The organism is Citrobacter sp. wls619 (genome assembly GCF_005281345.1).
In the GTDB taxonomy this organism is placed as follows: Bacteria; Pseudomonadota; Gammaproteobacteria; order Enterobacterales; family Enterobacteriaceae; genus Citrobacter.
Window position 1 is genome coordinate 78,703 of sequence record NZ_SZXJ01000083.1, and the last position, 43,381, is coordinate 122,083.

38 protein-coding genes and 1 pseudogene are annotated in these 43,381 nt (G+C 44.6%); 29 read left to right on the top strand and 10 right to left on the bottom strand.

The annotated features are described in order from the left end of the window. Window positions 1-286 precede the first annotated feature (286 nt). Window positions 287-1,750 carry a flagellin gene (locus tag FDX19_RS16810; protein WP_137383592.1) on the bottom strand — a complete coding sequence of 488 codons (1,464 nt, stop codon included), beginning with the start codon at window positions 1,748-1,750 and terminating at the stop codon, window positions 287-289. A 310-nt stretch (window positions 1,751-2,060) separates the two neighbouring features. On the opposite strand from FDX19_RS16810, the gene fliD reads away from it, so the two are divergent. From fliD to FDX19_RS16825, 3 genes are read left to right on the top strand one after another with little or no spacing between them, the layout of a single operon-like run. Then, window positions 2,061-3,569, top strand: coding sequence for a flagellar filament capping protein FliD (gene fliD / locus FDX19_RS16815; RefSeq protein ID WP_137383593.1), 1,509 nt, complete (start codon window positions 2,061-2,063; stop codon window positions 3,567-3,569). A 42-nt stretch (window positions 3,570-3,611) separates the two neighbouring features. Beyond that, complete coding sequence (gene fliS, locus FDX19_RS16820) at window positions 3,612-4,016, top strand: flagellar export chaperone FliS (RefSeq protein WP_137383630.1); 405 nt, start codon at window positions 3,612-3,614, stop codon at window positions 4,014-4,016. Beyond that, complete coding sequence (locus FDX19_RS16825) at window positions 4,013-4,333, top strand: flagellar protein FliT (RefSeq protein WP_137383594.1); 321 nt, start codon at window positions 4,013-4,015, stop codon at window positions 4,331-4,333. Before fliS ends, FDX19_RS16825 begins: the two co-directional genes overlap by 4 nt. 146 nt (window positions 4,334-4,479) lie before the next feature. Here FDX19_RS16825 and FDX19_RS16830 read toward each other — a convergent pair whose 3' ends face one another. From FDX19_RS16830 to flgA, 3 genes are all read right to left on the bottom strand, one after another. Then, complete coding sequence (locus FDX19_RS16830; protein WP_137383595.1) at window positions 4,480-4,923, bottom strand: flagella synthesis protein FlgN; 444 nt, start codon at window positions 4,921-4,923, stop codon at window positions 4,480-4,482. A gap of 22 nt (window positions 4,924-4,945) precedes the next feature. Continuing rightward, on the bottom strand, window positions 4,946-5,236 hold the full coding sequence (locus FDX19_RS16835) for a flagellar biosynthesis anti-sigma factor FlgM (protein ID WP_137383596.1): 291 nt from the start codon (window positions 5,234-5,236) through the stop codon (window positions 4,946-4,948). 71 nt (window positions 5,237-5,307) lie between these two features. Beyond that, the gene (gene flgA, locus FDX19_RS16840) at window positions 5,308-6,015 is read right to left on the bottom strand and encodes a flagellar basal body P-ring formation chaperone FlgA (protein WP_137383597.1); all 708 of its coding nucleotides are present in this window, start codon (window positions 6,013-6,015) and stop codon (window positions 5,308-5,310) included. Window positions 6,016-6,268: 253 nt separating this feature from the next. Here flgA and flgB point away from each other — a divergent pair, with 253 nt between their 5' ends. The 19 genes from flgB (at window position 6,269) to FDX19_RS16935 (ending at window position 24,248) form a co-directional block, all read left to right on the top strand. Continuing rightward, complete coding sequence (flgB, locus tag FDX19_RS16845; protein ID WP_137383598.1) at window positions 6,269-6,682, top strand: flagellar basal body rod protein FlgB; 414 nt, start codon at window positions 6,269-6,271, stop codon at window positions 6,680-6,682. A gap of 5 nt (window positions 6,683-6,687) precedes the next feature. Then, a complete protein-coding gene (flgC, locus tag FDX19_RS16850) occupies window positions 6,688-7,092 on the top strand; it encodes a flagellar basal body rod protein FlgC (RefSeq protein ID WP_137383599.1) in 405 nt (134 codons plus the stop codon). Between the two features lie 9 nt (window positions 7,093-7,101). Next, window positions 7,102-7,794 (top strand): flagellar hook assembly protein FlgD, encoded by a 693-nt coding sequence (locus tag FDX19_RS16855; RefSeq protein WP_137383600.1) that lies wholly within the window; start codon window positions 7,102-7,104, stop codon window positions 7,792-7,794. Between the two features lie 27 nt (window positions 7,795-7,821). Continuing rightward, window positions 7,822-9,036 (top strand): flagellar hook protein FlgE, encoded by a 1,215-nt coding sequence (gene flgE / locus FDX19_RS16860; protein ID WP_137383601.1) that lies wholly within the window; start codon window positions 7,822-7,824, stop codon window positions 9,034-9,036. Window positions 9,037-9,045: 9 nt separating this feature from the next. Beyond that, on the top strand, window positions 9,046-9,783 hold the full coding sequence (locus FDX19_RS16865) for a flagellar basal body rod protein FlgF (protein ID WP_137383602.1): 738 nt from the start codon (window positions 9,046-9,048) through the stop codon (window positions 9,781-9,783). A 19-nt stretch (window positions 9,784-9,802) separates the two neighbouring features. Then, the gene (gene flgG / locus FDX19_RS16870; protein WP_137383603.1) at window positions 9,803-10,585 is read left to right on the top strand and encodes a flagellar basal-body rod protein FlgG; all 783 of its coding nucleotides are present in this window, start codon (window positions 9,803-9,805) and stop codon (window positions 10,583-10,585) included. A 61-nt stretch (window positions 10,586-10,646) separates the two neighbouring features. Further along, window positions 10,647-11,360 carry a flagellar basal body L-ring protein FlgH gene (locus FDX19_RS16875; protein WP_137383631.1) on the top strand — a complete coding sequence of 238 codons (714 nt, stop codon included), beginning with the start codon at window positions 10,647-10,649 and terminating at the stop codon, window positions 11,358-11,360. Window positions 11,361-11,367: 7 nt separating this feature from the next. Next, window positions 11,368-12,489 carry a flagellar basal body P-ring protein FlgI gene (locus FDX19_RS16880; protein WP_137383604.1) on the top strand — a complete coding sequence of 374 codons (1,122 nt, stop codon included), beginning with the start codon at window positions 11,368-11,370 and terminating at the stop codon, window positions 12,487-12,489. Then, window positions 12,489-13,430, top strand: coding sequence for a flagellar assembly peptidoglycan hydrolase FlgJ (gene flgJ / locus FDX19_RS16885; protein ID WP_137383632.1), 942 nt, complete (start codon window positions 12,489-12,491; stop codon window positions 13,428-13,430). The genes FDX19_RS16880 and flgJ overlap by 1 nt, the downstream gene beginning before the upstream one ends. A gap of 108 nt (window positions 13,431-13,538) precedes the next feature. Next, window positions 13,539-15,179 carry a flagellar hook-associated protein FlgK gene (flgK, locus tag FDX19_RS16890; RefSeq protein WP_137383605.1) on the top strand — a complete coding sequence of 547 codons (1,641 nt, stop codon included), beginning with the start codon at window positions 13,539-13,541 and terminating at the stop codon, window positions 15,177-15,179. 11 nt (window positions 15,180-15,190) lie between these two features. Continuing rightward, entirely contained in the window at window positions 15,191-16,084 is an 894-nt protein-coding gene (gene flgL / locus FDX19_RS16895) for a flagellar hook-associated protein FlgL (RefSeq protein WP_137383606.1), read from the top strand. Window positions 16,085-16,157: 73 nt separating this feature from the next. Beyond that, on the top strand, window positions 16,158-17,786 hold the full coding sequence (locus tag FDX19_RS16900; protein WP_137383607.1) for a methyl-accepting chemotaxis protein: 1,629 nt from the start codon (window positions 16,158-16,160) through the stop codon (window positions 17,784-17,786). Window positions 17,787-17,920: 134 nt separating this feature from the next. Continuing rightward, window positions 17,921-18,646 carry an RNA polymerase sigma factor FliA gene (locus FDX19_RS16905; RefSeq protein ID WP_137383608.1) on the top strand — a complete coding sequence of 242 codons (726 nt, stop codon included), beginning with the start codon at window positions 17,921-17,923 and terminating at the stop codon, window positions 18,644-18,646. A gap of 366 nt (window positions 18,647-19,012) precedes the next feature. Further along, on the top strand, window positions 19,013-19,375 hold the full coding sequence (flhD, locus tag FDX19_RS16910) for a flagellar transcriptional regulator FlhD (RefSeq protein WP_137383609.1): 363 nt from the start codon (window positions 19,013-19,015) through the stop codon (window positions 19,373-19,375). Next, a complete protein-coding gene (flhC, locus tag FDX19_RS16915) occupies window positions 19,368-19,922 on the top strand; it encodes a flagellar transcriptional regulator FlhC (protein WP_137383610.1) in 555 nt (184 codons plus the stop codon). Before flhD ends, flhC begins: the two co-directional genes overlap by 8 nt. An 85-nt stretch (window positions 19,923-20,007) precedes the next feature. Further along, window positions 20,008-20,904 carry a flagellar motor stator protein MotA gene (motA, locus tag FDX19_RS16920; protein WP_137383611.1) on the top strand — a complete coding sequence of 299 codons (897 nt, stop codon included), beginning with the start codon at window positions 20,008-20,010 and terminating at the stop codon, window positions 20,902-20,904. Beyond that, window positions 20,901-21,806, top strand: coding sequence for a flagellar motor protein MotB (motB, locus tag FDX19_RS16925; protein WP_137383612.1), 906 nt, complete (start codon window positions 20,901-20,903; stop codon window positions 21,804-21,806). Before motA ends, motB begins: the two co-directional genes overlap by 4 nt. Next, window positions 21,793-23,748, top strand: coding sequence for a chemotaxis protein CheA (gene cheA / locus FDX19_RS16930; protein WP_137383613.1), 1,956 nt, complete (start codon window positions 21,793-21,795; stop codon window positions 23,746-23,748). The genes motB and cheA overlap by 14 nt, the downstream gene beginning before the upstream one ends. Continuing rightward, entirely contained in the window at window positions 23,745-24,248 is a 504-nt protein-coding gene (locus tag FDX19_RS16935; RefSeq protein WP_137383614.1) for a chemotaxis protein CheW, read from the top strand. The genes cheA and FDX19_RS16935 overlap by 4 nt, the downstream gene beginning before the upstream one ends. 637 nt (window positions 24,249-24,885) lie before the next feature. Here FDX19_RS16935 and FDX19_RS16940 read toward each other — a convergent pair. Next, window positions 24,886-26,454 carry a methyl-accepting chemotaxis protein gene (locus FDX19_RS16940; RefSeq protein WP_137383615.1) on the bottom strand — a complete coding sequence of 523 codons (1,569 nt, stop codon included), beginning with the start codon at window positions 26,452-26,454 and terminating at the stop codon, window positions 24,886-24,888. 362 nt (window positions 26,455-26,816) lie between these two features. Beyond that, on the bottom strand, window positions 26,817-28,565 hold the full coding sequence (locus tag FDX19_RS16945) for a sigma-54-dependent Fis family transcriptional regulator (RefSeq protein ID WP_137383616.1): 1,749 nt from the start codon (window positions 28,563-28,565) through the stop codon (window positions 26,817-26,819). 380 nt (window positions 28,566-28,945) lie between these two features. Here FDX19_RS16945 and dpaL point away from each other — a divergent pair, with 380 nt between their 5' ends. The 4 genes from dpaL (at window position 28,946) to FDX19_RS16965 (ending at window position 34,403) form a co-directional block, all read left to right on the top strand. Next, window positions 28,946-30,160, top strand: coding sequence for a diaminopropionate ammonia-lyase (gene dpaL / locus FDX19_RS16950; protein WP_137383633.1), 1,215 nt, complete (start codon window positions 28,946-28,948; stop codon window positions 30,158-30,160). 32 nt (window positions 30,161-30,192) lie between these two features. Then, a complete protein-coding gene (locus FDX19_RS16955; protein WP_137383617.1) occupies window positions 30,193-31,377 on the top strand; it encodes a YgeY family selenium metabolism-linked hydrolase in 1,185 nt (394 codons plus the stop codon). A 68-nt stretch (window positions 31,378-31,445) separates the two neighbouring features. Further along, the gene (locus FDX19_RS16960) at window positions 31,446-33,038 is read left to right on the top strand and encodes an amidohydrolase family protein (RefSeq protein ID WP_137383618.1); all 1,593 of its coding nucleotides are present in this window, start codon (window positions 31,446-31,448) and stop codon (window positions 33,036-33,038) included. A 78-nt stretch (window positions 33,039-33,116) separates the two neighbouring features. After that, complete coding sequence (locus tag FDX19_RS16965; protein WP_137383619.1) at window positions 33,117-34,403, top strand: MFS transporter; 1,287 nt, start codon at window positions 33,117-33,119, stop codon at window positions 34,401-34,403. A 59-nt stretch (window positions 34,404-34,462) separates the two neighbouring features. On the opposite strand, the gene FDX19_RS16970 is transcribed toward FDX19_RS16965, so the two are convergent. Both FDX19_RS16970 and FDX19_RS16975 read right to left on the bottom strand, forming a co-directional pair. Continuing rightward, window positions 34,463-35,602 carry a hypothetical protein gene (locus FDX19_RS16970; RefSeq protein WP_137383620.1) on the bottom strand — a complete coding sequence of 380 codons (1,140 nt, stop codon included), beginning with the start codon at window positions 35,600-35,602 and terminating at the stop codon, window positions 34,463-34,465. 563 nt (window positions 35,603-36,165) lie between these two features. After that, window positions 36,166-36,624 carry a GNAT family N-acetyltransferase gene (locus tag FDX19_RS16975; RefSeq protein ID WP_137383621.1) on the bottom strand — a complete coding sequence of 153 codons (459 nt, stop codon included), beginning with the start codon at window positions 36,622-36,624 and terminating at the stop codon, window positions 36,166-36,168. Between the two features lie 126 nt (window positions 36,625-36,750). Here FDX19_RS16975 and FDX19_RS16980 point away from each other — a divergent pair, with 126 nt between their 5' ends. Together FDX19_RS16980 and FDX19_RS16985 are read left to right on the top strand one after the other, a co-directional pair. Further along, complete coding sequence (locus tag FDX19_RS16980; RefSeq protein ID WP_137383622.1) at window positions 36,751-38,220, top strand: PLP-dependent aminotransferase family protein; 1,470 nt, start codon at window positions 36,751-36,753, stop codon at window positions 38,218-38,220. A 236-nt stretch (window positions 38,221-38,456) separates the two neighbouring features. Next, complete coding sequence (locus tag FDX19_RS16985) at window positions 38,457-39,182, top strand: GNAT family N-acetyltransferase (RefSeq protein WP_137383623.1); 726 nt, start codon at window positions 38,457-38,459, stop codon at window positions 39,180-39,182. A gap of 73 nt (window positions 39,183-39,255) precedes the next feature. On the opposite strand, the gene FDX19_RS16990 is transcribed toward FDX19_RS16985, so the two are convergent. Together FDX19_RS16990 and FDX19_RS16995 are read right to left on the bottom strand one after the other, a co-directional pair. After that, complete coding sequence (locus tag FDX19_RS16990) at window positions 39,256-41,295, bottom strand: DUF262 domain-containing protein (protein ID WP_137383624.1); 2,040 nt, start codon at window positions 41,293-41,295, stop codon at window positions 39,256-39,258. Continuing rightward, the gene (locus tag FDX19_RS16995) at window positions 41,288-42,709 is read right to left on the bottom strand and encodes a DUF262 domain-containing protein (RefSeq protein ID WP_170974394.1); all 1,422 of its coding nucleotides are present in this window, start codon (window positions 42,707-42,709) and stop codon (window positions 41,288-41,290) included. The genes FDX19_RS16990 and FDX19_RS16995 overlap by 8 nt, the downstream gene beginning before the upstream one ends. Before the next feature lie 410 nt (window positions 42,710-43,119). Between FDX19_RS16995 and FDX19_RS17000 the strand changes: the two are divergent. After that, window positions 43,120-43,272, top strand: a pseudogene (locus FDX19_RS17000) (phage polarity suppression protein); the annotation flags it as partial. Window positions 43,273-43,381 lie beyond the last annotated feature (109 nt).

The following is a 43,381-nucleotide window of genomic DNA, read 5'->3' on the forward strand; positions in this document are numbered from 1 at the left end:
ATTGTGGCGGTTAGTTTGGGCTGGTGAGTGTATCCAGAAGGGATAGTTGAAGTCGGTATATACAAGGACGGGAAGCATTTTTTGTAGTTTATTCTGTGTATCCATAGAATTAAACGAGGGAGGGGAGTCCTACTTTAAACGGAGCATGTGTGCAATGAAGAATGCGAGACGAAAAAGTTGTATGGTGTGAGGGCTACAGCTTTCCATAAAAAAGCCCTCCCCAGGCACCAGGGAGGGCAAAGACGCATTTACAGCGCATACTACGGTGTTGTGGCGGTTTTAATTCTTAACGCAACAGGCTAAGTACGTTCTGTGGTACCTGATTTGCCTGTGCCAGTACGGATACCCCAGCTTGCTGGAGAATATTAGAACGGCTCATTGCAGAGACTTCGACTGAGAAATCAGCATCTTGAATACGTGAGCGTGCTTCAGTTGTATTGATTACCGTTGTATTCAGGTTGGCGATAATTGAACCGAAACGGTTCTGAATTGCTCCCAGATCTGAACGGAAGTTATTCACAGTGGTCATCGCGTCATCCAGTTTTGCAAGGAGGCCGTCTGCGGTATTCCCTGCGGCCGCACGCCCAACAGCACTCAGGTCAGCGGCAGATGCTCCCGTAGTCGTGTCGGTAGCAGTACCATCGTTAGCTACAGTAAAGCTTTTAACTGTACCCGTGTTGTCAACTGCAAAGAACTCGTTGGCATTGCCACCCTTAGCTGAGTAAATGGTCATTCCACTTGCAGCGGCCGCGTTCCCAAACAGTTCGGTGGAAATTGTATCCATCTTAGTTGCATCAAGAGCGAACTCGGCACCCGCGTCATCTGTGATTTTTCCACCCACCGCGACAGTAGTGATGCCTGTCAGATTGCTGAGGCCATTTTGCAGAACATCGGCATCAATTTCTGACAGTTCGGCACCTAAGACTGCTGAACCTGTCTCATATTTGCCGTCGACGGGAGTGTCAACTTTAATTTCGACTTCATTAGCTTTGCCAGTAGAAGTATTGACTGCATATAATTTAGCATTCGCACCATCGCCGTAAGTCATGAGCTTCATCTCACCAGCGGTGATACCTAAATCAGTTTCAATTTCAGTCAACTCTGTTGTAGTAGCCTTCCAGGTATCTCCATTGCTTAAAGCAATAGTGTCGCCATCAGCGATAGCGGTGCCGGCTTTGGTGAAATCTGATTTAGTAGAGCCGGAAGAAATTTTGCCAAACTCAGCTTCAAAATCATCCAGCTTTAATGTTTCAAGATCGGTTTTAGTCAGATCGATATCGATGGTCTGGCCATCTTTATCACCGATTTGAATGCTCAGCTTCTCCTTGGAGCCATCCAGTACATTGACGCCGTTAAAGTTGGTGGTTTCAGAGATTCGTTTGATTTCATCCAGACGTGCGGTGATCTCTTTCTTAATAGACATACGATCGTCTTCAGAGTTGGTTCCATTTTTCGCCTGCACAGTCAGCTCACGAATGCGCTGTAAGTTCTCGTTGACTTCTTCCAGTGCGCCTTCAGTCGTTTGCGCAAGAGAAATACCATCGTTCGCGTTACGGGCAGCCTGAGTCAGACCACGAACTGAAGAGGTAAAACGGTTAGAGATTGCCATCCCTGCAGCGTCATCTTTAGCGCTGTTAATACGCAGACCAGAAGACAGACGTTGAATTGCTGTGCCGAGAGACGTCTGCGATTTGTTCAGATTGTTCTGAGCCATTAAGCTTAGGGAGTTGGTATTGATGACCTGGGCCATATCTATATCCTTTTAATAATGAGAGCTAACGGCATTTGCCATTTAAATATGCGGTTCGTATTGCGCATACTAAATTCATCGGTGGAAATTAGAATGACTTAATTATTTTTTTGAAAAAAAATCAAAGCGTCGAATTGCTTTCATTTTCTTCGCTAATTGCTGACATTGTTATAAGTGATAGATAGATAAATGCACAAATATGAGTTTAGTGATGTATTGCATTGTTGAGTGTATTGTAAAGAATTAACATTAATTTCCGAATCCCCGATAGTGTTTATACATCCATCATTTAGATAAAGGAATCTAACACATGGCTTCATTTTCTATGTCAGGTCTGGGTGGGTCTGGACTCAATATTGAAGATATGATTGCACAACTGAGTGTAGCCGAGAATAAAAAGCTTAACCCTTATTTACAAAAGCAGAGCAATTACTCGGGACAAACTTCTTCGTGGGGAAAAATTTCCAGCGCACTGGATGCGGTGAAATCGAACCTTACTAAATTGCAAGATGAAGGGTTTAATGGCGTTAGTATTGGCACAAACAAGGCCTTTAACGCGACAGCGAGTAAAGGTGCGATTCCCAACAGTTACTCGGTGGAGGTTGAGCAACTTGCGAAGGCGCATAAAGTAGGTACTGCAGCACAAGCCAATAATGACACGCAGTTAGGTGATGGAGCGGGTCTACGAAAAGTTGTGATTTCCACAGGTGAGGGTAAACCTATTGAAGTTGAGTTGAAAGATGATGAAACATCTCTCGTTCAAATTGCTAAAAAAATCAATGCGAAAAATGGAGATGTTACCGCAGCGGTAATGTCTGCTGAAGGTGGAAAATATCAGCTCGTGCTGACGTCCAAAAAAACCGGTGAAGATGGGGAGATTAGCATTTCCGTAGAAGGGGATGACAAGCTGGGAAAGGTGCTGAACTATAAGCAAGGTTCCTCCGAACCGATTAGCGAAAATAGTGCGCGAGAGATAACTCCTGCTAAGAATGCCATCATATCTATTGATGGAACGAAGATGGAACGTAGTACCAATACTATCACTGATGCAATTGAAGGCATCACGCTTGAGCTTCGTGAGGTTTCAGAAAAAGATCCTGATGATGCTACAAAGTTTAAACCTGAAACCTTGTCTGTTACCGCAGACACTTCAAAGGTAAAAAGCCTAATCGAAGAGTTTGTGAAGGTATACAACAATTACCTAAACACAGCAGCCACTGCCAGTGCTTATAAAGAGCCAGAAAAAGGTAGTGGGGGGCAGTTGGCACAAATGAATCCTTCAAACGGAGCTTTGTTTGGCGATGGTACTCTGCGTCGTCTAACCAGCGAAATGAAATCGGCCATCTCTGGTAGTTACGGTGATGCAGACGATTTGCTGAAATCTCTGGGGTCAATTGGAATCTCGGTCAAGTTTGAAGAGGCCAAACCCGGAGAGGAACGCAGCGGAACGCTAGGTTTACTGTCTATTGATAGTAAAAAGTTAGATGAGGCGTTAAAGAATAACCCAAATGATGTTGAAGCCTTATTCCTGGGTAAGGGAGCAGGCCAAAGCCTTAAGGGCGCACTAGAGGATGTGTTTAAAAACTATCTGGGGGATAACGATTCAATCCCGAAAACAGAAGGGACTATCTCAACGGCCATTAAAGGACTAAAAGAACAAGGTTCCAGGGTGGAAAAACAGATATCTCGTATGCAGGAAAGAATTCAAGATAGTCTTGATCGTAGCCGCAAAGAGTTTCAACGCCTCGATTTAGCAATGACAGAAATGAATAATATGAGTCAGCAGTTGCAGTCAGCACTGCTTGGTATCATGGGGTAAAGGCACTATCTGGTTATTTAAACAACCTAACAGGATTCGATGATGTATACCATATCAGGTAAAAATGCGTACACGACGGACTCTCTGGATAGTCAGATTGCCGGCGCTACGCCACACCAGCTTATAGTTCTTCTCTACGATGGAGCAATTAACGCTATGCGTCGTGCAGAAATTTATTTTCATTCTGACAATGTGGCTCGTCGTGGTGAAATGATCTCGAGGGCCATTAATATTATAGATAATGGTCTTCGTGCCAGCCTCAATCATGATATTGGTGGCAAGATTGCTGCTGATTTGGAGCGATTGTACGAGTATATCTCCCGTAGTTTATTGGAAGTTAATCTTAGTAAGTCGGGTGATAACCTTCCCCACCTGATATTACTCATGACCGAGATGGCGGAGACGTGGAAGGCGGTCAGCCCGCAATATGTTAAGGAAACACCATGACTTCTGAAACCATCAAGCATATTGATCATATGCTTGAGCATAATACCCGAGTGCTTCACATGGCGAAGGCAGAAAAGTGGGAAATTTTTGCAGATGAAATTGAAGCATATGCCGCAGGTATGCGTTCGCTTTGTGAAATGGAATTGGCATTTTCTGTACACGAAGACAATGTGAATGTGTATGACAATCTCGCTTTACTGCTGGTTCAACAGCGGTCCCTGATGGAAGCTATTCAGGTCCGGATTGACGAAATTGGTGTAGATATAACAAGATTACGAAAATCTCACTCTTCCGCCCTGGCTTATTATACAGTCTAATGTTCTTGCTGCAATTTTCATATGTATTGGTAGTTTCTGTCATGTAAACAGCACACCTCTCTTTTGTCGGAGAGGTATGCCTGTAGAATGTCTAAAAAAAAGCTCGCCATGGGGCGAGCAAAATTTGAGGACATCCAGGTGTCTGCTCAAATACTAATATCATACTTATGACCAATCGAGGCCTGTTTTGAATTTCCAGCCGGATCATAAAGTATGTCAAGATAACCAGTGTGTTCAACCACTTTCAGCATGTGCTGATTTTTTTTCATATGCTTTTGCAAAAGAGTTTCAATTTTTACGTTAAGTTCTTTTGTATTATGAACTCGTTCGCTTATTAAATTCCAGCATGTGAATAATTTACCATGTTGAGAGTAAGGAGCCCGCATAGAGGAAAGTAGTTCTTGTCGATGACGTATCTCATCATAATATTGGATGGAAGATAAAAGCTGGCTTTTATTATCTGACAGTACCTGTAGGGAAACAGGGTTGATTTTGGCACGGCTAAGCTGATTGATCTCTTCAATCATGATAGCTTCCAGCTCATCCAGAGAGGTTTTCATTTGCGCCAGTATCGGGTACAGCTTATCCATAGTTAGAAAAATCCTACCGTTATTAAAACTCATAAAGTTTCTGTACAAGCGCCTGAGCTATTTTTTTGGGGTCAATAAGCAATTCATTATTCGCTAGTGCTGTACTGATTCTTTCAACATTGATATGGTCAATATCATGACTATCATCGGTACGGGTTTTGCTGACAAAAGAGTTCAGTGTGACTTCTGTTTTGCGATCTTTTACGTCTATTGTGGTGGCATCTTTTTCCAGGGGCAATGTGTGATAGCGTACCTCCTGGCCAGAGATTAAGTTACTTGTTTGTGCGCTTGCTTGAGTTATGTCTACGCTCATAATGGTCCTCGCCGGTAATCATAGTGTGTCGCCTATAAGTTAACGATCGGTGTTTTACAAAAAAACTAAAATTATTTTTGTAAAAAGATGATGACTTCTCCATCTGAGTTAACTTTTCCATTCACAATTCGTCCCCCTGGCGTTTTGACTTTAACCACACTATCAATTGTTGCGTTGTTTAGTGCTCTTGCCTGGCTACGTATACGAAACCCGGGGCCACTAGTAACAAGTTCCACCGTTTGCCCTGTCCGGAGTAGCCACTGCTGACGCAAAAGGCTTCGTAGCATTGGTTTGCCTGCAGTAAGCGAGCGGGTTAAACGCTGTCCAACAATATCGTTAGCATTGAAGACAAGCCCGGCAGGCTGGTTGTTGAGGTTGCCGTTCACTGGTTTTATATCACTTTGTTTTACGATTTCTCCGGCGTTAAGGTTTTGGCTGGCAACCCACCATGTACCATGAGCACAAATGCGAAATGGCAGATAGGAAGTATGCTTTCCACAACGAACCGCGACAGTACGCTTGCCGGTAAGCCGGCTGTCGTTTCCTGTTAGTTTTAATTCGGGGTTATCACACAATGTCTCAAGTTGATGTTGGGAAGCAAGAAGAGTGACGGTTTTGGTGATGTTACTGCTATCACTGCCAGGTTGATTTATCAATGCTTCAAGTTTTAGTATTAATCGCTGTTTTAAGATTGCTGACGAAGGTGCGCTTGCCTTCAGCGTCAATGGAAAAGAGTAAAGCAGTATTGAAATGACTAAATACGTATATGATAACTTCATTATGTTACCTTAATGTAAAGAATAAGAATTTTGAATAACTGGTCTGTATAAATTATATACGTTACTGAAAATATTAAATGGTATAAATGATAGCAGTTTTGTCGGCAATTAATTTAATTGATGGTTTTCTTTATTCGAAACTCTGTTGATTTCGCTAATTAGGCATATTTTTGTTAGGTCTTTGCAGTGTGATATTTTATCAGGGATAGCTAAACTATTGCTGCTTAATAAATCGAAGCAAGGTTCCGGATACATGATAAATAAACTTGATAATGCTTTTCGCTTTCAACAGGAAGCATTGAATTTGCTATCTCAGCGCCAGGATGTTCTGGCCTCAAACATTGCTAACGCTGATACGCCTGGTTATATGGCGCGAGATATAGATTTCTCCAGGCAGCTGAAGAGTTCGATGGAAAATCAATTCGCCACTCAATCGGCAGTATCCATGTCGTTGACTTCAAATAGACATATTGAGGCCAGTAGTATCCCTGTTGATACAGGTCATTTTTTATATCGTGTGCCGGATCAGCCCAGTGCAGATGGAAATACTGTAGACATGGATCGTGAGCGAATAAATTTCGCGGATAACTCACTGAAATATCAATCAAGTCTGACGTTTCTTGGGGCTGATATTAAAAAGATGATGACAGTGGTCAGTCAGGGGTAAATAGAATGTCATTATTTAGTGTCTTTGATATTTCTGGTTCGGCGATGGCGGCGCAATCAAAACGTCTGAATGTCAGTGCCAGCAATATGGCTAATGCAGATAGTGTAACTGGACCGGAAGGTCAGCCGTATCGCGCACGTCAGGTCGTGTTTGAAGCCCAGACAAGTGCAGGGCATCCCATTGGTGGTGTCAATGTTCGGGATGTGGTGGAGAGTTCTGAGCCACATCGCCTGGTTTATGAGCCAGGTAACCCGTTGGCAGATGAGCAAGGCTTTGTACGCATGCCCAATGTCAATGTTGTGAGTGAAATGGTTAATACCATCTCAGCTTCGCGTAGTTATCAGGCCAATGTGGAAGTAATGAACTCCGCTAAAGCCTTGATGCTAAAAACGTTAACTCTTGGACAGTAAGGAGGGGCTATGACGATTTCATCTGTAAATCATACCAGCCGTGCCGGAACCTACGGCTCAGGTAACAGTGCAGCCGATCTGTCGGAACAGTTTATGAAATTACTGGTGGCACAAATGCAAAACCAGGACCCAACTAACCCGATGGATAATAACCAACTTACATCCCAGCTTGCGCAGTTTAATACGGCTGCAGGCGTTGAAAAACTAAACTCATCCATGGGTGGGGTACAGGCGATGATGGCTCAGTTGGGGAGTATGAGTGCCGCATCCTGGGTTGGGCGAGGAATATTGATCGAAGGTGACCCAAAAGTAACTTTCGGCGCATCACCTTTCAACGACGGTGGTGTTACTGGGTCTGATAATTTCAGTTTCTTGTTAGCGGGTGATGCCGAAACGGTAACTGTTACATTGACTGACGCAGAGGGAAATGCTTACACAGCCGAGCTAAAAGACGTTAAGTCTGGCGTAAAGACTTACAACTTAGATGATCTGCAAAACTTCCAGCCAGAACCAGGCCCACCTCAAGACCGAGATTATACCCTCACATTTGACACAAAAAATACAGAGGGTGAAAAGGTCGAAATATCTGGTTTGATTCAGGAACAGGTGACGGGAGTCACTATGACCGCCAATGGCGCAGTTCTCCATTTACTAAATCGCGACCCTATTGCCATGGGTGACGTGGTTGTTATCCAACAATAGTTTGTTTTTACTCTCTGGAATTTTGATATGAGTTTCTCGCAAGGTCTAAGCGGTTTAAATGCTGCTGCCAAAGCGCTGGATGTGGTTGGTAATAATATTGCCAACTCGCAGACGGCTGGTTTTAAAACAGGTTCAATTGCATTTGCAGATATTTTTGCTGGTACAACCGGATTGGGTGTACAGGTCGCTGGTGTTAATCAAAACTTTTCCGACGGTGGCCTGGTAATGGGCAACAGCCAACTTGATATGGGTATTCAAGGTAAAGGTTTCTTCCGTATGGTGAATGAGGGCGGAGGGGTTTTCTACGGTAGGAATGGTCAGTTTAAGCAGGACCAGTATGGGAATATTATCAATAGCACCAATGGTCTCTTTCTAACGGGTTATCAGGCGACAGGTACTCCCCCCGTGATCGCGCCGGGAGCGGCCGTTGGGCCAATCCGTATTCCAACGAATGATATGCCTCCTGCGGCATCTACCTCTGGGGTGCTCAAAGGTAATCTAAAGTCTGACGATACAACCGTTATTACCGAAGCTTTCAAGTTTGATGACCCCAAAACCTACAATTATCAAAGCCAGGTTGAAGCCACCGATAGTCTGGGCAATAAACACACGGTTAAAGTTTATTTTGTGCAGACGGCAGAAGGTGAGTGGAAAGCTTACGCACGAGACGATACCGCACCTGGTACACCAGACGTTACCTCACTTGAGTTGAAGTTTGACAGTAGCGGAAAGATGGATGGTACGGCGATGAGCAGTACAAAAATCTCCATCAATGGTGCTTCATTCAATGGATCAGCGCCACTGAATATCGATTTAGATCTTTCAGATATCACCCGTCGCGCAACTGACAGTCTTGTGAGCGTTGATGAAATAGATGGGCAGGCACCTGGTAAATATCAAAATTTTGTTATTGGTGATAGCGGGGAAGTCGTTGCTACATACAGTAATGGTGTACGTCAGACAGTTGCACAGATTGTATTAGCTGATTTTGCAAATAGCGGTGGGTTAGCCGCAGAAGGGAATAACGTCTGGAGTGAAACACCACAATCCGGGCAACCATTTATCGGTACTTCTGGTTCAGGTAGTTTCGGCTCAATTAATGGCGGAATGCTGGAGCAATCGAATGTCGATTTGGGGCAGGAGATGGTCAATATGATTGTCTATCAGCGTAATTATCAGTCAAATTCCCAGACGATCAAAACGCAATCTGAATTGCTACAAACACTGGTTAACTTGCGATAAAGGTGCCGAATGGATCGCGTAATTTATACCGCCATGAGTGCAGCTAATGCAGCGCTTAATCGCCAGACAATCACTGCCAACAATATGGCTAACAGCACTACTGCGGGATTTCGCGCTCAACTGGCAGCATTCCGTACTGTACCAGTCGAAGGGGAAACTCTGCGGACACGAGCGTTAGTGGTGGAGTCAACACCATTTAGCGACAACTCGCTGGGACCGATTACCCACACGGGGCGGAACCTTGATGTAGCCCTACCACAAAATGGTTTTCTTGCCGTTGCCTTACCTGACGGCAATGAAGGGTACACACGCAACGGCAATATTGAAGTCGATCAGGAAGGACGGATGAGCGTAAACGGGAATTTCCTTATGGGAGATGGTGCACCGCTTGTAGCACCACCGAATTCGCATCTTACCGTAGCGGAAGATGGCTCGATTACTGCTTTGGGAGCGGGTGATGAGCCGACTTCATCGGTCCTTGTTGGTCGTCTGAAAATGGTGAATGCCCAGATTGAGGCATTGGTGCGTACTGATGATGGCTTATTTCGCCCAATAGGCGGTGGGACGTTACCTCTGGATGATGGCCTTCTCCTCAGTCCGGAATCATTGGAAGGCAGCAATGTCAGTCCGGTGAAAAGCATGGCGGAAATGATCGCAAATGCGCGAGGTTTCGAGATGAATATGAAAGTAATTCGTACTGCTGATGAAAATGCTCAAAAAGCCAACCAGTTATTTAGCGTGAGCTAATCCACGAAAGGAGTCTCAAATGATTCGATCGCTATGGATCGCAAAAACTGGTCTGGAAGCACAGCAGACCAATATGGATGTTATTTCTAATAACCTGGCTAACGTAAATACTAATGGTTTTAAGCGGCAGCGGGCTGTATTTCAGGATCTGCTTTATCAAACCGTCCGCCAGCCAGGGGCTCAGGCGTCAGAACAAACAACGTTACCCAGTGGACTTCAACTGGGTACCGGGGTGCGTTCAGTTTCGACCCAAAGAGTTCACTCTCAGGGAGGGTTGAATATGACTGGCAACGATACTGATGTGGCGATTGAAGGCAAAGGTTTTTTTCAAGTGCAATTGCCCGATGGCAGTACTGCTTATACCCGCGATGGGCATTTTGATAAAAATGAAAATGGCCAAATTGTTAATGCGGAAGGGCATCCAATTGTACCGGGCATAATTGTGCCACAGGATGCGAAAGAGCTTCAGATTAGCCCTGACGGCATCGTTAGTGTAACCGTGCCTGGTCAGGCCCAGTCACAGCAAATTGGACAGCTGACATTAGTAACGTTCGTGAATGAGGTTGGGCTTGAAAGTGTGGGCGGTAATCTTTATCGGGAAACACAGTCATCAGGGGCGCCAAATGAGTTAAATCCTGGCATGGAAGATGCTGGCACTCTGAAGCATAAATATATTGAAACATCCAATGTTAACGTGGCAGAGGAGTTGGTCAATATGATTCAGGTCCAACGTGCCTATGAAATTAACAGTAAAGCGGTCTCAGCTTCGGATCAAATGCTACAGCGACTTACACAGCTGTAATGTCCTCTTTCTTACCGCTTCGGGCGCATGCCCGAACGGATAGATGAATTATCTACTCATAATGAATACACAGTTTACTCAAATAGCAGCAGGCCTGACACGTCCTGGGGTTCTTGCGGCCATGTTTTTAGTTAGTGGATGCGCGCACATCATGCAAAAACCACTCGTTAATGGCCCAACTTCGGCAGAGCCATTACAAATGGTGTCTGAAACAGCGAGCGGTTCATTGTTCCAGGTTGGGCAGGCTATGAATTATGGCTATCAGCCGCTGTTTGAGGATAGAAGGCCTCGTAACGTAGGAGACACGCTGACGATTTTGCTGCAAGAAAACGTGAGTGCCAGCAAAAGTTCCTCTGCCACGGCTAATCGAAATGGTTCAGCTGGTATGGGGCTTGCAGCATTACCGGAAAAATTGAACGGCTGGCTTGGGGAAGGTAAGGCTGATTTCCAGGCTGAAGGGAAGAATGATTTTTCCGGTAAAGGAGGAGCGGCAGCACGTAACACATTCACAGGCACTATTACCGTCACGGTTAACAAATTATTGCCAAATGGCAATCTTCACGTCGTTGGTGAGAAACAGATTGCCATTAACCAAGGGACTGAGTTTATCCGCTTTTCTGGTGTGGTGAACCCGCGCACGATTAGCGGTGGAAACACAGTACCCTCAACGCAGGTTGCCGATGCTCGCATTGAATATGTTGGTAATGGATACATTAATGAAGCGCAGAACATGGGGTGGTTACAACGCCTGTTCTTAAATATTTCACCTTTCTAGTACTCATATGAAAAAAGAATCTCTTCTGTGTTTTCTTCGCTTTTTGCTTTGTTGCGTGATGTTCAGTGCACCACTTCTTGCAAAGGCTGAGCGAATTCGTGACCTTGCTACGATTCAGGGGGTGCGCTCAAATTCGTTGATGGGTTACGGGCTGGTAATCGGACTTGATGGGACAGGCGATCAAACGATGCAAGCGCCTTTTACCGGTCAAAGTTTAAGCAACATGCTATCACAACTCGGCATTACTGTACCTTCGGGGACAAACATGCAACTGAAAAATATAGCCGCGGTCATGGTTACTGCTGAGCTTCCCCCGTTTGCTCACTCAGGAGACAAGATAGACGTTGTAGTGTCGTCTTTAGGCAATGCTAAAAGCTTACGTGGCGGTACGCTTTTGATGACCCCATTAAAAGGGGGGGATAATCAGATTTATGCTATTGCTCAGGGCAACTTGCTCATTTCAGGAGCGGGGGCTCAGGCAGGTGGTAGCAGGGTACAAGTTAATCAACTTAATGGTGGCCGCATCAATGCAGGGGCAACTGTCGAGAGAGAAGTACCAAATGACTATGCTAACCAGAAAGTTGTTCGCTTACAGTTGAAAGAGTCAGATTTCTCTCTGGCGCAACAGATTAGTGACAGTATTAATAGTCGTTATAGTGGAGGCGTCGCAATTGCTGAGGATGCGCGTACAGTGCGCTTGTTTGCGCCTTCTGATGCACCATCAAAGGTGAGATTTCTGGCAAACATTCAAGACATACCGGTGCAGGTAAAAGTACAAGACGCAAAAGTGGTTGTTAACTCTCGCACTGGAGCTGTGGTGATGAACCGTCATGTCACGCTTGATTCATGTGCTGTGGCTTATGGTTCATTAACCGTCGAAGTAACCCAGAATAATATTGTAAATCAACCGGATACTCCTTTTGCGGGCGGTGAAACGGTTGTTACACCACAAACCGATATTTCGTTACGGGATAGTGGTGGCTCACTACAGAGTTTGCGTAGCAGTACTGATCTAAATGCGGTTATTCGAGCGTTGAATTCTCTTGGTGCAACCCCGAATGAGCTAATGGCAATCCTTCAGTCGATGAAGAATGCAGGATGTCTGCGAGCGAATCTGGAGGTGGAATGATGAATGCATTGGATCGATTAAATAAACCCGCATTTGATATTCGCTCGCTAGATGGTTTGAAAAAGGATGCCCGACATGCGAGCCCTGGATCCCTAAAAGCAGCGGCGCAACAAATGGAAGGGATATTCGTGCAGATGATGCTGAAAAGCATGCGCGATGCAACTATCAAAGATGATTTGATGAGCAGCCAATCAGCAGACATGTTTACCGCGATGCATGACCAGCAAATAGCCCAGAACATTGCAGGCAGTGGCCAACTAGGTTTTGCAAATATGATTGTCCGCCAATTGGGGGGCGAGAGTGACAATTTCTCAACATCGCCTCCAGCAAAAGACCCTATTTCATTACCAGGGGCAGGAGCAATACCATCTTCTAATTTATCGCGACCGATTATTGGTACCACTCGAACGACAACGCCGGCCTCAGTTGAATCTACACAAGGCGTGCATCCGTTCATTTCCCGTCTGCTGGGACCGGTGAGAGAGGTAGCGCAAAAAAGTGGCTTGCACCCACAATTGATTCTCGCCCAGGCCGCACTGGAATCAGGGTGGGGAAAATATGAAATTCCGACTTCTGATGGCAGGCCAAGCCATAACCTGTTTGGTATTAAAGCGACGGGTAATTGGGAGGGGAAAACCACCGAAGTGGCAACAACAGAGTACATTAACGGTATAAAACGAAAGATGAAAGCTGTCTTTCGCGTTTATGACTCCTACGAACATGCACTTACGGATTACGCGAAATTACTTACTAAAAATCCGCGCTATGCCGGTGTTGCTCGCTCAGCTTCACCCGAGCTTGGAGCAAAAGCATTGCTTGCGAGTGGATACGCGACCGACCCTGCATATGCGAAAAAACTCATCGACATCATTCATAAAGTCAAAGGTGATATCCAAAAGAGCGTAGATACATATAAAAGTGATTTAAATACACTTTTTTAGAAAAGTTGTTTTAGAGAATTCGATAATCACCGAATAATTAAACATGGCATTAAATTTTGAACCAGCGACGGAAGCGGGTTCGGTATCAACAGAATATTTAGGGGCCTTATGAACAACCTTTTTAGCCTGGCCAAAAGCGGTCTGAGTGTCGCGCAATCTGCCCTAAACGTGGTAGGTAGTAACCTAACTAACGGCATGACTGAAACATACAGTCGTCGAAATATCGTAATAGGTGAGTTAGGTGGACTTTCCACGGCAAACGGATTTTATGGCTACGGTGCGAAGGTCTCAAATGTCAATCGTGCATATGATGCTTTTGCTAATCAGCAATTGCGAGGTTCAGTCTCTAACTGGGCATCACTGAATGGGCGTATGGAGCAGTTGAGTGATATTGATGATATGTTGGGAGATGAGTCTGACAATATTTCAGTATCAATGAATAACTTATTTAAATCAATGGCTGCATTGAGCTTAACTCCGGATGATGGCCCAGCCCGATCGGCAGTTTTTAGTTCAATTGGGGTGATGACCCAACGTTTTAATGAAAGCGGAAAGCGTCTTTCAGCTCTGGAAAAAAGTACAAACACGCATATTGAGCAAAGTGTCAAGGATATTAATAGTTTTACCGACCAGTTGGCTGAAGTAAACAAGCAGCTTGAACGAGCTCAAGCTCAAAATAGTACTCCACCTGCAGATCTACTTGATCAACGAGATGCTCTACTTGAGAAAATGAGCGAGCAGATTGGAATTAATGTCACAGAAAATAATATCACGGGCCGTGTCGATGTGACTCTGCAGGATGGACGTCCGCTGGTGTTTGGCGATAGTAGTCACAAGCTGGAAGCATCGCCGTCAAATGAAGACCCGACTAAAACGATAGTTTCGTATAGAGACAGTAATGGCACTTTGACACAAATTGATGAACAAGCGATCACAAAAGGTCGCCTGTCGGGGCTATTCAAATTTAGGCGTGAGGATCTTGAAGTCGCCCGTCATGAGCTAGATCAGATTGCCTTTCAGATCTCAAGCCGTATGAATGAGCAGCATCGTCAGGGATTTGACCCCGAGGGGAATCCTGGTGGGGATCTCTTCTCCTTACCAGCGATAAAAGCTATTGCTAATTCAAATAATATAAGCAAAAACGATCTTGGTGCCATAACAGTTAGCAACTTTAGGGATGTCAGATCAGAAAATTATAGTATTGAATTTGATGGTACTAACTGGAATGTAAATGGCGAAGATGGTCGGTTGGTTAAGCAAATTCCCATGGGGGCTGCGAGTCTTGAATTTGATGGCATCACTATCGACCTTACCGGCATTAGTGCAAGTGCGGGTGATAAATTTTCCTTAAATCCAATGGCCGGTTATGCCGAAGGTATCAGTCGCGCTATTAAAAGTCCGCAGGAGTTCGCTGCTGCTGATCTTTCTGGCAGTGGGGTAGGCAACAACCTCAACCTTGAAGAGATGCTCAAGATCCAGAATGAAAAATTGATTGGTGGCAATACTCTTACCGAAGCCTATTCAAGCTTAGTCGGAAAGATTGGTGCAAATGCCCGAGCAGTTAAGTCGGGTATTACGTCTGCCGAGATTGATCTTGATACCAAATATAACGTAAAGCAGGCACTGTCTGGTGTTGATATGAATGAGGAGACGGTGAATATGCAGATGTATATGCAGTATTACCAGGCAAACGCGCAGATCCTGCAAACTGCCAATACATTATTCGATTCATTATTGTCAATAAAATAAAGGACTTTACGGTGCGACTGAGTACACTTTACATGTTTAAAAATAGCGCTGAAAATATGTCTCAGCGTGTGAATGACAATAATAATGTTTATTTGAAACTTTCTGCCGGGAAGTCAGTGCTGCGTGCATCTGATGATCCGAAAGCGGCGACTGATGCAGTGAAATATCAGGATGCGCTGGCAAAACTGGAGCTTTATAGTAATGTGCGCTCTGCTGCTCGTGGCACACTGGAGCATGAGGACACAATCCTCAGCGGGGTCGGTAATTTACTGACAACGAGTCTGACTGAGAAGATAGTAGCAGCGAAAAGCGAAACTTATTCAGATGATGATCGTAAAGCTCTGGGTGCTGAAATAAAAGGAATTCGTGCCAATTTGATGGACCTGGCAAATAATCGAGATGGCGCAGGACGTTATATCTTTGGTGGGTTTAAGACAGACTCGGCACCTTTTGATAGTGCGGGTAATTACGTAGGTGGAGATGTTGCACTTAAACAGACCGTAGCTGATGGTACTGGTATGCAGATAGGGCACATCGGGAGTGATGTTTTTGGTGACATCTTTACTATCCTGGACAAATCTGTTGAGGAGTTGACTCGTGATCCTATTGATAAAAGTGAACTAGATAAAGCACTTAGCGCGGCCAGTAAAGCTGTCAGTGAAGGGATAGAACGTTTGGGTAAAACTCAAGCAGAACTAGGAACAAATCTACAACAGCTTGATTCCCTGGATCTAAGTGGGGATGTCATGATAAATGACACCATCCTGAAGATACAAAGCGCTATTGGCTCAGATTATGGCACGATGACCTCGTTGATCATGGATACTAAAATGTCAGAGTTTGCGTTAAATGCTTCAATGATGGTTTTCCAATCCATGCAAAAAATGAATTTATTTAATAAATAAATCACGTTTTTTATTATCTGTAAGTTAAAAAGACTCGTCACAAATTTATAAAGTTGTGATGGTTGAGGTTATTATGTTAAGCAAGCTTAAAATTTATACTGTGCTCAATTTTATTACTGGGCTCTTCGCACTCATGCTGCTAGGTATGACAGCGTACTCAGTTTATCATTCGATTGAAAATAATAATAATTTTAAAAATATTCTTCGAGTCTCGGAGGGAGAGGATTTAATGCGTAATGCGGCGTACAATATAAACGCTGCTATGGCAAATACTAATGGAATGATGGTGCAAAAGCTTTTAAATAAGCCACTCCCAGCGGACTTGCTTAAGTCGACCAACGAGACTCTTGAGCAAGCACGTCAAAATATGGCTGTCTTTTCGCGTTTAACATTTAATTCTTCAGAAGAAGCCGAGGCTGCTGCGGATATCAAGTCGGTGTTTGATTCCGTTTATACGATGGCACTGGCAAAACTAAACTATCTTCAAAGCCCTCAGTTAGATATTACTTCTGAAGACGAAGGACTGGCACAACGTAGCCTGTTACTGAGCAAAATCCAGGAATACATTACGGCTTCCGGCAAGGTGGCTTATGGCTATGTCAATACCGCGGAGCGTAGTAATCAATGGATGATGACACTGGGAGGTGGGGTCATTTTAGCTGCACTGGCGTTACTGACCATTGTTCGTTACTGGCTTCGTAATTCACTGGTTCGCCGTATGGAAATGGCTGGTGACATGCTAAAACGCGTGGCCTTAGGGGATCTTAGCCATACTATCGACATCGGGAGCAACAATGAAATCGGTAAGATGCTGAAAGAACTGGAGCAAATGCGCGTGTCGCTGGCAGGTACGGTTTTTGGTATACGCAATAGTGTTCTGCAAATCCATAGTAATACTCAGGAGATTGCTCATGGAAACAGTGATCTATCTTCCCGAACGGAAGAGCAAGCCGCAGCACTTCAACAAACAGCTGCAAGCATGGAAGAAATTAAAACGACCGTTCGGCAGAATGCTGATAATGCCCACTCTGCACGTAGTTTGGTCGAAAGCGCAAGCACTAACGCTCGCAGTGGTGGCGAGGTAATGCACAACCTTGAGCGGATCATGGCGCAAATTACCGAAAGCTCACGCCAAATTTCTGATATTAATGGTGTAATTGATAGTATCGCAAACCAGACAAATATTCTGGCCTTGAACGCGGCAGTTGAAGCTGCGCGAGCCGGAGAGCAGGGGCGTGGGTTTGCAGTGGTCGCTGAAGAGGTTCGTAATCTGGCTAAGCGAAGTGCGGATGCAGCCAAAGAGATCAACCAGTTAATTAATTCAAGCGTAAATAATATCGATATCGGTTCAAGCCAGGTTAGTAAAGCAAGTGGTGTGATGCAAGATATTGTTAATTCCGTCGCCCAGGTCACTGAGATTATGGGGGAGATCGCCTCTGCTTCTGATGAGCAAAGTGCGGGTATTAACCAAATTTCTCAGGCGGTGAATGAGATGGATCTGGTAACGCAACAGAATGCGGCGATGGTTGAGGAAGAAGTAATGGCAATAAATAAGCTTGAAGGCCAATTAAATTCACTCGAGAAGTTAGTGGCAACATTTGTATTGAATGATGATAGTGTGGATACATGTGTGGTACCCACGCCAGAAGAGAATATTCTCCGTCAGCCAGATAAAGATAATGCTCAATGGGAAACATTTTGAATCTGATGGAGTGAATTTAATCCAATAGAGTAAATAAATCATCGGAAAGCACATTTTTCTTTAAGCTTATTGCACTATTTGATTTCTACTTTTCGCCTGATAATTATAGTTTGAATGTTAGGTGGAATAAAAATGTGAATGGTCTGTATACAGCTGAAGGGCTAGAAGATAAAAATGTATTGTGGCTGAAGCATCATAATATCGTTAGGCAAGAAGCGTTACAGTTGCATAAGCGACTTCCTGCCAATGTGGAATTAGATGATTTAATTCAGGCTGGGTCAATGGGGTTTTTGAGTGCTGTCGAAAGCTTCGACCCCAAAAAAGGTGTAAAGTTAAATGTATGGATTGCACAGCGAGTTAAATGGGCTTTACTTGATGAACTCAGAGAGCGAGATTGGGTTCCACGTAGAGTAAGAACCGACATGAGGGAAATTGTCTCTGTTATCCAGCAAATAGAACAAGAGCAAGGTCGTGAAGCATCGGAAGCTGATATTGCACAGCGTATGGGGGTTTCTCTTCAGGAATTTCAGAGAATGCTGGCAGACAATAATAACAGCCAGATTTATTCGATGGATGAATTGCAGGAAAACTTTGCGGATAGTTGGGAGAATAATGGTGAAGAGAATGAAAATCTTAATCCTCTTCACGACACAATCCGGGAAAATTTGATCGGAAACATTGCTGTGTTTATAGGTATGATGCCAGAACGTGAGCAACGGATTTTACAGCTTTACTATCAAGAAGATCTCAATATGAAGGAGATAGCATTAATACTTGGCGTGTCCGAAACCAGAGTGAGTCAAATTCATAGCCTGGCAATCAAACGGTTGCGGAGTAGAATTGATATATTAAATGATTAGTAACCATATCATAACATGGTATAAACATTAATTACTTTAATGTGTAGTTTAACCTTTGTTTAATCGATTTAAATGATGATTAAGAATGTTTAATAATCTACATTTATGATTTAAATCAATGCCTTACGTTGTTTTTTTGTGTTTCTGGTCACTTTAGTTAGTTGTTGGAAGAAAAATTATTGAATATGATTTTGTCAGTTTTGTGATGCGTCTATCCTTTGGCATTGAAAGACGTTGTGTAATTTAATGAATCTTTTTAAAGGCTCACTGAATATCAATGCCAAAAGACTCTCTGCATCAATTTGGAAATCCATATGACTTGGTTATTACACTATTTCTATGGTTGATAAACATTGGGAGTTAATTGTGTCCAATTTTGACGAATATCTTAAAAGTATTCATGATATAAATCTTTCATACTTGATTCTTGCGCAGCAACTCATTCGGCAAGATAAATTTGCTGCAGGGTTTCGACTCGGCATGTCGGAGGGGACTATTGATAATTTAAAAGAGTTATCATTGTCTCAGCTAATTAAGCTTTCGACAACAAATCAACTCATCTGCCATTTACGGTTTGATAATGAAGTAATTATTGATAATTTGACTAAAGACTCTCGAATTGATGCGCTGCAACAGATTCATACAGGGATTATATTGTCGACTAACTTGCTCAATTCCCTGGCTGATACCACAGGTGCGACCTTAGAAGAGGGACATCAAAATGTGTGATAAAAGTTTGTTACAGGAAATTGAAGAAGTTAATATTGCAATGGGATTGATTAAATTGGGGGCCAGAATGCAAGTTCTTGAGTCAGAGACGTCATTAAGTCGTCGCCGACTTTTACGCTTGTATAAGGAGATTCGAGGTTGTCCTCCACCAAAAGGGATGCTGCCATTCTCTGAAGACTGGTTTATGTCATGGGAGCAAAATATACATTCATCAATGTTCTATAATATTTATCTGTATTTGCAGAAAACGGCGCCAGGTCGTTCGATTGAGATATTGATGAAAACCTATAAACTTTATCTGGAACAGTGCGATTCTTGCTGTGACGATAAGCCTGTTTTGGGATTAACCAGAGCCTGGACATTATTGCGTTTTATAAATTGCGGAATTATCTCACGTAAGCCATGTGGTGTATGTGGAGGTGGGTTTATTGTTACAACAGAAGTTATAAAAAAACCGTTTACGTGTAGTTTATGCAATCCACCGTCCCGTGCATTAAAAAAATCGCAAGTGAATAATGTAGGACTCATGGAGGCATTCTCTTTGTAGAAAGCACTGGTGGTATGAATGGGAAAATTACTAAAGCACAAGATGCCGCTATATCCACTGTAAATACTCAATAGAAGGGGTAAATATGTTAGTTATTTTTGGCTATCTTGTTGTTATTTCGACTGTATTTGGTGGTTTCTTTCTATCGGGTGGTAATCTTATCGCCCTGTTTCAGCCCTTGGAACTATTAATAATAGGCGGGGCGGGAATAGGGGCATTTATTGTGGGTAATAATGTTAAATCCCTGAAGGCGACTGGGAAAGCGTTAGTCACTCTTTTTGGTGGTAAACGTTACAGCAAGGCAATTTATATGGACTTGATGGCCTTGATGTTTCTCCTATTGTCTCAGAGTCGTATGCAAGGACTGATGTCGCTGGAGAAGCATATAGAAGACCCTAAAAATAGTGAAATTTTTAGCGCTTATCCCCGCTTAATGAGCGACCCGATGCTCTGTAACTTCATCCTGGATTACTTCCGTCTAATGATTGGCGGTAGTATGAATTCGCACGAGATTGAAGCATTGATGGATGAAGAAATTGAAACTTGCGAAGAAGAACTGGAAGTCCCTGCTAATAGTTTGAATACAGTCGGTGATGCCTTTCCTGCATTTGGCATCGTGGCTGCAGTAATGGGAGTGGTCAATGCCCTGGGAGCTGCGGATCGCCCTGCAGCTGAGCTTGGCATGCTAATTGGACATGCTTTAGTGGGGACTTTCCTCGGCATTCTTATTGCTTACGGATTTGTCTTGCCTTTGGCTACCCTGTTACGTCAGAAAAGTTCTGATCAAGTAAAAATTTTGCAATGCATTAAAGTGACTCTATTGTCAAGTCTCAACGGATATGCGCCACAAATTGCGGTGGAATTTGGCCGTAAGACGATCTTTACCAGTGAGCGCCCTTCTTTTGAAGAATTAGAGGAGCATGTGCGAGAAGTTAAGTCTAGTGCTTCTTTAAAAGCTAAAACTCCGGATACTGCAACATGAAGAGCAGTACACCTGTAATTATTTCCCGTAAGCGTAAAAAGAAAAAACATGCCCATCATGGTGGTACCTGGAAAATTGCTTACGCAGATTTTATGACTGCAATGATGGCTTTTTTTTTGGTGATGTGGCTGATCTCACAAACAACCAGCGGACAACGTGAACTTATTGCTGATTATTTCCGACAGCCACTGAAACCATCAATGGCGAAAGGCGATAAGACTAGCCTTAGTGACAGTATGATTCCTGGCGGTGGAAATGATCTGACAAAATCAGATGGAGAAGTTGCAAAAAGGAAACTTACTGAGGAAAAACGTGATAAATGGATGGAAAATCTCAAAAGAGCAAAGGATAAGTTACAAAAATTGATTGAAACAGATCCTCGGCTGAATAATTTCAAGTCCAACATTTTGATGCGATTGACCAACGATGGCTTACTCATTCAAATAACAGATTCTCCTGACCGGCCGATGTTTAGAGTGGGGAGTGAGAAACCAGAGTCATATATGAATGGTATTTTGCAAGCGTTGGCTCCTTTGCTACAAACATTACCGAATAAGCTAAGTTTGACTGGTCATACAGATTCTTTGCCCTATGCCGGAGGTGAAGGAGGATACAGTAATTGGGAGCTTTCATCTGGGCGCGCGAATGCCGCTCGTCGGGTATTAGTCCAATCTAGCCTGAGTGATGAGCAGTTTCTGCGAGTTATCGGAACTGGTAGCCGGATGCCGTTGGAAAATACTCTCCCTGAGAATCCGGTGAATCGACGGATCAGCATTTTGGTATTGAGCAAAGCAAAAGAACAGGAAATCCGTTTGGAAGACACACGAATGCAAAATCCAGTGAGTACCCTGGACGGCATCGTGCAGAGGAACGTGCAGGGGTATACTGATGGATATGAATGATTTTTCAGATATTTTTTTTACTGAAGCCGAAGAGTTGTTGGGAGAAATGGAACAACTTTTACTTCAGCTTGATATAACTTCACCTAATCCGGAGCATCTTAATGCTATTTTCCGAGCCGCTCATTCTCTTAAAGGTGGTGCGGGAACCTTTGGATTTAACGCATTGCAGGAAACGACTCATTTATTAGAAAATATACTCGACAAAATGCGTGGCGGAGAATTTACTCTTAGCCGGTCTATCGTTAATTTATTTCTCGAATGCAAGGATATTATGCAAATGCAGCTGGAGGCCTATCAATCATCACAAGAACCTGATGAGGTTAGCTATCGCTATATTTGTGATGCATTACGTCAGCTAGCTCTCGAAAACACAAGTGAATCCTCCCAAGTGAATGATGTAAACTTTCCCAAACCTGTGAAAGATAATCATTCGGCAGAAGAAATTCTGCAGATCACACTCAGTAAAGTATCTGATAGTGAACAAGTAGCGCTACGAGAAGAACTCTCTCATATGGGAGATATTATCGAAATGGCGATTCTTGACGATAGCATGACAGTAGAATTGAGAACTTCAGTATCAATTAATGATATTACAGCCGTGCTGTGTTTTGCTCTGGATGAGTCGCAAATTTTAATCAGAACAATGGTAAATGAGCCTAAGCCAGAGGTTTTCGCTGCGACTGTAGCAGAACCTTCAGCTCTTCCCTCTGCCCCTGTTCGTAATACTAGCAGCGAGTCGGGTAGCATTCGTGTCGCAGTAAGTAAAGTTGACCAAATTATTAACCAGGTTGGTGAACTAATTATTACTCAAGCAATGTTATCTCAATTATCAAAAAAACTTGATCCTACCAGCTTTGATTTATTATCTAACTGTGTCGCACAGATGGAGCGTAACACTCGTGAATTACAAGCATCGGTAATGTCCATTCGTATGATGCCCATGGATTATGTATTTAGCCGCTTTCCGCGTTTGGTGCATGACCTTGGTTCTCGATTGAATAAAGAGGTTGAACTTACACTTCGCGGTGGCTCTGCCGAACTCGATAAGAGCCTTATTGAGCGTATTATTGATCCCCTTACCCATTTAGTCCGTAATAGTCTCGATCATGGTATTGAGGAAAAAGAAATGCGGGCGGAGAAAGGTAAGCCTGTGGTTGGTAGTCTTATCTTATCTGCGGAACACCATGGGGGAAACATTGTCATTGAAGTGATCGATGATGGTGCGGGATTGAACAGAGAGAGAATTATTTCCAAAGCCCGATCTAAGGGTATGAGCATTAGCGATACCATTAGTGATGAAGAGGTTTGGATGTTAATTTTTGCCGCTGGTTTTTCTACTGCAGAAAGTGTCACTGATGTATCTGGTCGTGGTGTTGGTATGGATGTTGTTCGCCGTAATATTTTAGCGATGGGCGGTCATGTTGAAGTCATATCGGCTGCGGGAACTGGAACGACTATTCGCATTATTTTACCTCTTACCTTGGCTATTCTGGATGGGATGTTGGTAAAGGTTGGCGATGAAATTTATGTTTTGCCGTTAAATGCGGTAATGGAGTCGTTAAAGCCCAGGGAAGAAATGTTATGCAGATTTGTCGGTCAGGAGTGCTTGTTGCAAATTCGTGGCGAGTATCTCCCACTCGTTATGTTGCGCCAGCGCCTTTCTGTTTTGGGCGAAAATAATCCCGAAGAGGGGATCGTGGTGATAGTACAAAGCGCGGGTTGTCGATATGCGCTGTGGGTAGATCAACTCATTGGGCAGCAGCAAGTGGTGGTTAAAAATTTAGAACAAAACTATCGTAAAGTTTCAGGTGTTTCGGCTGCTACTATTTTGGGAGATGGAAGTGTCTCACTCATCCTTGATGTGGTTGAATTATCTACACTTGCCAATGATCAAAACAATAGTGCCTGGACAATGTCTGGTAAAGAAGGAGTTATTTCATGACATCAGTAACGACTAAATCCTCACTGGCTAATGCTATTTCTGAAGAATATCTTATTTTTCGATTAGGCAATGAGGAGTATGGTATTGATATCTTAAAGGTTCAAGAAATTCGTGGTTGTGACAATATGACCAGAATTCCCAATTCACCGGATTTTATTACTGGTGTAACAAACTTGCGTGGCGTTATTGTTCCGATTATTGATTTGCGTGTTCGTTTTGATATGCCGAACAATCAACATGATGAAAATACGGCAGTTATTATTCTAAATCTTAATAATCGTGTAGCAGGGATTGTTGTTGATGGTGTGGTTGATGTCTTATCGATGAATGTTGAGCAAATCAAACCTACTCCTGATGTTGCCTCTGTGTTATCAAGTCGATATTTGCTTGGTCTTGGAGTAATGGACGAAAGAATGATTATTCTTGTAAATATTGAAAAATTACTTAGTCGTGAAGAAATGGAACAAGTCGATTCTGTTATGGAAATAGCAGAAAAATAATAATTTTGCCACGGTGATGTCGTGAGATCGCAATTGGTAAATGAGTATATTTTTACTGCGTAGTCATTATGTGATTTTTTATTTTGCAGTCACTATCTCACTGTCGTTGCATGAATAAATACTTTGCTTATTTGTTAATGATTCTTTAAGTCGTCCAAATAAGATTGTGTGTAATTTAAACGGAATGAGGAATATAAGATAATACTGATGTGCTAAATGTTATTCCTGATATATTTTATTCTCAATAAATACAGAATGACCAAAATAAAGGGCAGGATATTCGCAAAAGAATAATCTTGCCCTTTTAGTATCTATAGAGATAAGTCGATATTCATTATAAAGATATTTTTATGTCTAACAAAGAAGGAATGTTATTTACAGAGCTCAATTGGAAAACTTGCATCGCTTCATTCACCTGCGCAGTTGCAATTTTCTCTATGATGAGTTACTTCTCAGCTAGCTGCTTGCAAAAAGGATGACTCCTATATGAACTTGAAAAGTGGGTTATTCAGTAATTAATAACCCACACCTTATCCTTCGTTAAATAATTAAACCACACGATAGTGCTATTTAGAATGTGCTCCAGTTTTTTCGGGAAGACATCGGATCAGATAAAGGGATATTAGTGACTGAAGCATCATGTTTCTCTTGAAATATGTTGAGATATATGAAATACAGCAACGGACTCATTCAGACGGCCGGCTTGTTCTTCCAACGATACTGCTGCGGACGCAGATTGCTCAACAAGGGCCGCATTTTGCTGGGTAACGCGATCCATTTCACAAACGGCTCTTCCTACCAGATCTATACCACGGCTTTGTTCATCAGACGCAGATGAAATTTCTTTCATGATGTCTGCGACCCGAGTAACAGCACTGACAATTTCCCCCATAGTTTCTCCGGCATGCTCAACGAGCCTTGATCCATTCTCCACACGCTGGACCGAATCTTCAATAAGGCATTTAATTTCCTGCGCTGCATGGGCACTTCTCTGTGCCAGATTACGGACTTCACTCGCGACAACGGCAAATCCGCGCCCTTGCTCACCGGCACGTGCAGCCTCTACCGCAGCATTCAGTGCCAGGATGTTTGTCTGGAAAGCTATACTGTCAATAACACTGTTAATATCAGCGATTCTTTGCGAACTGGTTCCAATATCCTTCATCGTATCAACGACATTGTTAACAACCTTTCCTCCTCGTTGGGCCGTACTAGATGCTGTTAATGCCAGATCATTGGCCAGGCGTGCATTCTCAGCGTTCTGTCGGACGGTTGCTGTCAGTTCTTCCATGCTTGCTGCGGTTTCTTCAAGGGATGCTGCTTGTTGCTCAGTACGGGATGACAAATTATTATTATCATTGGCTATTTCGCTTAGCCCACTATATATTGTTTCGGAACCATTACGCACATCCCCGACGATTCTGGCCAACTCAGCTTGCATATGGCGTAATGAATTAGCCAATTTTCCCATTTCATTACTTCCATGTACGCTATTTGGCTTGATAAGATTACCATCAGCTATAGATTGAATGTTTGTGATCAGATGATTAAGCGGTGTAATCAAAATATTTTTTATGCCTAACCACGCTGCAATAATGACGATAACTAGCGCTGAAATTACAAAGGCTAACACCTTCAGTGTTCTTGAAAAAGCTTCAGTATTGGTTCTTTCTATGGTTTGATATTCTTTATTGTGAATGGCCATATAATTATCATACTGCTTTTCATATTCGTTTTGGTACTTTTGTGTTGGTTGGACTATAAAACCTTTAATGTCTTTTTTTTCCCAACAAAACATCAATTCGTCTAAAGCAGAAATGTACGTAGAATAGGTGCTTGTAAGATCTGATAACAACGCCACGTTAACTGCGGCAGGTAATGACTCAAATAACTCCCAATGCGTTTTTGCATTCTTTAAACTCTGCCTGGCAACTTCTACACTCTTGATAACCTCTTCATGATCGAAGTTGTAATTATATTCTTGTAATAAAATTATACCTCGATACATCATTAATCTGGTCTTCATCAACTCTAACCAAACACTCTCTTGTGCTTTAGCGCGATCTACCATTTTGTAAAGTGTCACAAAATTATTATTGTTATTATTAAGTGCGCTAAAAAAGACAAAGCACGAAGTCGCCAAAAGTCCACTAAAAATAATAACGATAATTGATAGTCCAGAAGTAATTTTAATTCTATTTAACATGCTGATACCTTAGTTAATTCCAGTTTTTATACTATTACAAATTATTGGCTGCATTTTTAACTATATAAATCACTCACTATTAAAAGTGTTTGTAGATTATGTAAGTAAAACGTAGTAAATAATTTTTTAATATAACCTCATTACATCACCTCATTTCTACTTCTTTAATATCTATCGGTGATATCTCAATCGTCTAAAGGAGATGGGTTTGATTTAGTGATCAAAATCAATAAGTTACGATTCACTGGGCGGCGCTGGTACGATCTAAACAAGCATTTTTAGCCCACTTTCTGGCGGGCAAGTGTTGATTGGCTAAAAAATATACATAACACGAGTTTGTATCGTAAATTAAGAGCTGCACATTATAACCCGTACAGTTTTATTTTTCGGTACAGCGTGGCGATGCTGATCCCCAATTCTGTCGCGGCTTGTTTCTTACCTTCAACGCTTGAACCAAGTCGCTGAATGACGTTTTCAATGGCGTCTCTTTCTGCTTGTTGACCCTGATGGGCAAGCTGGCGAGGTTGCGCCATCATTGTGCTTTTTCTGCTATCGGCTGCGGTAAGCAGGTAAGGGGGAAGATGGCTGGCGTTGATCCCGGCGGCTTCTCCTCGCATGACAAAAATGTACTCGATGACGTTGCGCAGTTCACGGATGTTGCCCGGCCAGTGCCAGGCATAAAGGCGGTTAATAACATCATCGGGAAGTTTTTGCGACGGTCGCTGGTAGCTTAGTGAAAATTCATCGGCAAAATATTGTGCCAGGACGGCGATATCCGCCCGCCGTTCGCGTAGGGAAGGGAGAACCAATGGCACCACGTTCAGGCGATAGAAAAGATCTTCACGAAACTGATTATTCTCGACCATCGCGCTGATGTTTTTGTTGGTTGCAGCAATAATCCGTACGTCAATATTGATGGTGTTGTTGGACCCCACACGGGTGATGGCTTTTTCCTGCAGAACCCTGAGCAGCTTGGCCTGCAAATGCAGTGGCATATCGCCAATCTCGTCGAGGAACAGGCTACCCCCATTGGCCAGCTCAAATTTCCCCACCCGTCCTTTGGGATCGGCACCGCTGAATGCGCCGCGTACGTAGCCAAACAGTTCACTTTCCAGGAGTTGTTCAGGGATAGCGGCGCAGTTGATGGTCACGAAAGGGGCGGCTTTACGCGGACTGCTCTGATGAATGGCAAATGCTACAACTTCTTTACCGGAACCACTTTCCCCGGTGATCAGTACACTGGCATAGCTGTTGGCGATTTTGCCAATGGTGCTTCTGAGTTGTTCCATTGAGGGGGAATGGCCAATCAGACGTACCTGTGTGTCAGACTCATATGGCGAGGGGGCAATCGTGCTCAGGTAGTCGTGCGCATCGCGAAAGATAACCATGGTTAATCGGTCGTTATCCAGTGACGAAAGCGAGATCTGTTTACACAGCACATGGTGTTTTTGCCCTTCAAGCGTCAGCCATGCTTCCTCATCGCCATACAAACTGTCGCCGGTCGTTTCAATGGTCAGGGGTAATCCCTGAACCTCACGGTTAAGTATGCGATCTGCTGAATGGTTGGCATGCCAGATGCGGCCCTTGCCATCGATGGCCACCACGCCGCGATCCATAGCATCAATCAGACGACGAAAGGCGCCGAGTGTCTCCTGCGCACGTAAGCGTTCCAGGCATTCAAAGACCTTACTGGAGATCATGACGGCAATTTGCTCTATAAACGTGACAAATTTATCGATCTGGCTAAGCAAGGTGTCACGCTGTGTTTGCGTGGAGCAAATAATGCCGATCACCCCAATGACGCGGTTATTGAGGAAAATAGGGGCATTCAAATCCAGCATTTCAGAGCAGTAATGGTGTTTTTCACACAGCTGACATAGAGGATGTTCACCGGGGTTTTTGATCAAGACCGTCTCACGGACCTGCAAAACATGCCGATAGATATAACCATTTTTTGCCACGTTCTCATTGAGCATATGTCGGTATTTACCGGTGCCAGCAATGCGCATTAAAGATTCATCAATGATTTCTACATCAGTCCCGGTAATGCCAGAAATAGCATCGGCATAATTGCATATATCATCCTGAATATTGCTCAGTACTGAAATCATGATACTTCTCCGGCAAGGTGTCTCATTTCTCAAGGAAAATGATAAATAGGCGAATCATTGCAAAATTGATTTGCGAAAAATCAATCTACTGCGTTGTTTTTGGATGTTTTTTTAATTTTATCTTTCGTGATCACACTATTTATCATTTATGAGAATTTATCAAAATCAGGCGATAAACTAACGACGGCTGTTTTTACCTTGCCATCATCAAAAATTGATTAATATATTGAAATAAAAGCATTTATTAAATTATTTATAAGTTTTCCCTCATTTTCTAAAAAACTGGTAAGCATTTTGCTCTTATGGATTACCGATAGCGTAAATAACTCTGTATTACACCGATTACAGGGAATGAATTACCAGGACAATGAGGTTTTATGATGCAGCAAAACTTATCATTTTTTATCAACCAGACGCCGTTTACCGAACACCCGAACGCACCGCTGGCACCCTTTAGTCGCCAGGAGCTGGTAAAAGCGTTGAATTTTCATCGGTCTATTCCGGGATACGCTCCAACGCCGCTGTATACGCTGCCGGCACTTTCTCAAAAACTGGGCGTAAAAAATATTTACCTCAAAGATGAGTCTCAGCGTTTTGGCCTGAAAGCGTTCAAAGCGCTGGGCGGTGCCTACGCGATGGCATGCCATATCGCGGAATTAGTGGGGAAGGATATCAGCGAATTACCGTTTGATGTCATGACCAGTGAAGCAGTACGCCATGACCTGAAGACCGTGACATTTGCCACCACCACCGACGGTAACCACGGGCGCGGTGTAGCGTGGATGGCGCGCCAGTTAAAGCAAAATGCGGTGGTTTACATGCCGAAAGGCTCTTCACAGCAGCGGCTGGCATCAATTCGCAATGAAGGGGCTACCGCAGAAATCGTGGATATGAACTATGACGATGCCGTGCGTATGACCGCGGATCAGGCGCAAAAGTATGGCTGGATCGTTGTCCAGGACACGGCCTGGGAAGGATACGAAAAGATCCCACTGTGGATTATGCAGGGCTACGGCACGCTGATGCTGGAGGCGATTGATCAGCTCCATCAGGTTGCCCCGACGCATGTTTTCGTTCAGGCCGGTGTGGGTTCATTTGCGGGAATGGTGCAGGGCATGGTGACGGTCGCGTGGGGCGAAAATCGTCCGAAAGTGATCGTCGCCGAAGCACTAATTGCTGACTGTCTCTATCGTTCAGCCCGTGCAAAAGAGGGGGATGCTGTTGCGGTAGGCGGCGATTTACAGACCGTGATGGCGGGTCTGGCCTGCGGTGAGGCAAACAGCATTGGCTGGAAGTTACTGCGTGATTATGCCACCGCATTTGCTTCCTGCCCTGATGAAGTCGCGGCGCTGGGGATGCGTATGTTGGGTAATCCGTTGGCGGGCGACCCACACATTATTTCAGGTGAATCTGGGGCCGTCACGACAGGTCTTCTGGCGCTGTTGATGACCTCTCCGGATTTGGCACCAATCCGTGAGCAACTGGGCCTGGATGAGCATTCCCGCGTGTTGCTGATAAGTACCGAAGGTGATACCGACCCGCAACAATATTTGGATATTGTCTGGGGCGGTCAGTACCTGGGCATCAATAAATAATTTCCTGATTGAGAGCACTAACGGAGAAACCCATGTTATCTGCAACCCGTATTGAAGAAGTTATTAAAAATTGTCAGGCGCTGATCCAGCAAAAAAGCTATTCCGGTCAGGAAGGGGACGTGGTAAATGCCATAAAAACAATGATGCAGCATTACCAGTTCGACGACATCCATGTTGATAAATACGGCAATATTGTCGGCGGTATTGTGGGAAATCAGCCGGGGAAAACGCTGGTTCTGGATGGTCATATCGATACTGTGCCGGTGAACGACGAGAAGTGGACCCGCAACCCGTACGGCGGTGATATTGACGATGGCAAAATTTATGGCCGTGGCACCACCGATATGAAAGGTGCTGTTGCTGCGATGATCTCCGCCGTAGGTTTTTTCGGCCAGGATAATCAGCGCAATTTCGCCGGGAAAATTTACGTTGCCTGTATCGTTCATGAAGAATGTTTTGAAGGCATTGCCGCTCGTCTGGTCAGTGAGCGCTATCAGCCTGATTACGTCATTATTGGCGAAGCTTCTGAACTGAATCTGAAAATCGGCCAGCGTGGTCGTGCTGAAATTGTGGTTGAAACCTTTGGTAAGCCAGCTCACTCTGCCAACCCGCAGGCAGGAATTAACGCGGTGTACAAAATGGCGCAGTTGATCGACAAAATTCGCACCATCGCTCCGCCAACCCACCCGGTGCTTGGCGCCGGGATCCTGGAACTGACAGACATTAAATCGTCGCCATACCCAGGCGCATCAGTGGTGCCGGATTACTGCCGCGCCACCTACGACCGCCGCTTGCTGGTGGGCGAAACCAAAGAAAGCGTTATTGCGCCACTGGAAAATGCACTTGCCGAGCTAACCACCCAGGACCCGCAGTTCAACGCCCGCGTCTCTTACGCCGTTGGCAAGGAGTCTTGCTATACCGGAGCCACCATTGAGGGTGAGCGTTTCTTCCCTGGCTGGGTTTATGACGAGTCTGACGAGTTCGTGCAGGCCGCTCTGGCGGGCGTTCGCGAAGCGGGTTTCTCGCCAACGATTACTCAGTACTCATTTTGCACTAACGGCAGCCACTACGCGGGGGAAGCGGGGATCAAAACCATCGGGTTTGGGCCGTCGCGTGAAAACCTGGCGCATACCATCGACGAGTATATCGAGATCGATCAGTTGACCGGCTCGGCCCGCGGCTATTACAGCATCATCCAGACACTCTATCGCCGTTAAAAAATAAAGATAAATACCTCTTACCTTACAGGTGGTGCTGCTTTGTGGCACCGCCATGGAGAATAACGATGAAAACCATTTTTAAAAACGGAAATGTGATTGATGGAACGGGTAATCCAGGCCGAATTGCCGATGTAATGGTTGATGAAGGGCATATTGTCGAAATTGGTCAAATTGATGTGGGCGTCAATGAGCAGGTTATTGATGCAACAGGGAAAATTATTTGTCCGGGCTTTATTGATACTCACACACACTCTGACCTGTCAGCCATTATTAATCCTGCGTTGTCAGCGAAAATCCGCCAGGGCATTACCACCGAGTTGCTGGGGCAGGATGGCGTAGCGCTGGCACCATTGCCGGAGGAATATATTCCGGCATGGCGTAAAAATATTGCCGGACTGGACGGCGACACCGACAAAATTGACTGGAAATATAAAAACACGGACGGCTATCTCAACCTGTTGGCATCCCGACATCCGGCGACAAACCTGGCGTATTTGGTGCCACACGGTAACGTACGCATGGAAGCGATGGGGCTGGATGGACGCCCTTCCACGCGTGAAGATGTGGCGAAGATGTGTGAAGTCCTTGAGCGTGAGCTAAAAGCCGGCGCGTTTGGTCTTTCTACTGGGCTTATCTATATGCCGTGTGCCTTTGGTGATACCGCCGAAATGATTGAGTTGTGCAAGGTCACGGCGAAATATGACGGGATCTTTGTGGTACACCAGCGCAGTGAAGCTGACGATATCATCAGTTCAACGCAGGAACTGATCGATATCGCTAAAGCTACCGGCGTCTGGTTGCATATTTCACATATGAAAGTCTGTGGGAAGAAAAACTGGGGGCTGATTGACCAGATGCTGGGCATGCTGGAGCAGGCCCAGGAAGAGGGGATACGTATCTCTTACGACCAGTACCCTTACGTGGCGGGAAGCACCATGCTCGGCGTGATCCTGCCACCGTGGGTCCACTCCGGCGGGACGGACAAACTACTTGAGCGTCTGGCCTCGCCTGAATTGCGCGCCAAAATGATCGAGGATATCCAGCAGGGCATTCCTGGTTGGGATAACTTCATCGATTTTGCAGGCCTGGACCAGATTTTTGTCACCAGCGTCAAGACAGAGAAAAATCAGGATGCTGTTGGTCTGAACCTTGTTCAACTGGGGGAATTGCGCGGTAAAGATCCGTACAACGCCACCTTCGATCTGCTGTTTGAAGAAGAAAACGCCGTTGGCATGGTCGATTTTTACGGCACTGAAGAGCACGTCATTAAGTTTCTCTGCCGGCCGGAACAGAACGTGTGCACTGACGGGCTGATGGGCGCGGGTAAACCACATCCACGTGTGTTTGGCGCCTTCCCGCGCGTGCTGGGTAAATACGTGCGTGAAGAAGGATGCCTGAGCTGGGAGGCGGCAATCCGCAAGATGACAGGCAAACCCGCAGAGGTGTTGGGACTGCAGGATCGCGGATTACTGAAGGTAGGGTATGCGGCGGATATTGTGATGTTCGATCCCAATACTATTGCGGATAAGGGGACATTTGTTGAACCTAATCAATATCCGGAAGGGATTGAAATCGTGATGGTTAATGGACGCATTGCCTTAATTAATGGCACGGAAAGTTATGCCTGTAGCGGTACGGTTATCAGAAAACAATATTAATAAATAACGCTAAACACGCATGGATCTATCGCGACCATTTATGGCCGCGGTAGATCACTACACCCCAAGGACATCACAATGAACCTACAAACATCTTTACCTTCAGGTAAACCTAAGACCTGGAAAGCAAGATATACCGTCCTGACGTTAATCTGGCTGGCGTGGCTACTCTCGTTCCTCGACAGAATGGTCATGAGCGTGTCGCTGCCTTATATCGGCAAAGATTTAAATCTTGATACAACCCAACAAGGTTTAATTATTAGCGCCTTTTTCATCGGTTATGCCGCATTCCAAATCCCCGGTGGTTTACTGGCGGATAAGTTTGGCTCACGTAAAATTATGGCCATCGGTATTGCCTGGTGGTCTGTCTTCACCAGCTTAACCGGTGCGGTATTAACGCTGCCGTTGATGCTGGCTGTTCGCTTCTTCTTCGGTATTGGCGAAGGGTGCTTCCCGTCAGCTTCCTGGAAAATGATTTCCACCTATTTTCCTTCGAAAGAGCGCGGTCGGGCTACAGCAATTCAGTCAACGGTAAATACCTTAGGCCCCGCACTGGCGGTGGTGGTTGCTGCAAGTATTATCGGGGCGTTTGGCTGGCACATGGTCTTTATTGTGCTGGGGATCCCGGGCCTGTTTATTGCTGCGGGTATCTACTTATTTACGCGTGACAACCCGAAAGATCACCCTGCAATTACGCAACAGGATCTGGCCGATTTAGCCGCTGACGATCAGGGTGGCCTGCAAAACACGAGCGCTATCGCGTTTAAAGACGTGCTCAGGATGCCGGTGCTCTGGCAGATGGCCAGTATCTGGTTCTTGTTTGATATCACCTTCTGGGGGTTTTCAACCTGGTTGCCAAGCTATCTGATCACCGTGCGTGAATTCTCGCTGGCGAAGACGGGGGTAATGGCGGCAATTCCGTTCCTGTTTGGTGCGGGTGGGACCTTAATCGGCGGATATTGCTCAGATAAATTCAAACCGATGCGCAAAACGTTGTATGTCGTGACGTCGGTTATTGCGGCGGGCTTCCTGTATCTGACCTTCAGCGTGAGCAGTGCGGATATGGCGGTGGTTTATCAGTGTATCTCTGCGCTGTTTATGTTCTTTGCCATGGCGACATTTTGGGGCATTTTAATGGATACCATCCCCAGCAATATCATGGGGCGGGCTTCCGGTATCGTTAACTTTGGCGGTCAGATGGCGGGGGTAGTTTCTGCGCCGATTATTGGCTGGCTGATCCAAAGCAGCGGCGGAAGTTACAACAGTGCATTTATCTTTATGATCGCCGCACTGTTATGTTCCGCCGTGGTGACGTTGACCGTAAAAGGTTCGCATGCCGTAGGTGCAATCCCCAGTAATGCCTGATTAGTATTAAACGCCTGTGGCTCTGCTGTTCCAGAGTCACAGGATTTATCGTTATGCTGTTAAATTAAACCTTTAATCGTTCTCTCTAAGGAAAACAATAGCGGATTTTTTAAACTACAAAAATAAGATATCTTATTGTTTATTTCACCCAGATCGGGATAGGTGCGTATAACATTGTTATTAGGGAAGCAATTTGTATAAACGTCAAGGTGATTTAACACCTCGGCATTTAATGGCCTGGCTCTTTTATATACCTCTTTGGTGAATGAACTGCATTTAGAGCAATTGCATTGGCACTCGGTATTTTCAGGGGTAATGATGAAGTCATCATTGTTAATGGTAAAACCTAGCTTTTCTCGTCTGCTATAGGCGTCCATTATTCCTTTGGCTTCATGCTTGAGCAGTACACCAGCGCGCTCACTCCGCTTTAAATAGGGTGTTAATATATAACTCAACAATAAAATGGTCCGTTCATTCATGGTTGGGTATTGATTGAGATAGCTCATTTTCCTGGTCTTGATAATAAAGTAGGATGCAATGACAAAGCCAAGGCAGCGGGATGTTTTTGCCAGCAGATCCGCGTTTCGTTTTTGCCGGGTATCTGCATAGGCTAATGGTATGAGTGTGCTTTCGAAGGCTAAAAAATCGGCAATAAATTCCATCGTTCTGATGTAGGGAAACAGATTGCCGTTATGCTTACTCAATTCATGCTGGCGGCAGGTGAGATGAACCAGTTCATGGAAAAAAATGAAGTTCATAAAAGATTTTGCTGTGTTAAGTGATATATCTGCAGATTTTATGTCAACTCTATTGGCGATAATACAAAGGGCCGTATCAGCTAATGCGGTGTGTTTAAATATGGTCGTTAAGTCGAGGCTGATGTTTAAATTGTAGATGCCAGCCACAATAATGACCCATGAATAAAATCTTCGATTGACTGCAACATAAGCAATTTCATCTTTAATATTTATCTGGACCAATGGTTCATTCTCGTAAACGAACCCCCAAACGGTCTTCCTGACAGGGACCAGCGAGTCCTTTCCTGGCCAAACATCAAGGATTAAATCGAGTTCAGTAAAAGAATACCAGGTGATATCGGTATCAATATCTGCAGGTGAACACCAGGACTGATAAGGCCATGAATCGGGCATAATATCAGGGAAAACAACATTGTGTAATGACTCTCGTATTTGATTCATTTTACTCTACACCATCAATCAAATGCTTCGCTTACGACCAGAAGGGCAGCATAATTTGCTATTCCGGCACCCTGTTTTCTCCTTTGTGTGTGAAAGTGATGCTTTTAACGTTGGGGAAAACCCCCCACATGGTTACACTATCATTTTATTATCCAGCTCCTCCAACATCTCCTGATCGCCAGTTAGCCAAATTGTTATCACCCAAAAGTATGAGAAAGTATATTAACTCATGCCGCACCGCTACAACCCGGCGGCATGTTTAGAGGTCGCTCCGGCAATATAAAGATGTAGAAATAAGTGTAGGGTAATTTTATGTGGAAATAAAATACATGAGCAATAAGATATGTGCAGCATGTTGAAAAGTAATGTTTTTATTGATGGGGAAATTAGAATATATATGAGTATGTCACTTATCAGCGTAGCGGGTATTTGGCCTCAGAATCGGACAATTTCAGATTCTGCGGCTTTGCGAAACACAGCCGCAGACGATGTGTTGAAAAATTAAGGTACAGTGCGGGGGGATGTTTACATAGAGCTACCCGATTTAATGGGAATTATCTATTTTACATACGATACTCGATCATCCCACTCTTGCTGGCAACCCAGTCATAAAGGCGCTGACCGCGGAGGTTTGTTTCATGTGTGTGCCAGTATAATCTTGAAGCATGGCGCTTGCGAGCGTGTTTTTGAACATACTCGATAAGCTGCTTGCCGATGTGTTTACCCCGGGTTTCTTCACTAACAAATAAGTCCTCCAGATAGCAATAATCAGACTCCGCCCAGGTTGAGCGATGAAAGAGATAATGCACCAGACCGACAATTTTACCGTCCGATTTTGCGACAGCACAGAAAACAGGCTCCACGGGATTGAGAAAACGACCCCATGTTAATTGGGTGACCTTGTCTGAAATTTCAGTACGATAAAAAATCTGGTAATTTATCCAAAGCGGTAGCCAGCCCGCGTAGTCTTGCTGGGTGACGGGTTCGATGGTAATCGGCGCAGTTGTGTTTGGGTTACTCATAGGTCTCCTGATAATTTTTGTCAGAGTGGTTTTCTATGGCGGTTATCCTAAATATTGCTTAAGCCACCGCAAAGAGACACTTTGCATATATTTCCAGGATCCACTTTTAACGTAAGAGCGAGTGCAATGAAAAAAAATAGTGCACCTTTATTTCAGGAACTTTTTTTAGAGCAAGGCGTTATTAAGGAACAGGTGTACCATGCGCTACGCAACGCAATCGTAGAAGGCCGTCTGCCGCCAGGGACAAAGATACCTTCAACCCGGGGATTGTCCGAGATGATGTCAATTTCACGGAACTCGGTAATTGCGGGTTATGACCGACTGTTAGACGAAGGGTATATTCAGACGCGCAAAGGCGCCGGAACCTTTGTCACGTCAAGTCTTCCTGACCGCAGCATCAGCGGTCTCTATCCTGAAGCGCAGCAAGGCGATGAACTGCCCGCTGATGGGCAGATAAATGCGGATATCGTATCCGTTCGTGGATTATGGTCTGGCGATGTTGAAGGGCGTGAAATGAACCGTCTGTTCGCCGTTGGTGTGGGCTGTACCGATCTCTTTCCTCATTCATTATGGGGCAAGTTGCTGGGACGAGTCTGGAGACAATCCCGGCATCAACTCGGTTCTCATACCAGCCCCTGCGGTTTTTATCCGTTACGGAAAGCAATTTGTCACTACGTGAAAACGACGCGAGGGGTTAACTGCAGTGAAGATCAGATCATTATCGTCAACGGTATTCAGCAGGCGTTAAATATTACTGCCAGGGCGTTGCTTACAAAAGGAAATGACGTTTGGCTGGACGACCCTGGTTATAAAGGTGCGCGTGGGGTATTCATGTCAACAGGGGCAATAGTGAGACCTGTGCCAGTGGATAGCGAAGGAATGCATGTTCAATACGGCATCGATCATTTCCCTCATGCGAAACTGGCCTATGTTGTTCCTTCCGATCAGTACCCGCTTAGCGGGACACTCAGTTTATCCCGACGACATGAGCTACTGGAATGGGCGCGGGTTAACCGGGCATGGATATTTGAAGATGATTACAATAGTGAATTTCGTTATGCCGCACGTTCTTTGCAAGCCTTGCAGGGATTAGATCAGCATCAGCGGGTAATCTATTCAGGGACATTTTCAAAAATGATGTACCCAGAATTTCGTTTAGGTTTTTTAGTTGTCCCGCCAGGATTAAAAGAACAGTTTATCGTGACAAAATATTTTTCCGATATTGGCTCCAGTTATCTTGAGCAGGCGGTACTGGCGAGTTTTATTGAAGAAGGACATTACGCCAGCCATGTGCGACGGGTTCGTAAGGCATGCTACGAGCGGCGAACGGCGTTGGTTAATGCTATTCAATGCTATCTTGCCGATAAAATGACCGTCCAGCCTTCTGATTCTGGCGTGCATATCGTCTGCTGGTTGCATGATGGGTTGACCGGCGATGAGGTCGAACAGAAAGCCAGAATGCTGGGGATGGGGATTCAATCATTGAGTCATTATTATCATGGGGATATTTCCCGACAGGGGATTATGATTGGTTTTGCGAATCACCCGCCAGAGGTTATTGTTGAGGGTATTCGCCGTCTTGCCCATGCCATGTAGCGTTGCTTTGATGCCGATAGCGATGCGCGTAATCATGCCATTAATGGCCGTATTTCTTATTTCCATAACAGTTACATGAGCGGTATTTTTTAATTGCGGATAAACAATACGGTGCTGGAGTTCGGTATAGCATTGTCATGTGGATCTGTTAAAAACATCCATTGTGGTTCTTTTTACCTCGTCAGATGTCTCTTATTCTGCTGTCATTTGACACTCTATTATGAGAGGTAAATAGCATGTCATCCACGTTTAATGAATTTCAGCAACCCGTCGGTTTAGGGTTACCGGACTGGCAAGGTGCGCGATTTCCCACGGCTCAGCACATCACCGGTCGTTATTGCAAACTTGAGCGTATTAACGTCGAACGCCACGCAAAGGCGCTTTATGACGCCTATTGCGATACGCCTGATGCTCGCGACTGGACCTATCTCGCGTCAGGGCCATTCACGACCTTTGATTCTTTCTTAAACTATTTAACGACGATTGCGGCGCAGACCGACCCCATGCATTTTGCCGTAATCGATTTGGCCAGCATGCAGGCTGTCGGCACGCTGGCACTTATGCGCATTGATACATCGAATGGCGTAATAGAAGTGGGTTGGGTGACCTATTCATCACGCATGAAACGTTCGCGGGTTTCAACGGAGGTCATGTCGCTGCTGTTAGACTATGTTTTTGAGGTGCTGGGGTATCGTCGCGTTGAATGGAAATGTGATGCGCTTAATGCGCCTTCTCGTGCGGCAGCCACGCGCTTTGGTTTTACCTTCGAAGGCATATTCCGTCAGGCCGTTGTCGTACACCAGCGTAATCGGGATACCGCCTGGTATTCGATCATTGATAGTGAATATCCGGCGCTACGCGAAGCGTTCACTCTTTGGCTTGATGAGGGTAATTTTGATAGCGCAGGACAACAGATTAAGCGCCTGGCAACGCTGATAAATAATGAAAGAATGACGGCATAGGTGACCGCACCGCCATAACATGCCGACAACGCTATATCCGCTCGCGACACCTTGCCGGGAGCGGCTTTCTGCATTAATACATCTCTTCCACTTCCTCGGCCAGCAGCGCTACCATCTCCTTACCATGACTGATAATCTCTTTCTCGCTCCACTGCTTATTGCGCTTCATCAGCTCGAGCATCGCCAGAAGTTTCAGACTGTCGATCTCTTTACGAGCCAGGCTGGCTTCAAAATGCTCTCTCTTTTGCTGGGGTTGGAAATTACTTAGCCGCGAGTTTTTACTGTGGCTAATCAGGCAGAGATTCCCAAAAGCATGTAACTGCTCTTCATCCATTTTGGGATGACCATCTATAGGGTGCTGAGGATAAAAATGTTCCACCGAGCTGCGGAAGGTAAACTCAAAACGGCGGGCAATATCGTTGCTTGTGTTTTGTTTTTTCCACAGTAAATAGTCAAGATAGTTAAAAACAAAGTTATTTTCGATAGTTCCGAATCGTAATTTAGCGTTGATAGCCTGCGACCAACGTTTGTCGCAGATGATCTCTGGAAGAACATCATCATCACCAAAAATCATATTGTAATATGATGCAGATTCATCCGGGGCTAAAAATCGCATAAAGACAAAGCGCCGAGCCATGTTCTCAAGATAAGCCAGGTAGTCTCCAGCATCAATTTCATCTTCCGGACTGTGCTCATCAAACAAATATGTCAGCGCACCATTGAGCCAGTGTTTATAAACCAGCGTTGGCGTTGAGACATGGAAAGCTGATAGTAACATCAGGACCTGGCGGTTTATATCCTCAAACTCTCCCTCGTTATTATCGAAGGTATTAACATAACCTACACTTTGGGGCGAGTATTGATATAAGCGTTTCAGACTCCATCCGTCAGTGCCCTGAGTGAATTCTCGCTTAATAATATAGCGATCAAAAAGATATTTGCATTTCAGTAAACTATAAATGAAAGCTTTTGCCGCGGCGATTGGCTTTTCCTGCTTCAACAGGCGTGATTCAAATTGCTCTACAAGTTGTTTGTCATCAAGTGGCACTCCCTCAGTTGTACTCGGGTCTCTGCTGACAAGACGGAGTACATGAAGAAGGAAATTTGAAAAATTTATCACGCTGTTAAAACGCTCTGAGCCTGCACTGTCTTCTTCTTGCTGGAGAGTACTATCCAGACGAGTGTCACACAATATTTCTTCCAGAGTTTGCCCCTGGCGTTGATGTTGTGCTTCTGTGGCGTCGGTATCTGGAAATGAGCCAGCTTGATCCAGCAATTCAACTAAATTGGAGAAACTGGTCGGGTTAAATTGATGTATATGCTTTTTGCCAAACAGTTGTTGACGTTCTTTTGGCGTAAAACCGTATTGGATGTAACGTTCCATATTCGAACACGCGTCCCATACCCTGGCCAGAGTATCAAGACTTTTGTGCCGCTCTTTGGTATTCCTAATCCTATTCAGGACATTCATCAGACGTGCTTTGACGATTTCGTGTTTTTCGAGTTGTTCGCCGCGATTATTCATCGCCTCAAAAAAATGATTAAGATCGGTATCTGCTGGCACTTCGATACGAGAAATCTGCACGTGATTGAACAGATACTTGCAAAACACCTTCAACGCGCGGCCTTTAAGCTGCAGCTCAGCCAACGCTTTGCCGATCATTTCGTAACCTCTGATCAAACCTTCGTTGTAATCGTCACCGCGCATATGTTGCACATCTACGCCTTGCCATAACTTTTCGAAAGTGAGGGTAGAGACAGGGCGACTTTCGAAAGTGAGATTGAGTTTTTGATACCACTGCATATCAACAGATTTATCTGCGTGGCATTTAAGCCAGTTAGCGAGCAGGGAGAGCGTTGTAAAGCGTTGTTGCCCGTCAATAACTTCATAGCAGTCATCACCCCGGGAAAACACCACTAATGTACCGATGTAATAAGTCTGCGGGTGCCTGGCGGAAGCGGATTTTTTCTGATAATCCAGCACATCCTGTAAAAGCTGAGTGATTTCGCCCTGACCCCAGGCGTAATTACGCTGGTACATTGGAATCAAATAGTTTGCGCGGTCACTAAGTAAATCGTTTATAAAAAAAGGCCGTACGTGGGCATTACTCATAATATCTCATCTTCCTGAATAGCATGATTAGCTCATCTTCAGTTCCATTGCGATTATTTTTATTATCCTGGATGCCGAGCGTGCGCAGGGGGAAAGCATGTAGATCTTTGGGGTGGCGTGCATCACGGATAGTACGTAGTAGGTTGTTATGTAGCACATAGTTATCGACGGTAGCTAATTGAACCACCTGCTGACCGATACGGCAAGTATATGCCCAGATAAAGCATTTTTCCATCGCCAGAGACAGTTCCTGAGTCCCGAATTTATCAATATAAAAAATCAGAGCGCAATCGAACATCGCCCGGACATAGCGATCGCCAGTGCGGGTGCGCCTGACATAGCTGTTCAGGGTGTATAGAATATTGCTTGCGCAGGGTTCCAGCACCTCATTCAATAGCGTAATTGGCTTATTCTCATCAGCATCTTTTTCTCTGTTGATAATAACAGCGACCTGCTTTTGATAATGTTCGGCCATTTCAAAGAAACGGCGGCCATTGATGATCATCTGATCCAGACTGAAGGGGAAACTTAGGCTCTGACCGTCAATTTTGCGTTGGTATTGACTGTTGTAATCATCGACATAGTGGTGGGCGATCCGCAATGAACCCACATACGGGAAATGCGCGATCTGAGAAATATTGATCCCTTTAAACAGGTCAACTTCACCTTTGCCAAAGAAGCGGGCTGATTTACCCTCTGCCCACTGACGAACCCGGAACAGGTAATTGGCAAAGAGCGTTGCCAGCCTTTCGCTAGGCATCCTCTCCCAGTGAGCGACGGCTTCAGCTTTTAGCCCAGCTTCATCAGCGGAAAACTCTCGTAAGTGGAAGGCTTTAAGTAGATCGTGGGGAGCCAGATCTTTACCGCGTGCATTTTGTGAATCGAAGAACTGAAATGCTTCTGAAACTTCATTCAACACGAAAGTGACAACTTCGCAGCGGTTCAGCATAAAGTCGATAAGTTCTTCGCTGAACTCGGTGCGTTCAACAAGCCTGAGTAACTCCAGGTAATTACGTCGAAGATTGGCTTGTGAATCCAGACTGGCAAAACGCTGACGTGCCATAAAAGCATCGACATCAGGTTTGAGTTTGGTAAGTTGCTCGACCAGGTCTTTGCGTTTGAGGTTGTGCAGGCGAGTTTCTGTCAATGCTTTGACTGCCAGCATTAAGGTCAGGGTTCGTTGTTGACCATCAACAATATCCAGCCACGTTTTTTCGTCTTCCGAGTGCTTATGGAAAACAACGGAGCCTAGTCGATAGGCCGTTTTATCGCGGTGCGAACCCAGATCGGCAAAAAGGTCAGCTATATTTTTGCTATTCCAGCGATAAGGGCGCTGGTAACTCGGAATCGCTAATTGCTTAACTGAAAGTAATTGACGAATGGGTATGACCTGTTTATCAAGCTGCTCCATCATGCCTCCTGCATGAATTTAAAATGGAGAACAGCTTTTTATTGTCCCTGAAACATTCTATTAATGCAATCAATGATGCTCTAACTCATTGTTATTGCTTGACTAAAGCTAAATTTTTATGGTTCGTGGTTTTTATTTTTTATTAAATTCACTAAGAACTTTACCATTATTTTTTAGATATTGTGATTATTCTCTATTGTGCCATGTGGTTTTCATTTTTTGTGGATATATATTAAAATCGGATGTATTCATTCTATTTTATTCGCCCAATTGAATGGCAGCAAGCAGATGATATGTTGTCCAGATGCAAATTGGTGTTGTTCTAACCCAATTTTCGTGAAGCTAAGGTTAAACCGAACAGAGACAAAACGGCCTCAGCTAGCGCCAAGGACATTTCACCGGTGTTTGGTGGGCTGGCTGACCTTGAATGGGAATATCGCGAACAGTTCATTGCCGGTGATGAACCGAGCCCGCGCAGAATGCAGGGTTTGCGCAACAATATCGACGTGACAAAATGGGAGATCAATCTGGCCGCCGTTCGCTATCGCTATATCCGCTCACATGAGGCGGTGCCCAATTTTCTCTGGGTTTGGCTGGATGTTCTCGGACTGTAACGGGCACAAAAAAGCCCGCAGGGCTTGCGCCATGCGGGCTCTTAGGACTTCATCGGATGAC

Excerpts from the sequence above, each read along its gene's own strand:
- FDX19_RS16810 (WP_137383592.1), bottom strand. The coding sequence starts at position 1,750 with ATGGCCCAGGTCATCAATACCAACTCCCTAAGCTTAATGGCTCAGAAC.
- fliD (WP_137383593.1), top strand. The coding sequence starts at position 2,061 with ATGGCTTCATTTTCTATGTCAGGTCTGGGTGGGTCTGGACTCAATATT.
- fliS (WP_137383630.1), top strand. The coding sequence starts at position 3,612 with ATGTATACCATATCAGGTAAAAATGCGTACACGACGGACTCTCTGGAT.
- FDX19_RS16825 (WP_137383594.1), top strand. The coding sequence starts at position 4,013 with ATGACTTCTGAAACCATCAAGCATATTGATCATATGCTTGAGCATAAT.
- FDX19_RS16830 (WP_137383595.1), bottom strand. The coding sequence starts at position 4,923 with ATGGATAAGCTGTACCCGATACTGGCGCAAATGAAAACCTCTCTGGAT.
- FDX19_RS16835 (WP_137383596.1), bottom strand. The coding sequence starts at position 5,236 with ATGAGCGTAGACATAACTCAAGCAAGCGCACAAACAAGTAACTTAATC.
- flgA (WP_137383597.1), bottom strand. The coding sequence starts at position 6,015 with ATGAAGTTATCATATACGTATTTAGTCATTTCAATACTGCTTTACTCT.
- flgB (WP_137383598.1), top strand. The coding sequence starts at position 6,269 with ATGATAAATAAACTTGATAATGCTTTTCGCTTTCAACAGGAAGCATTG.
- flgC (WP_137383599.1), top strand. The coding sequence starts at position 6,688 with ATGTCATTATTTAGTGTCTTTGATATTTCTGGTTCGGCGATGGCGGCG.
- FDX19_RS16855 (WP_137383600.1), top strand. The coding sequence starts at position 7,102 with ATGACGATTTCATCTGTAAATCATACCAGCCGTGCCGGAACCTACGGC.
- flgE (WP_137383601.1), top strand. The coding sequence starts at position 7,822 with ATGAGTTTCTCGCAAGGTCTAAGCGGTTTAAATGCTGCTGCCAAAGCG.
- FDX19_RS16865 (WP_137383602.1), top strand. The coding sequence starts at position 9,046 with ATGGATCGCGTAATTTATACCGCCATGAGTGCAGCTAATGCAGCGCTT.
- flgG (WP_137383603.1), top strand. The coding sequence starts at position 9,803 with ATGATTCGATCGCTATGGATCGCAAAAACTGGTCTGGAAGCACAGCAG.
- FDX19_RS16875 (WP_137383631.1), top strand. The coding sequence starts at position 10,647 with ATGAATACACAGTTTACTCAAATAGCAGCAGGCCTGACACGTCCTGGG.
- FDX19_RS16880 (WP_137383604.1), top strand. The coding sequence starts at position 11,368 with ATGAAAAAAGAATCTCTTCTGTGTTTTCTTCGCTTTTTGCTTTGTTGC.
- flgJ (WP_137383632.1), top strand. The coding sequence starts at position 12,489 with ATGAATGCATTGGATCGATTAAATAAACCCGCATTTGATATTCGCTCG.
- flgK (WP_137383605.1), top strand. The coding sequence starts at position 13,539 with ATGAACAACCTTTTTAGCCTGGCCAAAAGCGGTCTGAGTGTCGCGCAA.
- FDX19_RS16900 (WP_137383607.1), top strand. The coding sequence starts at position 16,158 with ATGTTAAGCAAGCTTAAAATTTATACTGTGCTCAATTTTATTACTGGG.
- flhC (WP_137383610.1), top strand. The coding sequence starts at position 19,368 with ATGTGTGATAAAAGTTTGTTACAGGAAATTGAAGAAGTTAATATTGCA.
- motA (WP_137383611.1), top strand. The coding sequence starts at position 20,008 with ATGTTAGTTATTTTTGGCTATCTTGTTGTTATTTCGACTGTATTTGGT.
- motB (WP_137383612.1), top strand. The coding sequence starts at position 20,901 with ATGAAGAGCAGTACACCTGTAATTATTTCCCGTAAGCGTAAAAAGAAA.
- cheA (WP_137383613.1), top strand. The coding sequence starts at position 21,793 with ATGGATATGAATGATTTTTCAGATATTTTTTTTACTGAAGCCGAAGAG.
- FDX19_RS16935 (WP_137383614.1), top strand. The coding sequence starts at position 23,745 with ATGACATCAGTAACGACTAAATCCTCACTGGCTAATGCTATTTCTGAA.
- FDX19_RS16940 (WP_137383615.1), bottom strand. The coding sequence starts at position 26,454 with ATGTTAAATAGAATTAAAATTACTTCTGGACTATCAATTATCGTTATT.
- FDX19_RS16945 (WP_137383616.1), bottom strand. The coding sequence starts at position 28,565 with ATGATTTCAGTACTGAGCAATATTCAGGATGATATATGCAATTATGCC.
- dpaL (WP_137383633.1), top strand. The coding sequence starts at position 28,946 with ATGCAGCAAAACTTATCATTTTTTATCAACCAGACGCCGTTTACCGAA.
- FDX19_RS16955 (WP_137383617.1), top strand. The coding sequence starts at position 30,193 with ATGTTATCTGCAACCCGTATTGAAGAAGTTATTAAAAATTGTCAGGCG.
- FDX19_RS16960 (WP_137383618.1), top strand. The coding sequence starts at position 31,446 with ATGAAAACCATTTTTAAAAACGGAAATGTGATTGATGGAACGGGTAAT.
- FDX19_RS16965 (WP_137383619.1), top strand. The coding sequence starts at position 33,117 with ATGAACCTACAAACATCTTTACCTTCAGGTAAACCTAAGACCTGGAAA.
- FDX19_RS16970 (WP_137383620.1), bottom strand. The coding sequence starts at position 35,602 with ATGAATCAAATACGAGAGTCATTACACAATGTTGTTTTCCCTGATATT.
- FDX19_RS16975 (WP_137383621.1), bottom strand. The coding sequence starts at position 36,624 with ATGAGTAACCCAAACACAACTGCGCCGATTACCATCGAACCCGTCACC.
- FDX19_RS16980 (WP_137383622.1), top strand. The coding sequence starts at position 36,751 with ATGAAAAAAAATAGTGCACCTTTATTTCAGGAACTTTTTTTAGAGCAA.
- FDX19_RS16985 (WP_137383623.1), top strand. The coding sequence starts at position 38,457 with ATGTCATCCACGTTTAATGAATTTCAGCAACCCGTCGGTTTAGGGTTA.
- FDX19_RS16990 (WP_137383624.1), bottom strand. The coding sequence starts at position 41,295 with ATGAGTAATGCCCACGTACGGCCTTTTTTTATAAACGATTTACTTAGT.
- FDX19_RS16995 (WP_170974394.1), bottom strand. The coding sequence starts at position 42,709 with ATGATGGAGCAGCTTGATAAACAGGTCATACCCATTCGTCAATTACTT.